The organism is Marinococcus halophilus (genome assembly GCF_900166605.1).
GTDB classification, from domain to species: Bacteria; Bacillota; Bacilli; order Bacillales; family Marinococcaceae; genus Marinococcus; species Marinococcus halophilus.
On record NZ_FVZD01000006.1, the window covers coordinates 1,948,406 to 2,006,076 of the forward strand.

General features: G+C 47.6%; 58 protein-coding genes, 1 other RNA gene and 1 other annotated feature (2 of these 60 running past the window's edge). Of the genes, 15 read left to right on the plus strand and 44 right to left on the minus strand.

Annotated elements, in window-relative coordinates:
- The 5 genes from B5066_RS15955 to B5066_RS15975 all read left to right on the plus strand — a co-directional run.
- Positions 1-41: the 3' portion of a Na(+)/H(+) antiporter subunit F1 gene (locus B5066_RS15955; RefSeq protein WP_179124138.1), read on the plus strand. Its footprint begins 247 nt before the window's first position; only the last 41 of its 288 coding nucleotides appear in the window; its start codon lies off the left edge, out of view; it ends in the stop codon at positions 39-41.
- Positions 25-408, plus strand: coding sequence for a monovalent cation/H(+) antiporter subunit G (gene mnhG, locus B5066_RS15960; RefSeq protein WP_179124156.1), 384 nt, complete (start codon positions 25-27; stop codon positions 406-408). Before B5066_RS15955 ends, mnhG begins: the two co-directional genes overlap by 17 nt.
- A gap of 269 nt (positions 409-677) precedes the next feature.
- Positions 678-950: an HU family DNA-binding protein gene (locus B5066_RS15965; RefSeq protein ID WP_022793829.1), complete on the plus strand. Its 273-nt coding sequence runs from the start codon at positions 678-680 to the stop codon at positions 948-950.
- Positions 951-1,070: 120 nt separating this feature from the next.
- Positions 1,071-1,376, plus strand: coding sequence for a HesB/YadR/YfhF family protein (locus B5066_RS15970; RefSeq protein WP_079476881.1), 306 nt, complete (start codon positions 1,071-1,073; stop codon positions 1,374-1,376).
- A gap of 445 nt (positions 1,377-1,821) precedes the next feature.
- Positions 1,822-3,804, plus strand: coding sequence for a S9 family peptidase (locus B5066_RS15975; RefSeq protein ID WP_079477058.1), 1,983 nt, complete (start codon positions 1,822-1,824; stop codon positions 3,802-3,804).
- Between the two features lie 82 nt (positions 3,805-3,886).
- Here the strand turns inward: B5066_RS15975 and B5066_RS15980 are convergent, their stop codons facing one another.
- Complete coding sequence (locus B5066_RS15980) at positions 3,887-4,084, minus strand: hypothetical protein (RefSeq protein WP_079476882.1); 198 nt, start codon at positions 4,082-4,084, stop codon at positions 3,887-3,889.
- Between the two features lie 64 nt (positions 4,085-4,148).
- On the opposite strand from B5066_RS15980, the gene B5066_RS15985 reads away from it, so the two are divergent.
- Complete coding sequence (locus B5066_RS15985; protein ID WP_079476883.1) at positions 4,149-4,790, plus strand: NUDIX hydrolase; 642 nt, start codon at positions 4,149-4,151, stop codon at positions 4,788-4,790.
- Positions 4,791-4,818: 28 nt separating this feature from the next.
- Here B5066_RS15985 and mtnN read toward each other — a convergent pair whose 3' ends face one another.
- Positions 4,819-5,508 (minus strand): 5'-methylthioadenosine/S-adenosylhomocysteine nucleosidase, encoded by a 690-nt coding sequence (mtnN, locus tag B5066_RS15990; RefSeq protein ID WP_079476884.1) that lies wholly within the window; start codon positions 5,506-5,508, stop codon positions 4,819-4,821.
- 80 nt (positions 5,509-5,588) lie between these two features.
- On the opposite strand from mtnN, the gene B5066_RS15995 reads away from it, so the two are divergent.
- Positions 5,589-5,804 (plus strand): DUF2536 family protein, encoded by a 216-nt coding sequence (locus B5066_RS15995; protein WP_079476885.1) that lies wholly within the window; start codon positions 5,589-5,591, stop codon positions 5,802-5,804.
- Positions 5,805-5,860: 56 nt separating this feature from the next.
- Here B5066_RS15995 and B5066_RS16000 read toward each other — a convergent pair whose 3' ends face one another.
- The 12 genes from B5066_RS16000 to B5066_RS16055 form a co-directional block, all read right to left on the minus strand.
- Positions 5,861-6,667, minus strand: coding sequence for a YrrS family protein (locus B5066_RS16000; RefSeq protein WP_079476886.1), 807 nt, complete (start codon positions 6,665-6,667; stop codon positions 5,861-5,863).
- Between the two features lie 182 nt (positions 6,668-6,849).
- Entirely contained in the window at positions 6,850-7,326 is a 477-nt protein-coding gene (greA, locus tag B5066_RS16005; RefSeq protein WP_079476887.1) for a transcription elongation factor GreA, read from the minus strand.
- 74 nt (positions 7,327-7,400) lie between these two features.
- Positions 7,401-8,057, minus strand: coding sequence for an O-methyltransferase (locus tag B5066_RS16010; RefSeq protein WP_079476888.1), 657 nt, complete (start codon positions 8,055-8,057; stop codon positions 7,401-7,403).
- 20 nt (positions 8,058-8,077) lie between these two features.
- Positions 8,078-9,178 (minus strand): endolytic transglycosylase MltG, encoded by a 1,101-nt coding sequence (gene mltG / locus B5066_RS16015; protein ID WP_079476889.1) that lies wholly within the window; start codon positions 9,176-9,178, stop codon positions 8,078-8,080.
- Positions 9,179-9,288: 110 nt separating this feature from the next.
- Entirely contained in the window at positions 9,289-9,579 is a 291-nt protein-coding gene (locus B5066_RS16020; protein ID WP_079476890.1) for a DUF1292 domain-containing protein, read from the minus strand.
- Between the two features lie 17 nt (positions 9,580-9,596).
- Positions 9,597-10,022 carry a Holliday junction resolvase RuvX gene (gene ruvX, locus B5066_RS16025; RefSeq protein ID WP_079476891.1) on the minus strand — a complete coding sequence of 142 codons (426 nt, stop codon included), beginning with the start codon at positions 10,020-10,022 and terminating at the stop codon, positions 9,597-9,599.
- A complete protein-coding gene (locus B5066_RS16030) occupies positions 10,019-10,288 on the minus strand; it encodes an IreB family regulatory phosphoprotein (protein ID WP_079476892.1) in 270 nt (89 codons plus the stop codon). Before B5066_RS16030 ends, ruvX begins: the two co-directional genes overlap by 4 nt.
- 138 nt (positions 10,289-10,426) lie before the next feature.
- Positions 10,427-13,069 (minus strand): alanine--tRNA ligase, encoded by a 2,643-nt coding sequence (gene alaS / locus B5066_RS16035; protein ID WP_079476893.1) that lies wholly within the window; start codon positions 13,067-13,069, stop codon positions 10,427-10,429.
- A 304-nt stretch (positions 13,070-13,373) separates the two neighbouring features.
- Complete coding sequence (recD2, locus tag B5066_RS16040) at positions 13,374-15,668, minus strand: SF1B family DNA helicase RecD2 (RefSeq protein WP_079476894.1); 2,295 nt, start codon at positions 15,666-15,668, stop codon at positions 13,374-13,376.
- A 9-nt stretch (positions 15,669-15,677) separates the two neighbouring features.
- Positions 15,678-16,340 (minus strand): tetratricopeptide repeat protein, encoded by a 663-nt coding sequence (locus tag B5066_RS16045; RefSeq protein WP_079476895.1) that lies wholly within the window; start codon positions 16,338-16,340, stop codon positions 15,678-15,680.
- A gap of 100 nt (positions 16,341-16,440) precedes the next feature.
- A complete protein-coding gene (gene mnmA, locus B5066_RS16050) occupies positions 16,441-17,538 on the minus strand; it encodes a tRNA 2-thiouridine(34) synthase MnmA (protein ID WP_079476896.1) in 1,098 nt (365 codons plus the stop codon).
- Positions 17,535-18,689, minus strand: a complete 1,155-nt coding sequence (locus B5066_RS16055; RefSeq protein ID WP_079476897.1) for a cysteine desulfurase family protein — start codon at positions 18,687-18,689, stop codon at positions 17,535-17,537. The genes mnmA and B5066_RS16055 overlap by 4 nt, the downstream gene beginning before the upstream one ends.
- Positions 18,690-18,850: 161 nt before the next feature.
- Between B5066_RS16055 and B5066_RS16060 the strand changes: the two genes are divergently transcribed.
- Positions 18,851-19,450 carry a hypothetical protein gene (locus tag B5066_RS16060; RefSeq protein ID WP_079476898.1) on the plus strand — a complete coding sequence of 200 codons (600 nt, stop codon included), beginning with the start codon at positions 18,851-18,853 and terminating at the stop codon, positions 19,448-19,450.
- Positions 19,451-19,487: 37 nt separating this feature from the next.
- On the opposite strand, the gene B5066_RS16065 is transcribed toward B5066_RS16060, so the two are convergent.
- Positions 19,488-20,210: a hypothetical protein gene (locus B5066_RS16065; RefSeq protein WP_079476899.1), complete on the minus strand. Its 723-nt coding sequence runs from the start codon at positions 20,208-20,210 to the stop codon at positions 19,488-19,490.
- Between the two features lie 93 nt (positions 20,211-20,303).
- Entirely contained in the window at positions 20,304-20,723 is a 420-nt protein-coding gene (gene cymR / locus B5066_RS16070) for a cysteine metabolism transcriptional regulator CymR (RefSeq protein WP_027847299.1), read from the minus strand.
- 221 nt (positions 20,724-20,944) lie between these two features.
- Here cymR and B5066_RS16075 point away from each other — a divergent pair, with 221 nt between their 5' ends.
- On the plus strand, positions 20,945-22,228 hold the full coding sequence (locus B5066_RS16075; RefSeq protein ID WP_079476900.1) for a replication-associated recombination protein A: 1,284 nt from the start codon (positions 20,945-20,947) through the stop codon (positions 22,226-22,228).
- 72 nt (positions 22,229-22,300) lie between these two features.
- Here the strand turns inward: B5066_RS16075 and B5066_RS16080 are convergent, their stop codons facing one another.
- Together B5066_RS16080 and ssrS are read right to left on the minus strand one after the other, a co-directional pair.
- Positions 22,301-24,484, minus strand: coding sequence for an ATP-binding protein (locus tag B5066_RS16080; protein ID WP_079476901.1), 2,184 nt, complete (start codon positions 24,482-24,484; stop codon positions 22,301-22,303).
- A gap of 123 nt (positions 24,485-24,607) precedes the next feature.
- Positions 24,608-24,790, minus strand: a non-coding RNA gene (gene ssrS / locus B5066_RS16085) — 6S RNA.
- 100 nt (positions 24,791-24,890) lie between these two features.
- Between ssrS and B5066_RS16090 the strand changes: the two genes are divergently transcribed.
- On the plus strand, positions 24,891-25,181 hold the full coding sequence (locus B5066_RS16090; protein ID WP_079476902.1) for a hypothetical protein: 291 nt from the start codon (positions 24,891-24,893) through the stop codon (positions 25,179-25,181).
- Positions 25,182-25,184: 3 nt separating this feature from the next.
- Here B5066_RS16090 and aspS read toward each other — a convergent pair whose 3' ends face one another.
- From aspS to B5066_RS16165, 16 genes are all read right to left on the minus strand, one after another.
- Entirely contained in the window at positions 25,185-26,972 is a 1,788-nt protein-coding gene (aspS, locus tag B5066_RS16095; protein WP_079476903.1) for an aspartate--tRNA ligase, read from the minus strand.
- Entirely contained in the window at positions 26,969-28,252 is a 1,284-nt protein-coding gene (hisS, locus tag B5066_RS16100; RefSeq protein ID WP_079476904.1) for a histidine--tRNA ligase, read from the minus strand. The genes aspS and hisS overlap by 4 nt, the downstream gene beginning before the upstream one ends.
- A 60-nt stretch (positions 28,253-28,312) precedes the next feature.
- Positions 28,313-28,538: a binding site (T-box leader), on the minus strand.
- A gap of 43 nt (positions 28,539-28,581) precedes the next feature.
- Complete coding sequence (gene dtd / locus B5066_RS16105) at positions 28,582-29,040, minus strand: D-aminoacyl-tRNA deacylase (RefSeq protein WP_079476905.1); 459 nt, start codon at positions 29,038-29,040, stop codon at positions 28,582-28,584.
- Positions 29,041-29,069: 29 nt separating this feature from the next.
- Positions 29,070-31,250 (minus strand): RelA/SpoT family protein, encoded by a 2,181-nt coding sequence (locus tag B5066_RS16110; RefSeq protein WP_079476906.1) that lies wholly within the window; start codon positions 31,248-31,250, stop codon positions 29,070-29,072.
- A gap of 198 nt (positions 31,251-31,448) precedes the next feature.
- Positions 31,449-31,970 carry an adenine phosphoribosyltransferase gene (locus B5066_RS16115; RefSeq protein WP_079476907.1) on the minus strand — a complete coding sequence of 174 codons (522 nt, stop codon included), beginning with the start codon at positions 31,968-31,970 and terminating at the stop codon, positions 31,449-31,451.
- Positions 31,960-34,323 (minus strand): single-stranded-DNA-specific exonuclease RecJ, encoded by a 2,364-nt coding sequence (gene recJ / locus B5066_RS16120; protein WP_079476908.1) that lies wholly within the window; start codon positions 34,321-34,323, stop codon positions 31,960-31,962. The genes B5066_RS16115 and recJ overlap by 11 nt, the downstream gene beginning before the upstream one ends.
- Positions 34,324-34,487: 164 nt before the next feature.
- Positions 34,488-34,808 (minus strand): LapA family protein, encoded by a 321-nt coding sequence (locus tag B5066_RS16125; RefSeq protein ID WP_079476909.1) that lies wholly within the window; start codon positions 34,806-34,808, stop codon positions 34,488-34,490.
- Positions 34,809-34,907: 99 nt separating this feature from the next.
- Entirely contained in the window at positions 34,908-35,855 is a 948-nt protein-coding gene (gene secF / locus B5066_RS16870) for a protein translocase subunit SecF (RefSeq protein WP_179124139.1), read from the minus strand.
- Positions 35,845-37,146, minus strand: a complete 1,302-nt coding sequence (gene secD / locus B5066_RS16875) for a protein translocase subunit SecD (RefSeq protein WP_179124140.1) — start codon at positions 37,144-37,146, stop codon at positions 35,845-35,847. The genes secF and secD overlap by 11 nt, the downstream gene beginning before the upstream one ends.
- 159 nt (positions 37,147-37,305) lie before the next feature.
- Positions 37,306-37,626, minus strand: coding sequence for a post-transcriptional regulator (locus B5066_RS16135; protein WP_179124141.1), 321 nt, complete (start codon positions 37,624-37,626; stop codon positions 37,306-37,308).
- 114 nt (positions 37,627-37,740) lie between these two features.
- Entirely contained in the window at positions 37,741-37,992 is a 252-nt protein-coding gene (gene yajC, locus B5066_RS16140; RefSeq protein ID WP_261763944.1) for a preprotein translocase subunit YajC, read from the minus strand.
- 33 nt (positions 37,993-38,025) lie between these two features.
- Complete coding sequence (tgt, locus tag B5066_RS16145; RefSeq protein WP_079476911.1) at positions 38,026-39,165, minus strand: tRNA guanosine(34) transglycosylase Tgt; 1,140 nt, start codon at positions 39,163-39,165, stop codon at positions 38,026-38,028.
- Positions 39,162-40,205: a tRNA preQ1(34) S-adenosylmethionine ribosyltransferase-isomerase QueA gene (queA, locus tag B5066_RS16150; protein WP_079476912.1), complete on the minus strand. Its 1,044-nt coding sequence runs from the start codon at positions 40,203-40,205 to the stop codon at positions 39,162-39,164. Before queA ends, tgt begins: the two co-directional genes overlap by 4 nt.
- A 116-nt stretch (positions 40,206-40,321) precedes the next feature.
- Positions 40,322-41,329: a Holliday junction branch migration DNA helicase RuvB gene (gene ruvB / locus B5066_RS16155; RefSeq protein ID WP_079476913.1), complete on the minus strand. Its 1,008-nt coding sequence runs from the start codon at positions 41,327-41,329 to the stop codon at positions 40,322-40,324.
- 24 nt (positions 41,330-41,353) lie between these two features.
- A complete protein-coding gene (ruvA, locus tag B5066_RS16160; protein WP_079476914.1) occupies positions 41,354-41,962 on the minus strand; it encodes a Holliday junction branch migration protein RuvA in 609 nt (202 codons plus the stop codon).
- A 140-nt stretch (positions 41,963-42,102) separates the two neighbouring features.
- A complete protein-coding gene (locus B5066_RS16165) occupies positions 42,103-42,861 on the minus strand; it encodes a YebC/PmpR family DNA-binding transcriptional regulator (protein ID WP_079476915.1) in 759 nt (252 codons plus the stop codon).
- A 124-nt stretch (positions 42,862-42,985) separates the two neighbouring features.
- Between B5066_RS16165 and B5066_RS16170 the strand changes: the two genes are divergently transcribed.
- Entirely contained in the window at positions 42,986-43,543 is a 558-nt protein-coding gene (locus tag B5066_RS16170) for a transcription repressor NadR (RefSeq protein WP_079476916.1), read from the plus strand.
- Here the strand turns inward: B5066_RS16170 and pheA are convergent.
- Genes pheA through B5066_RS16190 form a run of 4 tightly spaced genes read right to left on the minus strand, consistent with a single transcriptional unit; the run spans position 43,540 to position 46,809 of the window.
- On the minus strand, positions 43,540-44,430 hold the full coding sequence (gene pheA, locus B5066_RS16175) for a prephenate dehydratase (protein WP_079476917.1): 891 nt from the start codon (positions 44,428-44,430) through the stop codon (positions 43,540-43,542). The genes B5066_RS16170 and pheA overlap by 4 nt on opposite strands.
- Before the next feature lie 28 nt (positions 44,431-44,458).
- On the minus strand, positions 44,459-44,899 hold the full coding sequence (locus B5066_RS16180) for an ACT domain-containing protein (protein ID WP_269845155.1): 441 nt from the start codon (positions 44,897-44,899) through the stop codon (positions 44,459-44,461).
- A gap of 55 nt (positions 44,900-44,954) precedes the next feature.
- A complete protein-coding gene (gene obgE / locus B5066_RS16185; RefSeq protein WP_079476919.1) occupies positions 44,955-46,244 on the minus strand; it encodes a GTPase ObgE in 1,290 nt (429 codons plus the stop codon).
- A 13-nt stretch (positions 46,245-46,257) separates the two neighbouring features.
- Positions 46,258-46,809: a Spo0B C-terminal domain-containing protein gene (locus tag B5066_RS16190; RefSeq protein ID WP_079476920.1), complete on the minus strand. Its 552-nt coding sequence runs from the start codon at positions 46,807-46,809 to the stop codon at positions 46,258-46,260.
- 179 nt (positions 46,810-46,988) lie between these two features.
- On the opposite strand from B5066_RS16190, the gene B5066_RS16195 reads away from it, so the two are divergent.
- The gene (locus B5066_RS16195; RefSeq protein ID WP_079476921.1) at positions 46,989-47,942 is read left to right on the plus strand and encodes an agmatinase family protein; all 954 of its coding nucleotides are present in this window, start codon (positions 46,989-46,991) and stop codon (positions 47,940-47,942) included.
- A 47-nt stretch (positions 47,943-47,989) separates the two neighbouring features.
- Here B5066_RS16195 and hemH read toward each other — a convergent pair whose 3' ends face one another.
- The 4 genes from hemH to liaF all read right to left on the minus strand — a co-directional run bounded on the left by hemH (position 47,990) and on the right by liaF (position 53,153).
- Positions 47,990-48,922 (minus strand): ferrochelatase, encoded by a 933-nt coding sequence (gene hemH / locus B5066_RS16200; RefSeq protein ID WP_079476922.1) that lies wholly within the window; start codon positions 48,920-48,922, stop codon positions 47,990-47,992.
- Positions 48,919-49,971 (minus strand): uroporphyrinogen decarboxylase, encoded by a 1,053-nt coding sequence (gene hemE / locus B5066_RS16205; protein WP_079476923.1) that lies wholly within the window; start codon positions 49,969-49,971, stop codon positions 48,919-48,921. Before hemE ends, hemH begins: the two co-directional genes overlap by 4 nt.
- Before the next feature lie 165 nt (positions 49,972-50,136).
- Positions 50,137-52,293 (minus strand): transglycosylase domain-containing protein, encoded by a 2,157-nt coding sequence (locus B5066_RS16210; protein ID WP_079476924.1) that lies wholly within the window; start codon positions 52,291-52,293, stop codon positions 50,137-50,139.
- Positions 52,294-52,361: 68 nt separating this feature from the next.
- Complete coding sequence (liaF, locus tag B5066_RS16215; RefSeq protein ID WP_143745454.1) at positions 52,362-53,153, minus strand: cell wall-active antibiotics response protein LiaF; 792 nt, start codon at positions 53,151-53,153, stop codon at positions 52,362-52,364.
- A gap of 252 nt (positions 53,154-53,405) precedes the next feature.
- Here liaF and B5066_RS16220 point away from each other — a divergent pair, with 252 nt between their 5' ends.
- Positions 53,406-54,542, plus strand: coding sequence for a M20 family metallopeptidase (locus B5066_RS16220; RefSeq protein ID WP_079477060.1), 1,137 nt, complete (start codon positions 53,406-53,408; stop codon positions 54,540-54,542).
- 44 nt (positions 54,543-54,586) lie between these two features.
- Here the strand turns inward: B5066_RS16220 and B5066_RS16225 are convergent, their stop codons facing one another.
- Entirely contained in the window at positions 54,587-55,798 is a 1,212-nt protein-coding gene (locus B5066_RS16225) for an ABC transporter permease (RefSeq protein ID WP_079476926.1), read from the minus strand.
- Positions 55,795-56,541 carry an ABC transporter ATP-binding protein gene (locus tag B5066_RS16230; RefSeq protein ID WP_079476927.1) on the minus strand — a complete coding sequence of 249 codons (747 nt, stop codon included), beginning with the start codon at positions 56,539-56,541 and terminating at the stop codon, positions 55,795-55,797. Before B5066_RS16230 ends, B5066_RS16225 begins: the two co-directional genes overlap by 4 nt.
- Positions 56,542-56,717: 176 nt before the next feature.
- Here B5066_RS16230 and B5066_RS16235 point away from each other — a divergent pair, with 176 nt between their 5' ends.
- Positions 56,718-57,146 carry an HIT family protein gene (locus B5066_RS16235; protein WP_079476928.1) on the plus strand — a complete coding sequence of 143 codons (429 nt, stop codon included), beginning with the start codon at positions 56,718-56,720 and terminating at the stop codon, positions 57,144-57,146.
- Between the two features lie 35 nt (positions 57,147-57,181).
- A protein-coding gene (gene serC, locus B5066_RS16240) for a 3-phosphoserine/phosphohydroxythreonine transaminase (RefSeq protein ID WP_079476929.1) crosses the window boundary here: on the plus strand, positions 57,182-57,671 show its 5' end (the start). Its footprint extends 596 nt past the window's final position; only the first 490 of its 1,086 coding nucleotides appear in the window; the start codon lies at positions 57,182-57,184; its stop codon lies off the right edge, out of view.

Sequence of the window (57,671 nt, forward strand, 5' to 3'; positions counted from 1 at the left end):
TCGAAAAGGGTGTTGTCATTGAGCATGATCGCGATCGTTGACTGGGTTGTAGCGCTGCTTGTTCTTGTTGGAGCGGCCTTCAGCGTGATAAGCGCTATTGGCCTGGCACGCCTGCCGGATATATTCACGCGCTCACACGCCGCTACCAAGGCAGCTACGCTGGGGGTCCTTTGTGTTGTACTTGGTGCTTTTATGTTTTTCATGGTACACACCCAGGAGTTCAGTCTCCGCTTTACTCTGACGTTGGTGTTTGTGTTTGTGACAGCTCCTGTAGGGGGTCACCTGATTGCAAGAGCTGCATACAATTCTGGTGTGCCACTCGCAGAAGGGAGTTCGCAGGACGCTCTTAAAAAATCCAGGTCAGAGAGCCGTTCCTACAGCGAAAAAAATACCAATAGTGACAAATAGTAAAAAAGCTGGGCCGTTCATCTGGTCCAGTTTTTTTGCTATTCAATCTTTTTATCATAAATACTGGAATTCTAATCAAACCCTTGTTATGATGGGGTTTAAGAAAAAAACCAGAATAATGTAAGTATTTTTAAAATATATTTGCTTTATTACTGGTTTTTCTTCTTAGAAACCTACAAAAATAAATGGAAGGGTTGACATACCAGGGTTTTCATGAGTTAATTTGGTATGAAAGACTCTAAATTTATGGAATGAAAGGGAGTATTTTCATGAACAAGACGGATTTAATCAACGCAGTTTCAGATCAGGCTGAGCTTTCGAAAAAAGACGCTTCCAAAGCTGTAGACGCTGTATTCGACAGCATCACAGAAACTTTGAAAAAAGGCGACAAAATCCAGTTAGTTGGATTTGGAAGCTTTGAAGTACGCGAGCGTGCCGCTCGTAAAGGGCGTAACCCGCAAACCGGCGCAGAAATTAAGATTCCTTCCACAAAGAATCCTGCGTTTCGCCCGGGCAAACAGCTGAAAGATGCTGTAAACTAACATAAATACTTAAAAACAGCCTTTCTGGTCAGAAGGGCTGTTTTTTCTTGACGTTCTTTGGTGTTTCTTCCAATGCGAATAAGGGAACAATTCTATATCATTCTTTGAAGGAGTTTATGTATGGATATAACAATTACCCGTCCCGCAGTTAAATGGATGAAGGAAGAACTAAATGTGGAAAGCGGCGATTCTGTAAGATTCTATGTTCGCTATGGTGGTTCTCCCCAGCTCTATCCTGGCTTTTCTATGGGCATTGCTCTTGATAAACCAGAGAAGCCGGCAGTGACGACTGAAGAAGAAGGCCTCACTTTTTACGTAGAGAATACAGACAGCTGGTATTTACGCGCACACAACCTGCACGTCAGCTTCAGCCGGAAACATGATACCATTGTGTTTGAATATAACGAAAGCAGCGACGCAGAGTAGTGCACCTACTCTGCATTTTTATTTCAGGGCTGTCACTTTCCCCTGTCAGCAAAAAAAGGCTGCAGGCCTAAGTGCCTGCAGCTTCAAGGGAGAGAGAGTGATGCCTAAAGGAGAGCCTGTTATTCACGGCTTACAGGACGTGCCCTGCTCCAATACGAAAAGCCATGCCGGCTGATCCATTTCGATTGTTTCTGCAAAAAACAACAATGAAATGCTGGAACGAAGCATCTGCCTCCTGTTATTTATCAGTGTACATAGTCGCCCCCTGATTTTCATTATATGTGTCAGATGTTCTTCCACTGTTTTTTCACAGGACTTTCAGCCTTGCAGTTTGTTTGTTTTTTACGATACGTTTTACTATACTAAAAAAGCACCCTACATACATGGAACCTTTCCCAAAAGAACAGCATCACAGGTACAATATGAGGAGGATACTACGTTGTCTATGAAAAGACCTTTAACTGCAGCTGATTTAGAGCGTATTCATGTCGTGGACGATGCTCGCCTTTCTTCAGACGGCGAGCGTTATGCGTTCGTGCAAAAATCTATTCAAACAGATACGAACAGCTATTATTCAAATATATACACGCAATATTTAACGGATGATGTGCCAGTTCAATGGACATTCGGCTCTTACACAAATTTTTCGCCGCGGTGGTCCCCGGATGGGTCAAGCCTCGCTTTTGTATCTAACCGCTCGGGACTTAACCAAATCTGGGTAATGAGCACTTCAGGGGGAGAGCCAAAGCAGATTACCTCTGTTCAACACGGAGCCTCAAACCCAGTGTGGTCTCCGGACAGCCAAAAACTGCTGTTTGAAACAGAGCATGCCACTGAAGAAGACCTCCTTTCAGCATCAGAGGATTCTTCCAGCAGTGCTCCTTCGGCTGTAAAAATTGACCGCCTTCGTTATAAATCAGACAGCCGCGGCTTTCATTACGGCAGGCGCTCACATATCGGCTTGTTTCGATTTGACCAGGAAGAAACCTCCCTGCTTACGAACGGAAGCTATGATCACCATGATCCCGAATGGTCCCCGGACAGCCAGTTCATTGTATTTACAGCAAACAGAAACAGCGACGAAGATATTTCTCCAGTCCAGGACCTGTATACACTTAATGTTGAAACAAAAGAAATTTCTAAACTGACCGACTCCTCGGGAATGTTTACTAATGCCAGCTGGTCCCCGGATGGCTCTTGGATTGCATGTACTGGCCACGAATTAGAGTATAAAAGCGCCACTATTAATCAAATCTGGCTGATCAATCCATTAACAAAAGAACGAAAAGGAATGACACTAAAGTGGGACGTCCAGATAGGAGATTACATGACCGGCGATATCAGAACCGGGCATACCTCTGATAAACCAGTATGGTCAAGCGATCAGGAGCATATTTACTTTTTGGCAAGCGAGAATGGTAAAGTCGGTTTGTATCAAATGGATATGCATAATGAAATTACCGCCATTCATGATGAAGACAATCACGTCTTTTCGTTCTCCTTTCATCCAAAAAACGAGCAATTTGTTTTAGGCATCAGCGATCCTTCAAACCCCGGGGATTTTTACAGCCGCCGGCTCGAGGACAAGGGCCGGGTACGGCTGACAGACGTCAATGCCGGCTTTTTGAAAGAGGTTGATCTCTCTTTGCCCGAGACTCTTTCCGTTCGTACAAGCGACCACTGGGACGTTCACGGTTGGATTATGTATCCGGTCAATTATGAAGAAGGTCAGGCGTTTCCGCTAATCCTGGAAATTCATGGAGGCCCGCACGCGATGTACGGCCATACATTCTTCCATGAGTTTCAGCTGCTTGCAGCAGAGGGCTACGGAGTCCTGTTCAGCAATCCCCGGGGGAGCCATGGTTACGGCCAGGCTTTTGCCGATGCGTGCCGCCGGGATTATGGCGGGAAAGATTTTGAGGATTTGCTTGCCATTTTAGATCACGCAGTCGACAGCTACGAGTTTATAGACCGCAACCGGCTGGGAGTGACCGGAGGGAGCTATGGCGGCTTCATGACTAACTGGATGATCAGCCATACCAATCGATTCAAGGCAGCTGTTACCCAACGCTCCATTTCGAACTGGCTCAGCTTTTATGGAGTGAGTGATATCGGCTTCTTTTTCACGGACTGGGAGATTGGGGTGCCGCTTCATCAGGATCCAGAAAAGCTCTGGCATCATTCGCCACTCCGTTACGTGAAAGATATTCATACGCCTCTGTTGATCATGCACAGCGAAAACGATTATCGTTGTCCAATGGAACAGGCAGAGCAGTTGTTTATTAACATGAAATATTTAAACAAAACGGTTTCTTTTCTCCGTTTTCCAGGAGCTAATCATGAACTAAGCCGCTCCGGTCCGCCCGCCCTGCGGATCGAACGACTAAATCATATGATCGACTGGTTTCACCACTATATAGAAAAATAATATTCCTCGAAGCTTTCGGTAGTGTGCAGCATAAAAATGATCCCGCTTCTCCATTGAAGCGGGATTTCATTTACATGTGCCGTCAGTCATCTTTATCTTCACTGCCGGAGCGTTTCTTGGTATTATGCTTTTTCCTGTTTTCTTCTTCCTCGTATTTCATGTCTGCCAGTGGGATTGGATCTTCACTGCTTGTAGGCGGCTCTTCATTGCCTGGCTTTTTATCCGGCTGCTGTTTTTGTTCTTTTTTCACTTTATTTTTAAGACGTTCTGATTCTGACATCTTTATCCCTCCTGTAATATGATCCTATAAACTGTATATACCACATTCAAGAGGATGAAAAACAATGATACCTCAAAAGGAGGATACTATGGACAATGCCCGCTATTGGAGAAACAGAATCCGCACCCGTTCTGCGGCTATAATGGGAGAAGAGCATATGCGAAAAGCAGCGGTAGTAGTACCCCTGCTTCAACAACAAAATAAATATCATATCATGTTTGAGCGTAGAGCCTGGTCGCTGCAGTCCCAGCCAGGGGAAATATGTTTTCCTGGCGGGAAAATTGATGACTCTGACTCTTCTCCTCTTGCTGCAGGCCTTCGAGAATTCGAAGAAGAAACCGGGATCCCCTCTTCTGCGTTAGATGTATGGGGGGCTTTAGACGTTGTTGTTCAGCCATTCCAACGAATAGTGTATCCTTATATTGGAGAGGTAGACTACTCGGGGAATTTTTCCCCCAATACGTCAGAAGTAGACGAGCTATTCACCGTGCCGCTTGACTTCTTTCTAAATCACGAGCCCGAAAAACATAATGTTTACATGGGCATGCGTTTTTCAGACAGCTTCCCTACTTCATTAATTCCAAATGAAGAAACGTATCGTACAAATACTACAACACTGCCCCAATTTGTCTATCACTACCAGGATGTCGTTATTTGGGGACTGACAGCACAAATCATTCGCCATACCGTTTCTCTTCTTCGGTAACAGCCTGGAGCCTGAATCAAAAATGGTATCAGGCTTGTGCCAACAGCGCGATCACCATATCCGCTGACTGCTTTGAAGCATGCTTTAAAAATTCATCATAGGATTGTTTTGCTTCTTTGCCTGCAATGTCACTAAGCGAACGAATTATGACAAATGGACATGAAAACCGGTAGCACACCTGGGCAATTGCTCCTGCTTCCATTTCTGCACACTGGGGCTCATCAAAGTGGGCTTTTAAGCTTTCCACCTGCTCAGCCTTACTCATAAACGAATCCCCGGATAAAATCAGTCCCGTCCGTGTGTTTAAGTCTACCTGCGAAGCGGCTGATTCTGCTTTTTCTATCCATTCTCGGCTTGCAGAATAAGCGGCGGGCATATTGGGCACTTGTCCAAATTCATACCCAAATACAGTCGCATCCACGTCGTTGTAGCGCACCTCTGTGGAGACCACGACATCTCCTACAGAAAGCTCCGGGTTAAACCCTCCGGCTGAGCCTGTGTTAATTACGGCTTCGGGCTTATACAGCTCAATTAATAGTGAAGTGGCAATAGCTGCGTTCACTTTCCCGATGCCTGACTGCAGCAGAATGACCTCATGGCCGTTTAAGCGCCCAAAAGAAAAAAAGCAGCCTCCGCTTTCTTTTTCTTCAATGTTTTCCATTAAACTTTTTAAATACTCCACTTCTTCTTCCATTGCTCCAATAATGCCTAAACGCATTGGCGGACCCACCTTTATCATCTACAATTATAATTACTTGTGAAACTACCCTGTATATTATAACGCAAAGGAGAATACATATGTCTTTAAACCTTCAAACAATCCGGGATAAAGTAGAATTTTTTGAATCGTTGTCTCTTGAACAACTCGAGGCGGACATTCAACAAAAAATCGAACAGAATGAGGCTCTTATGCTTGAGGTCCATCACGTTCAGCACCACGTGCATACCCGTTCGGAGAACGGTCGTTCAATCTATACTGCTGTTGTTCATTTCCGTGCTATTCCAACTTCTTAACTTAACATGCTCCATACACGAAAAAACCGGCCTCCTCCAGGGAAGCCGGTTTTTCATTAATTATACTGGTTACTGCTGAGACGCTCGACGCTTGTTGGCTTCCAGCCTTCGCCATCCACCCATTCCATGTGTACCTCGTATGGATTTTCACTGCTGGCGTCCTCACTGATCACCGCTCTTGCGGTATCCTGGGAACCACCGTTTTCAAGCCTCCAAAGCACAGTACTGTTGCCTTCCGTTGATCTCAACCCTGTGGCGGCTTCTACAGCATCCTCCATCTCTTCCCAGTTCTGGCCGCCTTCAGTGAAGTCTGCCTGGAAGTTTTCCTGTTCCGTGCCTACCGGCTCATATTCTCCATCCTCCTGGGATGGTACAGTATCGTCACTTTCACTGTTTTCCGATTCGGAGGCGCTGCTGCCTTCCTCTTCAGAAGAATCTTCGCTGGATGTTTCTTCCTCAGAAGAATCGCTTTCCGCTTCTTCATTAGAAGAATCAGACTCGGAAGAAGAATCAGATTCAGAGTTTCCTGCCGGTTCTTCTGCATTTTCTTCGTTCGCATTTTCCTCGGCTGTATTCTCTTCGTCTGCGTTATTCTCCGGCGTTTCTTCCGTCGAAGAAGTGTCCGGATTCTCCTCCGGTCCGCTTTCGTTTTGTTGTTCTTCGGTATTAGTTGAGTCTGCCACTTCTTCTCCGTTATCTTCAGCCTGTTCATTATTATTATTGAAAAATAACAACAGAATCCCAAAGAACAGAATAAGCACTGCTACTACACCGATCGCAGCATTTAAAACATTATTCATTCTCTTTTTCCTTTTCTTTTGAAAGCGTGATCCGGATTCGTCGTTATAATTGTTGTTCGACATCTTATGATTCACCTGCCCCTATCGTATGTATTGCTTTTATAGTACAAAAACACGCCCTGCAGAGAGCACGTAACATGTTTTATCATAAAGGAAATACTTTCGGAAAACGAGGGAATATAGACCTATGATTTACATCCTCAAAACAGGGCGCCGTTTTTAGTTTTCATTGCTGCGTTGAACTTCTAGGCGATTTCAATGATTTCCACTTCTATGTCCCCGCCTGGTGTTGAAACCGTAACCTGCTCGCCGATCTGGCGTCCAAGCAGACTCTGGGCCATAGGAGAATCGTTAGAAATTTTCCCTTCAAGCGGATCAGATTCCGCGCTTCCAACAATCGTATAACTTTCTTCATCCCCATTTGGCAGTTCTTTAAACCGGACCGACTTTCCGAGTGACACGACGGAGTTGTTGCTTGTATCTTCTTCAATAATAGCAGCGTTTTTCAGCATCTGCTCAATCTGGCCAACTCGTCCTTCTACAAAAGCCTGTTCATCTTTAGCAGCGTCGTACTCCGAGTTTTCGGACAAATCGCCGAAGCTTCTTGCAATTTTTATGCGCTCCACGACTTCCTGGCGCCGCTCCGTTTTTAAATATTCGAGTTCCTCTTCTAGTTTTTTTCTGCCTTCTTCTGTCATAAAATGCTGTTTTTCTTCTGGCATATTTTCACTCCTCTATTCAGTATAAAAATGTATCATATTTTAACTTGCTTTTATAGTATTTTACGTTTTACTGCTCACTTTCCCGGAAGGTGAATGCTTATTGCCACCCCGTCCCCTACAGGAAAAATATCGGTATGAAAATCTTTTCTTTCCACCAGCCAGCGGTTATATTTCCTTATTTTCTTCACCATCGGCTGTAATCGTTTAGGAATATCCGCTTCAGGGTCCGCAACCAAACCGCGGAACAGTACGTTGTCGCTAATAACAAGCCCACCAGGGGCCAGCAGCTGTTCGCATAATTGAAAATACTGCTGATATTGTCCTTTAGAGGCATCTATAAATACAGCGTCAAACGCGCCTCTCTCTGAAAATTCCTCTTTCAGGTCCAAAGCATCGCCGAGAATAAATGCAGCCTGTTCCCGCCACGGACTGTTTTGGCGGTAATATTCTGCGCGCCTGTAGCGTTCCTCGTCTTTTTCCACCGAGATTATGGACGTTTCAGGCAGGGCAGCGGCCATACGCAAAGCAGAATAGCCAATTGCAGTTCCAATTTCCAACACTGAGTCCGGCTGTTTTAGCTGCAGCAGCCCAATCATGAATTGCAGCGCTTCTTCATCCATGATGGGGACCCGGTCCTGTGCCGCTTCTTCCATCATTTCCTCAAACCACGGCCGGGGCCCGAGCCCCAATTCTTTTCGGTATTCAATAAAATGGTTGTTTATCTCCGGCATATTTTCGCCCGCTTTCCCAGCTATTGATTCTCCCACTCGCTTTCATACTTATTCTGTGTACGTGTATGCTGCTCGTACGTTTCGTTATATATAACATTCCCGTTCGGGCGGGCATAAAAGTATAGTGCCTTTGTGCGTTCAGGGCTCAAAGCTGCCTGTATCGACTGCGTTCCCGGACTTGCAATCGGTCCCGGAGGCAGCCCCCGGTTCCGGTATGTGTTATACGGGGAAGAAACCTGCAAATCCTTAAAGGATGTACGGAGCCTGTGTTCACCGAGCGCATATGCTACTGTAGGGTCCATCTCGAGGCGCATATTTTTCCCCAGCCGATTCTCGATTACTCCGGCAATCGGAGCCCGGTCTTCTGCCCGCATGGCCTCTCGTTCTACGATGGAGGCGATGGTCCATATCTCACGAACTGTCCAGGAGCTGTCCGCGATTTGATTCGAAAATTCTACCATAGTTTTGTTGGTGCGTTCAATCATATCCTTTATAATTACTTCAGCTTCCGGCGATTCACCGTAATACTCATACGTCTGTGGCGATAAATAACCTTCAAGCGCGTACCGAATTTCATTTTGATTGTTCGGCTGCTGTATAAATGAATATGATTCACTTAAAGAACGAATAAACGAATCCTCTGTTGCTGTTTCCATAAATTTTTCTTCTGAAAAATCAGCATTCTTTGCGCTGATTCGTGCTATTTGTTCCAGGGATCGACCTTCGGGAACAGTAATAGAAACTACCGGCTCCTGAGCCTGCTCCCCCGCTTCAAGCGCCCCGGCTATTTCCCCGGCACTCATCGAAGCAGATAATCGGTATGTACCGGCTTTCAGGCTATCTGGACGTAAGTAGCTGTAGTATTGAAACACTCCAGCATGCCTGATCAGCTGCTGATTTTTAAGTTGCTCAGCCGCTGCTTCCGTCGAAGTGCCCTGTTCAATTACTACTGTCTGTTTTTCCCTGCTGTTTTCCGCCACCGGAAAAAGCATGTACAGCACATACAGGAGACCCGCAGCGAAACTCATTAGGAATATAAGTCCCAGACCATAGAGCCCCGCCTTCCCTTTTTTCTTTTTAGATCTGCGGCGCCCGGTATATGAATATATGAGCGTTTTCATGAATGGATGTTCTCCTCTTAACCCCCCGGCTCAGCTGCAGGGCAGGCATAATGATAAAGAAAAACACCGGAAGAAGATCCGGTGTGCTTCCTTTACGGTTAGAACAGGTTCTACTCCATTTCGTTAGCACTGTACGTGTTTACCATTTCTTCGACCATTTCCCATTCTTCATCAGACTCGATCGGGAAGAGGTTTATATCCGACTCGTCGCCCTCACCTTCCTCTTCATAACGGAAAGCAAAGACCTCCACTTCTTCATTGTCGGCATCGCTCGATGGGACTACTACAATGTAAGACTGCTCGCTTTCATCTGCATCGAACGTAAACAAAATATCAAATAAATGTTCATTGCCGTCCTCATCCGGAATGACAATTCGCTCTTTTTCTTCTTCCTCAGCCATTATATTTCACCTCTTTACTATAAGTTTGATTGATGATCCAAATAACTTTGCAAAATCATGACAGCTGCCATTTTATCTACGACTTTTTTGCGCTTTTTCCTGCTGACATCTGCTTGTAACAGTGTGCGTTCTGCCGCCTTTGTTGTCAAACGCTCATCATACATGGCTACCGGCAGGGAGGAAAATTCTTTAAGATTTTCTGCAAAAGCCTGGCACTCTTTTCCCCTGCCGCCAATTGTACCGTCCATGTTTTTAGGAAGGCCGACCACAAGCTGCTCTATTTCATTTTCTTTGACCAGTTCAAGAATACGCGGGAAGGCTTCGTCCGGCTCTGTCGTTTTCAAATGAATCGTTTCTATCCCCTGGGCTGTCCAGCCAAGCGCATCGGAAACGGCAATCCCGATTCTTTTCTTTCCGACATCGATGCCAAGCGCTTTTTTCACGAGGATATTTGGTGATCCTTTAAATAATGTCGAATTAATTCTTCAATTAATTCATCCCGCTCGAGCTGGCGGATGGTCGTTCTTGCTTCTTTATGGCGGGGGATATAAGCTGGATCGCCTGAAAGCAAATATCCCACAATTTGATTAATTGGATTATACCCTTTTTCCTCGAGCGCTTCATACACGCTGAGCAGAACTTCTTCGGCCTTCGGGTCGGAAGAATCTTCTTCTCGGTTAAAACGTACGGTCCGGTCGTTCGTATCCAATTCCTCCACCTCCTCAGATGACTTTTCACGAAATTTCATTTCATAAAAAGCAGAAGGGAGGAGAAGCTCCCTTCCTATACTGTGGTAATTAATATGGTTACTATATAGACGATTATATTGTACATGAGATAGGGGCAATTAGGAAAGGGATAAGATAAACTTCTTCGCTTCTTCTAATGCCTCGGCAAGCTTTTCGGGCTGTTTTCCCCCTGCCTGAGCCATATCCGGGCGGCCGCCTCCCCCGCCTCCGCACACTTCTGCTGCTTTTTTCACAATATCTCCTGCTTTATACCGTTCAGTCAGATCTTTGGTTACGCCGGCAATGAGCTGTACTTTTTCTCCTTCCGATGTTCCAAGCACAACAATACCGCTTCCAAGCTTCTGCTTGAGTTCGTCTACTGTCTGTCTTAGTGTATCTTTATCTGCTCCCGGAAGTTCTTTGGCAATCACCGGCATACCATTTATTTCTTCTGCCGCGTCTGCAAGATCACCGGCTTCGAGATTACTCAGCTTTTGCGACAATGATTCATTTTCTTTTTGAAGGCTTCTGATCTGCTCCTGCAGAGCTTCTGCCCGCTGTGGAATGTCGTCAACAGCACGGGCCCGGACGATGCTTCCTGTTTCCTCCAGCAGCTGTATTCTGCTTTCAACGTACTCATACGCATACCGGCCGGTAACAGCTTCTATGCGGCGGGTCCCGGCCCCAATACCGGATTCTCCTGTAATCTTGAACACTCCAACTTCGGAGGTGCTTCCGACATGGCAGCCGCCGCACAGCTCGATACTGTAGTCACCGATCTGCACCACGCGCACTCTTTCTCCGTATTTTTCACCAAATAACGCAGTGGCCCCCATCTGTTTCGCTTCGTTGATGCCTTTTTCTTCAATAAGAACCGACATGTTGTACCATATTTTTTCATTCACCTGGTATTCAATCTGCTTTATTTCTTCTTCAGTGACCTGCCCGAAATGGGAAAAGTCAAAGCGTAGACGGTTGTCCGTCACAATTGACCCTGCCTGGTTTACGTGCTCGCCAAGAACGTCCTTAAGTGCCTGGTGCAGCAAATGGGTCGCTGTGTGGTTTTTGATAATGCTGCTTCTCGTATTTTCTTCGATGGATGCTCTGACGTGCATTCCTTTGCGAAGAGATCCTTTCTCGATCCGTACCGTATGAAGATGCTGGCCATTTGGAGCTTTTTGAACGTCTTCCACTACCGCTTGCACTCCTGATACCTCATTTACGATCGTGCCGCGGTCTGCCACCTGTCCGCCGCTTTCCGCATAGAACGGGGTTTTTTCCAGGATAAGCTGCACCTGTTCCCCGGCGCCGACTGTGTCCACGATTTCTTTGTTGTGGATCAGCGCCTGAACATTTGTTTCTACATCAAAATGCTCGTAGCCGACGAACGTGCTGGTCGTTTCTATATCTGTCAGAAGTGCTTCCTGGGTCTGCATCGAACCGCTGTCTTTTCTCGCAGCCCGCGCCCGGCTCCGCTGCGCTTCCATTTCCACTTCGAATTCCTCGTTATCTACCGCAAAACCTTCGTCCACTACGTATTCTGCCGTTAAGTCAGGCGGGAATCCGTACGTATCATACAGACGGAATACGTCCTTGCCGGAGATAACGGTCTCACCTTTGCTGCGGGCTCTTTCTGTCACCTGCTTCAGCATTTTCAACCCATCGTTCAGCGTTTCATGGAAACGTTCTTCCTCCGTTTTTACCACACGTTCAATAAAGGATTGTTTTTCACGAACCTCCGGATAGTAATCTTCCATAATCTCACCCACGACGCCTACAAGCCTGTGCATAAACGGCTCCTCCTGCCCGAGCCAGCCGGCATAACGTACCGCACGGCGGAGCAGGCGGCGCAAAATGTAACCGCGTCCTTCATTGGACGGCAGGGCCCCGTCCCCGATGGAGAAGCTGACTGTCCGTACGTGATCAGCAATCAAACGAAAAGCAATGTCCTGCTCTTCATTTTCTCCATACGTTCTTCCGGACACTTCTTCTACCTTTCGGATGATCGGCCGGAAAAGATCAGTATCAAAGTTTGTCGGCACGTCCTGAACGAGAGTTACAAGCCGTTCCAGCCCCATGCCCGTATCAATGTTTTTCTTTGGAAGAGGTGTATACGTATCATCGGCATTATGATTGAACTGCGAAAATACGAGATTCCATACTTCTAAATAACGCTCATTTTCGCCTCCTGGGTACAGTTCAGGATCGCGTGGATCGTCCCCCCAGGCGTCTCCGCGGTCATAGAAAATTTCCGTATTTGGCCCGCTCGGTCCCTGGCCGATATCCCAGAAGTTTTCTTCGAGCCGGATTACCCGTTCTTCAGGAAGTCCGATAATTTCCCGCCAGTATTGATAAGCCTCATCGTCTTCAGGATGCACGGTAACTGACAGCCGGTCTGCATCAAAGCCTATCCAGCGCTCTGACGTTAAAAATTCCCAGGCCCATTCGATGGCTTCCTTTTTAAAATAGTCACCGATCGAGAAATTACCGAGCATTTCAAAAAATGTATGGTGTCTCGTTGTTCTTCCGACATTTTCAATATCATTTGTCCGGATTGATTTTTGAGCGTTCGCAAGGCGCGGGTTTTCAGGGATTACCCGGCCATCAAAATATTTTTTCATCGTAGCGACACCGCTGTTGATCCACAAAAGCGTCGGGTCTTCGTGTGGAACAAGCGAAGCACTCGGTTCAATCGTGTGTCCTTTTTCCTCAAAAAAGTCCAAAAAGCGCCGCCGGACTTCAGTAGATGTTAATGCTGGCATTATTGATCAGCCTCCCGTGAATTTTTCACTTTCGTTTATATCACATTAAAAAACCCGCCCCTGAAAACAGGGACGAGTGTGCTCGCGTTACCACCCTGGTTGCCACATATCAAGCGGCCAACTCAGCATCCTTAACGTGGATGATCCGGCAGGGTTTGCCTGCACTCCGGAGCAGCGTTCGGGCGGGTTATTCTCCGGCAGTTTCAGCCGCTGCTGCCGGTCTCTGTGTGAATATACCCGCCGTACTCGTTCCATCACTGTTTTTGTTATTCTGTTTCAGTTATATCGGAAACCGTATTTTCTGTCAAGCCTGGTCTTCCGGATCTTCTTCCCGGTGTTTCAGTCGTTCCTTCAGGTACGAATAGCGTTCATTTTTTGATTCCTGCTTTACGGCATACATGAACGCTTCTTTTTCGCCGCAGAGAATTAAATAATCCTTCGCCCGTGTGATCGCTGTGTACAACAAATTACGGCGCAGCATCCGCCGGTAGGACATCAGCATCGGCACAACTACAATGGGAAACTCGCTTCCCTGCGCCTTATGAATAGAAGTACAGTAGGCAAGAGTGATTTGTTTGAGGTCCTGGCGCGTGTAACTGACTTCCTTTTCGTCAAAGGAAAAAACAACCTGCATTTCTTTATCGACAGTTTCTTTTGCTTCAAAGACAGTTTCGAGCACGCCTTTGTCCCCGTTATATATGCCTTCTTCGCCGTTATTTACAAGCTGAAGAACGATATCATCCTTCTGATAAACAGCGTCACCGAAGGTTACACTCCGTTTCTGCGGCGTCCGGGGGTTAAACATCTCCTGCAGACGTTCGTTCAGGGCGTGGATGCCCGCTTCCCCCCGGTACATCGGGGCAAGCACCTGAATATCCATCGGATCGTAGCCCTTCCGGATGGCGCCGGCACACGTTTTCTCCACCACATCGGCCACCTGTGATTTTGAGCACGGGAAAAACCGGCGGTCTTCAAACGGCTGCTCGAAGTCGTCCGGCAGCCCTCCTTCTTTCATCGCATGGGCTAATTCTACAATTGATGACTGGTTCGTCTGCCTGTATACCACTGATAAGCTCACAGTTGGTATGGTACCTGCTTCAAGAAGATCTCCGAGCACCTGGCCCGGGCCTACCGAAGGCAGCTGGTCTTCGTCCCCAACAAAAATTACTTTCATTCCTTTCGGCACCGCCCGAATCAGCTGATTGGCAAGCCACATGTCCACCATCGAAACTTCGTCAACAATCAGCAGCTCCCCTTCAAGTGGCTCGTACTCATCCTTTTCAAACAGCTCATTTTCCCCTTCTCCGCTGAATCCGAGCAGCTTATGAATTGTCACCGCCCGCAGGCCGGTGGATTCTTTCATTCGCTTTGCCGCCCGTCCGGTCGGGGCTGCAAGCAATACTGGAAAAGGCTTCTTCCCCGAATATTCCGAAGGATCAAGAGAAATATCGTAGAGGGAGGCGTACACTTCTACAATGGCCCGGATGATCGTGGTCTTGCCAGTCCCCGGCCCTCCTGTAAGAAGCATCAATGGTTTTTCCATAGCCGTTTGTATCGCTTCTTTCTGCTGATCAGCATACTCAATATCGAACTTCTCCTCCACTTCCCCGAGTGCCTGCAGCAGATCCGCCTGGGAATATTCTTTTTCCTCCGCTTCCTCCTGAAGCTTATGTACCCTGCTTGAAAAACCTTTTTCCGCAAAATACAAAGAGGCGATATAAACACGGCTATCGTCGATCTGCACCCGCTCTTCGTTTACGAGCTCCTGCAGTACAAGCTTCAGCTCCTGCTGATCAATGGTAACGGCAGGGTCTGCAAGCAGCTGCTCTGCGCTATCGAGCAGCTGCTGCTTTGGGATATACACATGCCCGTCCTGCATCGTCCGCTCGTACAGCTCAAACAACACCCCTGCCTTTAAACGGCTTGGGTCGTTTTTTTGTATGCCGGTGTTTTCCCCTAGACGGTCTGCTTTCGTAAAGCCAACACCATCTACGTCCCAGACAAGCTGGTACGGATCATGCTGAATGATGTCAAGGGTCTGCTCGCGGTACTGGTTGTATATTTTCACGCCAAGGTCCGTACCGAATCCGTAGCGCACTAAAAGCGTCATGGCATGCTCCATACCTTGATTTTCGAGCATGGCGGTACGAATTTGTTTACGTTTTTCTTCGTTCAGGCCAGGAATCTTTTCGAGGGCTTCCGGACGTTCGAGCACTTCATCAATCACTCTGGCCCCAAAGCGATCGACCAGTTTTTCTGCTGTTTTTGGCCCGATGTACGGGAACCGGTCACTCGATAAATAATCAATTAATGCGGAACGTTCGGTCGGTATCTCTTTTTGGTATGAGACGACCTGATACTGGGTGCCAAAGCGCGGATGCTGTTTAATTTCACCGCTAAAACGATATCGTTCGTTTGCCTCCACTGTCGGAAGGATGCCAACGATAGTCGTTGTGGTTTCTTCAAAGGCGGGTATCGATTCTTTAATTTTTACTTTCGCTACCGTATAGCCGTTTTCTTCATTGCGGAATATAACGTGCTGCACTGTTCCGAGGACATAGGGTTCAAGCAGCTCCTGTTCATCATATCCGTTCTCCATAGCACCACCTCACTTTTCGCCGAGCAGCTGCTGAACCTGCTGTCTGCCGTTCTCTGCCAATGCATGTTCAGGCTCTGATTCAAGTGCTTTCTCGAAGCAGCTGAGCGCTTCTTCCACCCGTTCATTAAACAGGGCAGCCACTCCCAGATTATAGTGGGCGTCGGCATGATCCGGATCCTGCTCCACCACTTTTCTAAATTCTGCTTCAGCCTGGTCGACTTCCTCCTGCTGGGCGAGCGACAGTGCATAATAATATCTTGCTTCAGCGTCCGATTCATCGAGCTCCACGGAACGCTTGAAATTGGCAATCGCATATGGAAGACGATCGGACTGCAGATAACTCAGTCCGAGCATGAAAAACAGGCTCGAGTCTTCAAGCCCCTGCTGCTGGGCCCCTTTATACATTGTAATAGCCTCGGCGTATTCCTCCCGGTTATACAATACATTCCCGGCCCCGTAATAGGCTGTTGCGGCTGTTTCGTCTATCTGCAGTGCCTTCGTAAAAAAACGGATTGCTTTGTCGTCTTCACCGGCTTCGGCAAGCAGGTTACCAAAGTTTATGTACGCGACAGGGTCATTCGGCTCTGCTTCCATCTGCTCATTCAAAAGCCTGGCCGCTTCTTCAAAATCCCCATTTTGCAAAAGCTCCATCGCCTGCTGATTCTTATCCATACTATCATCCTTTTCAAATCTTCTTTCTATATTATTTCACGATCCCGGGTGATTGAAAAGCCTTCCCACCATACAGGAGGAATCAAGAAAAAGGAAAACGTTATGTTGCAACGCTTTCCTTCATCATGGCTTTTTCTATTGTTGCGCCTCCAAGACACACATCGCCGTCGTAAAAGACAACGGCCTGCCCCGGCGTGACTGCCCGCTGTGGTTCATCAAACTCTACAAGAAGTTCCCCATCTGCCTTCTGGTGAACGGTTACTCCCTGGTCCTTCTGACGGTACCGGAATTTTGCCGTGCATGAAAACGGAAAGGCTTCCGGTTTATGAATCCAGTTGGGTTCAGAGGCGGTCAACTGTTCTGAATACAGCCGCTCGTGATTGCCGCCCTGGCCGACAATCAAGACGTTGCGCTCCATGTCTTTATCGACGACGAACCACGGCTCCCCGGAGCCGCCGATGCCAAGTCCCTGCCGCTGGCCGAGTGTATAGTACATCAGACCGTCGTGACGGCCTTTCACCTCACCCTCCGGACTTTCCATGTTACCTGGCTGGGCTGGAAGATACTCCTGCAGGAAATCCTTGAAATTCCGCTCTCCGATAAAGCAGATCCCCGTGCTGTCTTTTTTTCCAGCCGTTTCAAGACTCCGTTCTTCTGCCATTTTCCGGACTTCGGATTTATCATACTCTCCGAGTGGGAACAGCACGCGGCTCAGCTGTTCTTCACTTAACTGGTTCAAAAAATACGTCTGGTCTTTGTTATTATCTAAGCCGCGCAGCAGATACGTGCCGTTTTCCGTATGTTCCACTCGTGCATAGTGGCCGGTAGCAACGTAGTCGGCGCCGAGGTCAAATGCGTGATCGAGAAACGCCCGGAATTTTATTTCTTTGTTGCACATTACGTCAGGGTTCGGCGTACGACCGGCTTTATATTCCTCCAGAAAGTACGTAAAAACCCGATCCCAGTATTCTTTTTCAAAATTCACGGCATAGTATGGTATATCCAGTTGATTGCATACTGCAATGACATCTTCGTAGTCCTCCGTCGCCGTACACATCCCAGACTCATCTGTATCATCCCAATTTTTCATGAAAATACCGAGCACTTCATAGCCCTGTTCTTTTAACAGGGCTGCTGTGACAGAAGAATCCACTCCCCCGGACATTCCTACGACAATTCTTGTATCTGCATTAGTCATTTCAGAGCCTCCTTTTCTTTCATTTTCCGGCTGATTTTCGCTGCCGCCCGCGCTACAGTTTTCATATCTTCCACGGTGTTTTTATAACCAAAACTAAACCGGACAGATTCATAAATACGGGCATCTTTTCCGTACATTGCTTCGAGGACATGAGACGGTTCTACAGTCCCAGCGGTGCAGGCCGACCCGCTTGAAACAGCTACGCCCTCCATATCCATTTGCACAAGAAATGCTTCAAGCTGAATCCCGGGAAAATATATATTTAAAATATGCGGGCTTTTTTCTGCATATTCTCCGTTGATCCGGTATGCTGCCCCGCTGCGTCCGAGCTCGGATAAGAAAGCCTTGCCGAGCACTTCAAGCTCCTGCCTCCGTTCGGGCATACTATTCATCTGCAGCTCCACGGCTTTGGCAAAACCATCGATAGCGGCTACGTTTTCTGTACCTGCCCGGCGCCTTCTTTCCTGTTCTCCGCCTGTTAGTTCCGGGCGGAGCTTTGCGCCCTTGCGTACGAATAAACAGCCTGCTCCCGCAGGGCCATTGATTTTATGAGCTGTCATCGTCGCCATCGTCACCGGTGTCTCTGCCACGCTAAATGGCAGCTGCCCATATGCCTGAACCATGTCGGTATGAAAAGCAATACCTTTTTCTGCCAGCGTTTCAGCAGCTTCAAGCACGGGCTGGACAACCCCAGTCTCATTATTTACATACATTAATGAAACAAGTATCGTTTCGTCGGTCACAGCTGCCATCAACTTTTCCACCGAAACGATTCCCTGCTCATCAGGCTCAACATAGGTAACCTGAAAGCCTTCTTTTTCCAGCGCCTGAGCCGTGTGCAGAACAGCGTGATGCTCGATGGCACTTGTCACCAGATGGCTGCCTTTCTCACGGTTGGCGTGCATAAACCCGCGGAGTGCCAGGTTGTTGCTTTCAGTTCCTCCACTCGTCCATATGATTTCTTTAGGGCTTGCACTTATAGATGAGGCCAGCATACGGCGGGCCGCATCGAGTCTCTTTCTCGCCCGGCGCCCATATTGATGGACGCTCGATGGATTTCCTGCCGGCTCTTGCATAGACTCGATCATGACCTCAGCCACTTCCGGGCGAAGCGGTGTTGTAGCCGCATGGTCTGCGTATATAGCGGACATATTTTTCTCCTCCTACTGGAGTTATTACATGTAATCGGAATAACATTATTTTTTACATTAACAAATAGGAGATTTTTTGTCTATTTCCTTGCCTATGCTTTCTTATCACGTGTAATATATATTTTGTTTCCTATTATTTTATGAAAGTGCGGGATGTGTGAGTGAAAAATGTTTGGCTGCTCCGGCCTTTACCTAACGGCACCAACCAGCTGCATAATTTTTTAGAATATGACTTTATCGCCATTGGATACCCTGTCGGCAAATCCTTAAATAGCCTCAGTTACGAAAAAGTTAAAAAAGAATTAGCCCGTTTTGATATGGATGAAGGCGCCACTAATGTATATAATTTTATTTCCCAGATGAAAATAGACGACCTTGTCATCGTGCCGGACGACAATAGCCGTGACGTGTATTTCTGTACGGTCACTTCACAATACATTTACGTACCAAACGTTGATAATCAAAAAAAAGGGCTCGGTTATCCCCACCAGAAAACCGTCAATTGGTTTTTTAACAAAGAGCCGCTCAACCGCAATGATTTCAGTAAGGAACTGCAGGCCTCCTTGCGTTCACCAAAAACCATTACAGATTTAACTCATCATCTTGACGTGCTGAATGAAATTATTTTCGATGTGGCATTTATCAGCGGCGGGGTCCTGAAGGGCAAAGCAATTGAAACCGTCAGGGAAATGCTCGAAGAAGACCAAACGGTCGACACCCGGCTCCGGGCGGCCGAGCTTGCGCTTAAATACGACCTTTAATGTAATAGCCAGTATATCTGCAGAGATGCAGCATTTCTTACCAATTAAAGAGGAGCTTCAATATTTCTGTTACTACAGTGTAGATGAATGCTGCCCATAGAAAGGTCGGCAGATGAGCCGACTCTTCTGTCGGCATTTCTTTTTTCAGCACATTAAATATCATGGCCCCTGCAATGACCGCAAACGTGATGGCCAGAACGATTTCCGGCAGTGTAAATATGATGGCAAATACCCATCCGAATAAAATACCTCCTGCCAAATAATATCTTCCCCGTCTATACCGGCCTGCATCTTCCCGGTGCAGATCATGCGAAATAGCCATGAAGTGCAAGCCAATTGCCACCCCATAAAAGACTGTCTGAAGGCCTTCTACATCAGAACCAAATACTGTATAGGCCACCATACTGTTGTAAAGGGCAAAAAAAGCCACCTGGATCCAGAAAAACTGGCCTTCTCCCCTTTCAGTTGAATGATAAGCTCGGACAGCAAAGTTATGAATTATAAAGTAAACAACGAGTCCAATCAGGCTGAGCAAATAAAACTCTGATTCAAACGTTAGACCACGAAAAGCACTCTCTCCATATTTGCTTTGCTCGTCATGCAGATATGGAAGTATATATACAAAAATAAATGCTACGGCCACTCCCCCGGAAAATGACAACCAACTAAAACGGCCGATCTTGTCAGAGGATATCAATTTATCTGCAAATAACTGGATGAGTAAAAAAATTACAACGACGATAATATTTTCTACGGCCACGGTTACTTCCCCCTTAAAGCTCTTATCATAAGAAATCTCCATGCCAGATGCGGCATGGAGATTTCGCACGTATATTTGTCATACCTTCAAGGATTAGATATAAAACATATAGTTTTCCTGTTCTTCATCTCCCTGATACTCCGCCAGATAATCAAGCGTGGTACTATCGAGCACATCCTTTACAGCGTCCCGGATTTTCAGCCACAAATCTCGTTTAGCCGGCTCTTCATCATCGAGAACTTCGACTGGGCTGATTGGTCCTTCAAGCACGCGGATAATGTCACCGGCTGTAATATCTGCCGGTTCTTTCGAGAGCATGTAGCCGCCATAGGCTCCTCTTACGCTTTTAACGAGACTGGCGTTTCGAAGCGGAGCAATCAGCTGCTCTAAATAGTGTTCGGAAAGGTTATGGTCACGGGCGATTGATTTTAAGGACGTAGGACCACTCCCATGCTTTCTGGCAAGCGCCATCATAATCGTCAATCCGTATCTGCCTTTAGTTGAAATTTTCAATACCTTCATTCCTTCCTGTCAGGCCTGTCAGTACCTGTTACGTCTTCAGTAATCCTGCTGATTGATACTTAGTTTTATCCGTCTGCTGTACGGTTTCTAATGCTGATAAAAACAGTTGGAATTAATGCCAGTATATCATACCTGCAGCCCGCTGTTCATACTCATAACTGAGAAATCATGATACAATTTCTATGTGAAGTGTTTACGAAAGGAGAAACTCCATGTCATCCAAACAACCTCTCGCCTTCCGGATGCGGCCTGCTTCCATCGAAGAGGTAGCTGGCCAGGATCATATTCTCGGGGAAGGAAAAATGATTGCCCGAATGGTGGAAACAAGAAAGCTTTCCTCTATGATTTTATATGGCCCGCCGGGTACAGGGAAAACGTCCATTGCCTCCGCTATCGCCGGAAGCACAGACATTGCCTTCAAAAAAATGAATGCCGTCATGAATAACAAAAAAGACATGGAGCTTGCTGTTCAGGAAGCTAAAATGTCCGACCAGCTGATTGTCATTATGGATGAAGTACACCGGCTCGATAAAACAAAACAGGATTTTTTGCTTCCCTACCTCGAAAGCGGCTTAATTATTATGATCGGCGCCACTACTGCTAACCCCTATCATGCGATTAATCCAGCTATACGAAGCCGGACGCATATATTTGAAGTGCTGCCTCTGTCCGTTCCCGAAATGAAGCAGTTGATCGAGCGCAGCCTCATTGACTCGCAGAATGGTATGGGAACGTACAAGACAGAAATCACTGAGGAAGCAAAAATGCACCTGGCAGAAGCAGGCGGAGGAGACGTACGCGCCGCTCTCAATGCGCTCGAGCTCGCCGTACTCAGCACCCAGCCCGATAGCAACGGAATCATCCATATTACTCAGGCAGTCGCCGAGGAATGCATTCAGCAGAAGCGGTTTACCCATGATAAAGACGGGGATCACCACTATGACGTCCTCTCCGCCTTCCAAAAATCCATTCGGGGCAGCGACCCTGATGGCGCCCTCCATTATTTGGCAAGGCTGATCGAAGCAGGGGATTTAACCAGTATCGGCCGCCGACTGATTGTAACCGCCTATGAAGACATCGGCCTTGCCAATCCACAGGCCGGCCCGAGGGCCCTGGCTGCTGTCGAAGCCGCCGAACGGCTAGGTTTCCCAGAAGGGCGGATACCGCTTGCGGATGCCGTAGTGGAATTATGTCTTTCACCAAAATCAAACAGCGCTTATAAAGCCCTCGATGCTGCCCGCGAGGCGATGCTAAAAGCAGGCACGCCAGCCATTCCCCCTCATCTTCGGGATTCACATTACAAGGGCGCTGACGCTCTGGGACGTGGCAAAGGCTACGAATACCCTCACAATGATGAACGCGGCTGGGTGCCGCAGCAGTATCTCCCGGATAAATTAAAAAACGACCAGTATTATGAGCCGAAAGACAACAGCAAATTTGAGAAAGCCCTGGCTGACGTTTACCGCCAGATTAAGCCAGCAAGGAGGAAGCCATAAGCTGTTTTAATGCCGCCAGCGCTTTTACAACCCATTACTGCACCTAAAAAAGACGCCCCATCCGAGGCGTCTTTAATTTACATTCTGGCTGTCATTGTCCATTGCTTCTCCGGCCAGCTGGGCCGGAAGCCTTAAATTAAAAGCTGTTCCGGCACCGGGAGCAGAATCCACCTCCAGCGTTCCTTTAAAATCTTCCACAAGTTGAAAGACTGTCATCATCCCAAGACCGGTCCCGTTTGATTTGGTTGTATAAAAAGGACTGCCGATTTTCTCCAGCTGTTCTTCACTCATGCCGCTGCCGGTATCTTTAATTTTTACCTCGAAATAAGGTTCTTTACCCCATTCCATAAAAGTCTCCACCCGCAGCACACCTCCATCCGGCATTGCTTCCAGGCCATTTTTAATCAGGTTGACAAACACTTGCGATAATTTCTTCCGGTCTCCAATTATTTCAGGAATATCATCAAAATTAGTATAAATAAACGTTTTGTTTTTTACCGCCTGCTGGCTGTACAGCTCCAGCAGCTCTTCAAGCAGGCTGTTTACCTGAATACTGTGTTCGTCGCCAGCGCGCGTTGGCCTGGCAAGGCCAAGCAAATCTTCGACGATGCTGTTCATGCGGTCAATTTCGCTTAGTACTAAATCATAATGCTGGATATCCTTTTCTTTATTTGCAGACTGGCGGAACAGCTGCACAAATCCTTTAATCGTCGTAAGCGGGTTTCTAATTTCATGAGCAAAGCCTGCTGACAGCTGGCCGACCATTTTTAGTTTTTCACTGCGGACAAGTTCATTTTCCATATCCTTCTTTTCTGTAATATCGTTAAATATAAGCACAATCCCCTCAGAGGATTCCCGGGCATCTACAGCTGGAAGAGGGGTCATATTTACTAAAAACGTCCGGTTTTTTCCACTGATCGGAACTACAATCTCTTTCATTTCAATCTGCATATCTTTCAGGTGATTCTCTTCTATTTTCTCCGCAAATTCCCGAAAATCTTCAGACTTCTGCATCACCTCGCGGACAGAAGAACCAAGGGCTTCTCTCCTGTCCAGCCCAAACAGCTTTTCGCACATCGCGTTAAATGTAGTAATATTCATGAAATCCCTGGAGACAGCTATTACTCCATTATCAGTCGTTTCCAGAATCATGGTAGACTGGCGGTGCCCCCGCTCCCTCTCTTCAAGCTGCTCTGACATGTGGTTAAATGTATTAGTCAGCACATCCACCTCTTCGTAAGCATTGGCCTGCAGCGGGAATACCTTTTTACCAATCGCAAAACGGCTTGTCGCTTCCGCGAGGCGTTCAACAGGATGTACGATGTATTTGGAGAGCTTAAAAACGGCAAATACCGTAATAATTAAAACAATGCTGAATACAAACAGATAACTGTAGATAAGCTGCCGGAGGTTTGCATAAAATCCGCTTTTGGGCACCGTATAGCCGACATACCATTCGTTTGCCAGACTGCCTACATTCTCTACAGGAGTGATCACAGAGACATCGTTTCCATGCTCAATCAGCTGATCTTCCTGCCCGGTGCTCAGCTCTTTAATAGAATTCTCTTCCATGCCCTGCTCATCGAGGAAGCTTTCTTCAAGCACATAGCCCGAATTAGGATAGGCAATGTATTCCCCTTCGTTATTAACTACAAAGGCCTGACCGGAGAAACGCTCGTGTTCTCCCATTTTATTTAAACGCTGCCAGAGCACTTCCCATAGCGCATTTTCATTGATGGAAGGAGAGATTACAGCGGTCACGCTGCCTGCATCGTTTTCTACCGGAGCTGCCAAGGGAATAATCGGCTGCTTTAAGATTGGGTCTATAAACGCTTCTTCAAGCGTGGGGTTCCCTGCTCTCGCTTTTTGGTACCATATGCGGTCAGAAACATTTTTCCCTATTACTTCGTCCCGGGTGGAGGTAACAATATCTCCATTTGTGTCTATGTAAACAATACCCATATATAAATTTTCTGCTTCCACCATTTGTTCGAGCTCATTACGTATACCGGACGGCGAGGCACTTTCATCCTGCAAAACAGGATTCATCGTCATCATATCCAGATCATTCATTCGTTCCGACAAAACGCTCTCCATTGTTAACGATAAATTATTGGCCAGTGAAAATAAAGAACCCTCAAGCTGGGATTCCATCTCTGAACGCTGGGATTCGAACAACACCACTCCAAAAATTAACAGCGGAAGCGCTGTTATGATTAAAGTGATTACTAAAAGTTTAGAGCGGAGCTTCCTCAATGTATGTTCACCTGCGTTTCTCTTACTGCCGTGAAAGCCTGCCCGTCCTGGCGGGTTTATGTAAAAAACCTCCGGTGCACTATTCACGCGCCGGAGGATGCATAACAATTTAAGTAAAACAGGAAGAGTCCCAATGTGCCGTCAAACGAACTTGTTTTTGAACCTGCTCATGGCAGGTGGGTGCCTTGCTTGTTCGTTCATACTTCCTCAAATATTGAGGCTTGTACTCCAGAACAAGACGTCAGGCTCCCAATGTGAAAGTGTTGGCTCAAAACGATCAGTGCTTCACGAACACCTCAGGACTCTTCACATTGTTTGATTATATATTAGCACTTTCGTATAATTCGGTCAAGAACGTTACTATATCATTCCAAGGTGCCCCGCCGCATCTTAAAAGGAGCAGACAATGTCAGAAACACTTGCCCGGCTTAATGCAACGTATACGGAACAAGTAATTGAAAATTTCCAGAAAAAGCGGATTCCTGTGGAAGTCCCTCTTTGTTTAAAAGAAGACCATATCGCTTACGGCCAGGAGATTTCTTATCCTCTTAAAGAAGTGCTCGACGTTTCCTACCGATATGAACCCGGGAAAATAGGCTTTCTTTATGTTCATACGATTCAGGGCATCCGCACTTTTCAGATTAATTCAGACCCCGGAGCTTTTGTCGAGCAGTTCCACCGCCTTGACCACCTATAGCTTTTAGTCGTCTTCGTCCTCTTCTTCAACTACATCAAGTTTGAGATGCAGTTCCTCGAGCTGCCGGCTGCTCACTTTTCCTGGCGCCTGGGTTAATGGATCAGTGGCGCTGGCCGTTTTCGGGAAGGCAATCGTATCTCTCAGGTTATTTCTGCCTGCAAGAATCATGACGATCCGGTCAAGGCCAAACGCTATGCCGCCGTGTGGTGGTGCACCGTAATCAAAGGCTTCCATAAGAAAATCGAACTGTTCTTTCGCTTCTTCCTTATTAAATCCAAGAGCCGTAAACATTCTTTCCTGCAGCTCTTTTTCATAAATGCGCTGCGATCCCCCGCCAATTTCGTATCCGTTCAAGACAAGGTCGTATGCCTCTGCCCGAATGTCTTCTGGTTTTGTCTCAAGCAGGTGGGCGTCGCCTTCCACCGGTCGTGTAAACGGATGGTGCATAGCTACATAGCGGTCTTCGTCCTTGTTGTATTCCATCAATGGAAACTCTGTGACCCACAGGAAATTAAACTTGCTGCGGTCGATCATATCCAGCTCTTTTCCAAATTTCAGGCGCAGAGCACCAAGGGAATCCCAGACCACCTGGTGGGTGTCTGCTCCAAAGAATAGAAGATCTTCTGCTTCCGCCCCCAGCGCTTCCCGAAGCGACGCTGTTTCCTCTTCGCTTAAAAACTTCGCGACTGGTCCTTTGAGCTCGTTTTCCTCTACCTTCAGCCAGGCAAGCCCTTTAGCCCCGTAAGCGGCCACAAACTCTGCCAGGTCATCAATTTCCTTCCGGGACATTTTATTGGCCACGCCTTTAACATTCAGCCCTTTAATAATGCCTCCCGAAGCCGCGGCATTTTTAAATACTTTAAAATCACTATCCTTTAAGATTTCAGTCAGCTCCACAAGCTCCATGCCAAACCTGGTTTCCGGCTTGTCAGAGCCGTAGCGGTTCATCGCTTCATAGTATGTCATACGCGGGAAGGGCGTTTCAATGTCTACTCCACGAGTTTCCTTTACCAATCCGGCCATCATTGTTTCCATCATCGAAAAGAGATCCTCTGTATCCAGAAAAGCTGTCTCAATATCCACCTGGGTAAACTCCGGCTGCCGGTCGGCCCGCAAATCCTCATCACGGAAACAGCGCACAATCTGGTAATAACGTTCAAAACCTGACACCATTAACAGCTGTTTAAACAATTGAGGAGACTGTGGCAGAGCATAAAACTCCCCGGGGTGAACCCGGCTTGGCACCAGGTAGTCTCTTGCCCCTTCAGGCGTGCTTTTGGTAAGCATCGGTGTCTCCATGTCGAAAAAGTCATGATCATCCAGAAAACGGCGGATAAACTTTGTCGTCTGGTGACGGAGCTTGAACGTTTCCTGCATGTCCGGGCGGCGGAGATCAAGGTAGCGGTAGCGGAGCCGGACGTCTTCAGAAACGTTAGTGTCTGCTTCGACCTGAAACGGCAGCGGCTTCGAGGCATTCATAATCGAAAGCTCATCAACACGCACTTCTACCTTCCCGGTCGGAATTTTTTCATTGTATGTTTCCTCGTCACGTTGAACGACAATTCCTTCTACGTCGAGCACATATTCGTTGCGGACCCTTTCCGCTGCGTTCAGTGCTTCCTTGGACTGTTCAGGGGTCGCTACTATCTGCACAATTCCTGAGCGGTCCCTGAGATCAATAAAAACGACCTGTCCTAAATCCCGACGGGTCTGGGCCCATCCCTTCAATCGTACTTTTTCGCCTATCAGCGCTTCTTGAATGTCTCCGCAATAATGCGTCCGTCCTATCATTGTGCCTTCCTCCTTGTGCGTTTCTGCATAGTAGTAATAAACGCAGACAGCGGCACTTCTTCCTGCGCGCCGGTCTCCATATTTTTAATGTTGACTGCTTCTGCTTCTAGTTCATCGTCGCCGATTACTACAGTGAATGTACTGTTTGTACGGTCTGCCGCTTTAAACTGGGCTTTTGTTTTCCGGTCCATATAATCCTTATCAGCTTTGATTCCTGCTCTCCGAAGCTCATGTACCAGGGATACAGAACGTTTTTTAGCTTCCTCTCCCAGGGCAACAATGTAGCAGTCCAGATTTTTTTCTGCAGGGAGCTCTACATTCTGTGTGTCGAGTGCCATCAACAGCCGTTCAATGCTAAGGGCAAAACCGATGCCCGGCGTATCCGGCCCGCCAATATCCCCGATCAGCCCGTTGTAGCGGCCGCCGCCCATTAGCGTTGTAATTGCTCCAAAACCTTCTCCCTCAATCATAATTTCGAAGGCTGTATGGGTGTAATAATCCAGTCCTCGTACAAGGTTCGCGTCCACCTCATAAGGAATGCCCATTTCATCAAGCATTGTTTTAACCTGGTCAAAATAGCTGCTTGATTCTTCATTCAAATGCTCAAGAATGGAAGGGGCGTCCACCATCAGTGGATGGTCTTTATCCTTTTTACAGTCCAGGATCCGGAGTGGGTTAGTGTGCAGGCGCTCCTGGCAATCACTGCAGAATTCCCCGATCCGTGGTTCAAAATGAGATACCAGTGCTTCCCGGTGAGCCTTCCGGCTTTCTTTATCCCCAAGGCTGTTCACCACCAACTTTAGGCCCTTAAGGTTCATTTCTTCATAAAACTGCATCGCAAGACCGATAACTTCTGCATCAATCGCAGGATCCGCGCTTCCGATTGCTTCTACACCGAACTGTACAAACTGCCGCATCCTTCCGGACTGCGGGCGCTCGTAGCGGAACATCGGCCCGGTGTAATATAACTTCACCGGCTGTCCGGCCCAGCCATACATTTTGTTCTCCACGTAAGAACGAACGATTGAAGCTGTGTTTTCAGGACGGAGTGTCAGCTGTCTTCCGCCTTTATCTTCGAACGTATACATTTCTTTTTGTACTATGTCCGTAGAATCCCCGACACCCCTCGCAAACAGCTCAGTTTGTTCAAAAATTGGAGTTCTTATTTCACTGTAGTTGAACCGGCTGCAGATATCGTCGATTCTTTGTTCAATAAACTGCCATTTTTCCGACTCACCCGGCAGTATATCCTGGGTTCCTCTTGGAATTCGATAAGCCATGCTCTTTCCTCCCATTATCTTTTCAGTCTTTCCACATAAAAAAACCGCCCCTCATGAATCATGAGGGACGGTTGATCCGCGTTGCCACCCTAATTGAAACGACACTCGTTTCCGCTTTATGCCTGTAACGAAGGCGCACGTTTATTCCTACCGGCTGCTCGGCAGCATTCGAAATAAAACCTACAAAGTGTCTTTCAACAGGGGAGAAAGAGAGGGGCTTCCAGCCTCAGGCCCTTCTTCTCTGGCAGTCTGCCGCGCTGTTTACTTTCTTTATCATCGGCTTTTGCTGTTCTTCTGTAAAACAATCTTACGAATCTTCCCGGGGATTGTCAACCATTTCCCTGGCTTTTCGGAGAATCCAGTATGAGCGTCACCGGGCCATCATTCGTAAGAGATATATCCATGTCCGCACCAAATACGCCTGTTTCCACGTGCACATTCTGTTCTGCGAGAAGTTCGTTAAACCGACAGTAATACACTTTAGCCTGCTCCGGCGCGGCCGCTTCCATAAAATTGGGCCGGCGCCCTTTCTGCGTATTGCCGTACAGCGTAAACTGGGGAATGGATAGTACAAGGCCTCCCTCATCGAGTACAGAACGGTTCATTTTCCCCGCTTCGTCCTCAAACACGCGGAGATTACTCACCTTCTCTGCCATCCACTCAAGCTCCTTCTCTGTATCCTCGCCGTGGATGCCTACAAAAAGCACCAGGCCTGCAGATATTTCTCCAGTCACTTTTCCGTCGACGCGGCACGCCGCCTCTTTGCTTCGCTGCAGTACTACCCTCACGTTGAACGACCCTTTCTCTCCCGCAAACGTTAATGCATCACCCGGCGTACAGAATAAATATCGGGGAGCCCCTTAATTTTATCCACGACCCGGCGCAAGTGATCGGTGTTGCTGATATTTACTGTTACGTGAATAATAGCCATTTTGTTTTTATCTGCTTTGCCGCTGACGGCGCTCATGTTAGTTTTCGTTTCCGTGACCGCCTGCAGAACAGCATTTAACAGCCCCCGCCGGTCATAGCCGGTCACTTCGATATCTACATTGTAGTTTTTCGATTTCTCTGCCGCGCCTTCCCATTCCACAGATAATAGACGCGGTTCCGAATCTTCATTTTTAATATTGGGGCAGTCGCTCCGGTGTACAGAGACGCCCCGGCCTTTCGTAATAAAGCCTACGATTTCATCGCCCGGCACCGGGTTACAGCATCGCGACAGGCGCACGAGAAGATTATCGACGCCTTTTACTCTTACTCCGGCGCCGGTTTTTCTCGTCGGCGTTGCCGGCTGTACGTCTTTGACGGCTTCAGCTACCGATTTTTGCTCGGCGGCCTGCTCCCTCTCTTGACGGGCCCGGTCGGTCAGCCTGGTGACAATTTGCTTTGGGCTGACACCATTATACCCTACTGCCGCAAACATATCTTCGTCATTGGAAAAGCTGAATTTGTCGGCCGTTTCCTGCCGGTTTTCTTCGTTCAATATATCTTTGGGTTCATAGTTTTGAGCCCGCAGTTCGCGCTCCACCATTTCCCGGCCTTTTTGAATGTTTTCTTCGCGCCGTTCTTTTTTGAAAAACTGCTTAATTTTATTTTTGGCATGAGAGCTTTTGGTCAGCTTCAGCCAGTCCTGGCTTGGACCATAGGAATGCTTGGATGTAAGCATCTCTACAATATCGCCGGTCGTTAATTCGTGATCAAGCGGCACCATTTTTCCATTTACCTTTGCCCCGATTGACCGATTGCCGATTTCCGTATGAATCCGGTAGGCAAAGTCAATAGGGACCGAGCCCCTTGGCAGTTCAATGACGTCTCCCTTCGGCGTAAATACAAATACCATGTCGGAAAACAAATCAATCTTAAGCGACTCCATGAACTCCTGGGCGTCCGGTGTATCATCCTGCCATTCCAGAATTTCACGAAACCAGGTGAGCTTGTCTTCAAGCGACTTTTTGTTCTGGGCGTCTTTACCTTCTTTATACGCCCAGTGTGCTGCTACACCAAATTCAGCGATACGATGCATTTCCCTGGAGCGGATCTGCACCTCAAGAGGTTCGCCGTTCGGCCCGATGACGGTCGTGTGAAGAGACTGATACATATTTGCCTTCGGCATGGCAATATAGTCTTTGAACCGGCCCGGCATCGGCTTCCAACAGGTATGGATAATCCCAAGCACAGCATAGCAGTCTTTAATACTGTCAACGATAATACGTACAGCCAGCAGATCATAAATTTCATTAAACTGCTTTTTATCTTTCACCATTTTTCGGTAAATGCTGTAGATGTGCTTTGGCCGCCCATACATTTCGGCATTTATTCTTAAATCGTTTACGTTTTCCTGAATGTTATCAATTACCTGATCAATGTATTCTTCCCGTTCGGCGCGCTTTTGTTTCATTAAATTCACGATTCGGTAATACTGCTGGGGCTCGAGGTAGCGTAGAGCCGTATCCTCCAGCTCCCATTTTATGGTGGAAATACCTAGCCGATGAGCAAGTGGAGCAAAAATTTCCAGCGTTTCATTCGAAATGCGGCGCTGTTTTTCCGGTGGAAGGTGCTTCAGTGTCCGCATGTTATGCAGGCGGTCTGCAAGCTTAATAAGAATCACCCGGATATCTTTGGCCATTGCTACTACCATTTTACGGTGGTTTTCTGCCTGCTGCTGTTCCTTCGATTTGTATTTAATTTTTTTCAGCTTCGTGACGCCATCTACGAGCATGGCAACTTCACTGTTAAATTCCCGTTCGAGGTCTTCGACGGTCACTTCTGTATCTTCAACCACATCATGCATAAAAGCAGCCGCGATCGTATCAGGATCCAACTGCAGTTCTATTAAAATACCAGCTACCTGAATAGGGTGCAGGATATAAGGCTCGCCTGACTTCCGGTACTGTTCCTGATGGGCTTTTTCTGCATAATGATAAGCTTTATCCAAAAAAGCGACATTCGCTTCGGATAAATAAACGCCCGCTTTTTCCATTACTTCATCAATCGTCATGGAATCACCCTTACTCACCTTTCCACCTTATAATAAATACACGTTTCATGTACCGGACATAAATATCTGAATATGAAGAAATATAACGCTAATTGGCTCTAATTTCAAGCCTCAAGCTTTTTTCTGTGCCAAATCCTCTATGTATAATAATAACCCCCGAACCACTGATTGGCCGGGGGGCTTAAAACAGGATTATTATTAGTCAAAAGTTACTAACGAATAAATACTATAATCATTTAAATCTTTGTTATTTCTTGCATCCAAATAGGAGAGCTCAATGAAAAACGCGAGGCCTGCTACGACTCCTCCCAGCTTTTCCACCAATTGCACAGTAGCTCTCACAGTGCCGCCAGTAGCAAGCAGATCATCAGTAATGAGCACCCGCTGGCCAGGCTTAATAGCGTCTGTATGAATCGACAGACTCGCTTCTCCGTATTCGAGACCGTAATCTTCCGTAATGGTTTCCCGCGGCAGTTTTCCTTCTTTACGTATTGGCACAAATGCTTTCTCCATTGCATATGCCACTGGGCAGCCGACAACGAACCCCCGGGCTTCCGGTCCGACAATTACATCGACATCATGTTTTCCGGCAAACTCCACCATGTTGTCAATCGCCTCCCGGTATACAGGCCCGTTCTGCATCATGGTTGTAATATCTTTAAATCGAATGCCTTCTTCCGGAAAATCTTCGATCACTGTTATGTAATCTTTAAAGTCCATGGTTTACCTTCTTCCTTACATCTAATATAGTTTCGTCCTTCTCCGGCAGCCAGGAAAGAATCCGTTTTTTTAATTGCGGGAACGGAGTGAACATTAATTCCTGTTCAACATTTCTTGCCTCCATCTTTTCCTGGTAGGAAAGGGAATCGGTTAAATCCTTTTTCGCAGGCTTCTCTTCTGCCGAGACAACTGCATCTTTCATTCTAACAAAACCTAATTCAAAAAACACTTGGCTCATAAAAAACAGATCTTCTGTTTTCCACTGCTTGTGCTCTGCCAGCTGCCTTCCCTGATTGTTCAGATCAAATGAACCACGCTTTTTCAGAAAAGCATAATACCATTTGAACTGTTCTCTTGAAGGCATCGAATGAAAGTAGGCCTTTTCTCTGCCCAGTAAATAAACATAAATATTTGCTGCCTTAGGAAAGAAAGCAAGCGCCTGCTTAAGCTCATTGAGAGAAGCTGGCATGTCCGCTATCACTACAGTGACCGCGCTATGCGCTTCCCCTTCCGTATCAGCGCCGTTAAGAATAGCAGCTTCTCCTGCGGATTTTGCCAGAGTCTGCCTCTGCTCCTCTGTAAAAGCAATAACCGCCGTATCTTTATTATCCGGAAACGAAATCTTTTTTTCCTTTCTGCGGTCAAATACCTGAATCTGCTCCACCTTCGCATCTCTCAAAAATAATTGAGGTTTCCGAAAGCCGTTCCATTCATTGATACTCAGTTCCCCCACGACAGAAACCTCTTCGTTTTCTGCCAGATTTTCTGATAAATAGCCGAGATGAAACCCAACACAATCAAGTTTTTTCCCACCGGCTGCAAGCGCCATTTTTAAATGATTCTTCGAGGCTCCTATCGTTTTCACTGACTCGAGAAGCGTTTTTTCAATCCGGAAAACTGGCTTTGGATTACCAACGCCAAATGGCGCAAGACTCCGCAAATCTTCAACCGCATCAATTGTAATATCACTTACCGAAACGTGCACGTCAATATTCGTCGCCGGGATCAGCAGCTCACGACTCAGTGTTTCTTCTACCTGGGAGGCCATACGGGCTCTCAATGCGTTGATATTAGCCGGGTCCAGAGACATCCCTGCAGCCATAGGGTGACCGCCGAATTTTTGGAGCAGGTCACGGTTTTTAGAAAGCTCCTGAAACATATCGAAGCCTTCGATGCTTCTTGCCGACCCCTTGGCTTCCCCGGTTGCCGTGTCAATACTTATGACAATTACCGGGCGGTAATACCGTTCCACCAGGCGGCTCGCCACAATGCCAATCACTCCGGCATTCCATCCTTCTCCGGCTGCTATAATGAATGGATTTTCTTCTACCGGATAGTTTGATTCTACTTCCTCTACCGCTTCCTTAGTTATGCTTTCAACAAGCGATTTGCGTTCATTGTTCAAGTCATCGATCATTTCTGCCCACGACTCTGCCTCATCGAGCGTACCTGCGGTCAGCAGATGAACAGCAGGGTCCGCTTCTTCCATGCGCCCTGCCGCGTTTAAACGCGGCCCCATCGCAAAGCCGACGTGGTCTTCTTCAAGCTGCTCTCCTTCAATACTGCATATTCGCTTTAACGCCTGAATACCGGGAAGTTTACTGTTTGTTAAAAGCTTCAGCCCATGCTGCACGAAAAGACGGTTTTCTTCCACGAGCGGCACAAGATCGCTGATGGTGCCAAGTGTGACAATATCGAGCCAGTGCACAGGCTCCTCGGGAAGAAGGGCATGGGCCAGTTTATAAGCGACGCCAACTCCGGCCAGTTCTTTAAACGGGTAGCCGCAGCCTGGCTTTTTCGGATTGATAATCGCGTATGCGGGCGGAAGCTCCGGCGGAGGTTCATGGTGGTCAGTAATAATAACATCCATGCCTAAATCGTTGGCAGTCTGGATTTCTTTAACAGCTGCAATACCTGTATCTACGGTGATGATGAGAGACGCCCCTTCATCGTGGGCAGATTGAAAAGCGGGAACGTTCGGCCCGTACCCTTCCGTAAACCGGTTCGGGATATACCAGCCAAACGAAGCTCCCAATTCGGATAACAGCCGGATCATGATTGTAGTACTGGATACTCCGTCTGCGTCATAGTCGCCAAAGACAAGAATTCGTTCTTTATTTTCCACCGCCTGCTGAATACGGCGGACAGCATTTTCCATTCCATCAAGCAAATACGGGTTATGTACAATAGACCAGTCATTCTGGATCATCTGCCGCACTTTCTCTGCTGATTCAAATCCTCTTGCAGCAAGCAGCCTGGCAGATAGAACACTTACATTCAGTTCCTTTTTGAGCTGTTCTGCAAGATGTTCGTCTACTTCGGGCTGGTGCCACCTTGTTCGTGACTGCAGCATAATTCTCTTCCTCTTTTCCTGCTTTAACGTTTCAAACGATCATTCTCTGCACTCACTATTGTACCGAAAATACTTACGGGATAAAAGCCATTTTATCTGCTCCATGACTTATTAAAAAAGCTTCTTCTCCCGTGCACGGGAAAAGAAGCAAAAAATCATTTCACTTACGATGAACGGCTGGATTTTCCTTTATTGTCATCTTCATGTGCCGTCCCGGCTGTTCTTGAACCGACAGAAGCACTATTGTCGTTCGTAGCTTTCCGCAGGCGCCGTACTTCTGCTTTCAGCTTATAAATACGGAACATACTGAGAAATCCTGCCACCATTGCCCCAAGTAATACAGAAACCAAAATCACAATGATCAGCGGCCATTCACCTGTTCCAAACAACAAATTCACTTCTACACTATTTACATTAATCACGGCAAAAACAGCGATAATAAGTGCTAGAATAAGTCCCATGATTAAACCTGTTTGTGCTTTCATTTTTTCACTCCTTTCACAATCTGTTTTCTCCTTTATTATACCCGTATAATTGCAACAATAACCATAAAAAGCCTCCCTTTCATAAGGGAAGCTTTCCTGTTAAGATTCTGGTTCTTCTGTCGGAGCCTTTTCCCGCTCACGTTTGATTTTTTTCCAGTTCCAGACCACCCACAGTTGGGCAGCCAGGAATATGGAGGAATACGTTCCGGCAACCAGGCCGATCAGGAGGGCCAGAGAAAACGAACGTATACCTTCGCCGCCAAAGATAAACAGCGCTGCGGCTGCGAACACCACTGTTAAGACAGTATTGATGGAACGCACCAGCGTCTGGTTCAGGCTTACATCCACCACTTCTGCAAGATCTTCAAACGATTCGATTTCTTCTGTCGGCGGCATGTTCTCCCGGATCCGGTCAAACGTTACAATCGTATCGTTAATGGAATACCCTACGATCGTGAGTACTGCTGCAATAAACGGCACATTCACTTCCACCTGGAGCAGGCTGAAAAAGCCAATGATGAAGAACGCATCGTGAAGCAAAGCAGCGATCGAAGCGATGCCGTATAATAACTGAAACCGGATAGTAATATAGATCACCAGACCGAGCGAAGCAATCAGCACAGATATGAACGCATTCTGCGCAAGCTCCTGGCCTACTTGGGGGGAGACGGTGCTTGTATTTGGAATGCTTCCGTATTCATCTTCAAAATACGTCTGCAGTGCTGCAATCTCTTCCTGGGAAAGCTCCCCGATAAAACGGGCGGAAGCAATTGTATTATTTTCTCCGCCAAGGGTGATATCGTCCGGTTCCAAATTTGCTTCCACCGCTTCAAAATCCGAGCGCACCTGTTCTTCGGTTAACGGCTCCTGTGCTGAAATTTCTACTCTGGACCCGCTTTGAAAGTCGATACCCAGATTCAATCCGATTGTAGATAACAAAATACCCCCGGCAAGAATATATGCAAGTGTAATCAGAAAAAAGACGTTCCGGAATTTGACAAAAGGAATCACCCGTTTTAAGACCTTTTTGCTGTTATTAAGGTTCATGGATGTCACGCTCCTTTACGCCAAACACTTTCGGTTTTTTATTAAAAATCCGGCTGTTCACCCACAGGCCGAGCAGCAGCCTCGTACCGAGCACCGCCGTAATAAAGCTTACCAGAATGCTCACAATCAGCATTAGGGCAAAGCCCTGCACCGAGCTTGTGCCGAAGTAGAAAAGCACACCGGCGGCAATCAGAGTGGTGACGTTTGCGTCGATAATCGTACCAAGAGACCGCCTGGCTCCTGAACGATATGCAGATAAGATAGACCTGCCGTACTTGATTTCTTCTTTAATCCGTTCATATGTGATAATGTTCGCGTCTACAGCCATACCGACCCCGAGAACAAGAGCCGCTATACCCGGAAGCGTCAGCACGCCCTGGATAAAGTTAAATGCGGCCAGAACGAAATAAATGTAGGTGGTGAGTGTTAACACAGCGATAAAGCCGGTGAAACGATAATACACGAGCATGAATAAGAAAATAAGCCCAACGCCGATGAACGTCGCAAAAATGGTTTTATCCATCGCCTGTTCACCCAAGGAAGCACCCACCGAGTTCGAATATACTTCTTCGAGGTTTACAGGAAGCGAGCCTGAATTCAAAATGTCCGCAAGATTTTCTGCCTCTTCTACGCTAAAGTCCCCTTCAATCTGAATATCCTGGGTATACAGCGGTTCATTTACTGCGGGGGCAGAAATAAATTTTGGATCTTCCTTCGTTGCTTCTTCTTCGTAGGAATCTCCCTCTTCATAATCAAGCCAGATCACCAGCCTATTATTTGGAGGGGAATACTCGTTAATGATATTTTCTGTTACTTCGCCAAACTGATCCCCATCTTTTAAAGAAACGGTGACAATAGGGTTATTTGCGTCGCCGAAGTTTACCGAAGCACTGTTTTCCCGAATATCATTTCCGGACAGCCGCTCGTTATCGTCCACGTCCCTAATGCTCAGGTCGGCTTCTGTGGAAAGCAGCTCCCGTGCAGCCTGCTGGTCTTCGACCCCTGCGAGCTGAACGCGTATACGGTTATCCCCTTCAATAGTTATATTCGGCTCAGATACACCTAAAATGTTCACCCGCTGCGTCAACGCAGCAACCGTATTCTGAAGAGTTTCATCTGTGATTTCCTGTCCTTCTTCCTGCGGCTCCACTTCATAGAGCACTTCAAATCCACCTTGAAGATCAAGTCCGAGTTCAATACCGTTCACAATTTTTTCCGTGGTCGGTATCATTAACGCCGCCAGCGCAAAAATAATTAAAAAGAAATAAACTATCCGCGATTTCTTTACCATTACAGGTTCATCCTTCCGTGCTTCAATCCGCCGTTGTCGTGACGCCGCTGCTCCCATAAATAAACCAGCACGGAGTTTTCCGTCTGGTTCCAGGTCCCTGTATACGCCGCTCTAAGCTTTTCAAACAAGAGCAATTATACGTATGCGCAGAATTAAATGTCAATCGACCTTTTCTGCTACATTTCCACTGACCTGCGCCAGTATATCCTCCAAAGCGTCATCATAATTTTTCTTTTCCTCTATTCGTTTATATGACTCAATGGTTTTCTGTTGCATGTAGTCGTGCGCTTTCATGTGGAGGATTGTTTGCACAATTGTATGCAACGCCGGCGCCTCCTGATGCTTCTTCATTTGGCGTATGCTCATTTCCCAGATTTCATTGATATGTATGTTCTTATAGCCGAGGCTTTCAAATTCCTTCACTTTGCTTTCAAGGGCAGGATAAACAACTGGTTTCCATTCTTCCCATTCTTTTTCCATAGAGCACCTCCTGCTTTTCATTATACTGAACCATGAAGATGTGGCAAACAAACTTTTCTCACAGGATGAAAAAATTCCCGTTTACTCACAAACGGGAATTGCATTCTATACCAACTATTCATTTACTGTTTCGCGGACCGCGTTCCGGTCAAACGTTAATTTCATGCTGCCGTCTACGTCCACGATGATTTTGTTTTCATCAATAGCATCAATGGTGCCGTGTATACCGCCAATAGTAACGATATGGTCACCCTTCTGCAGATTTGCATGCATTTCCTTGATCCGTTTCTGCTGCTTTTGCTGCGGACGAATTAAAAGGAAATAGAATATGAGAAACATCAAAACCAATACAATAATTGTACTCACTGTTTCACCCCTTGTCCCATTAGCTTCCCCGATCTAGAAATTTTTAGCATCCGGACGGTTAAAGCCGTATTGTTCAAAAAAAGTTTCTCTGAAGTCGAGCAGACGATCTTGCTGGATAGCCTCGCGTACTTGCTGCATTAAGGACAGTAAGAAATACAGGTTATGGTACGAAGTAAGCCGGACGCCAAACGTTTCTTCACTTTTGATCAGATGACGGATGTAGGCCCTCGAGTAGTTGCGGCACGTATAGCAGCTGCATGCCTCATCTATTGGGCGGAAATCCCTGGCATTTGAAGCGTTCCTTACAACCAATCTGCCTTTGCTTGTCATACACGTTCCGTTTCGACCGATTCTGGTTGGAAGAACGCAATCAAACATATCTATCCCGCGGATAGATCCGTCAATTAACGCATCTGCCGACCCGACTCCCATCAAATAGCGTGGTTTGTTTTGAGGGAGAAGCGGGGCCGTATATTCCAACACTCGGTTCATCGTTTCTTTCGGCTCTCCAACAGATAATCCGCCTATAGCGTAACCCGGAAAGTCCATTGAAATCAACTCTTTTGCGGATTTTTCACGCAAATGCTGGTAATCTCCGCCCTGTACGATGCCAAACAGCGCCTGATCTTTTGGACGCGTGTGCGCTTCAAGGCACCGTTCGGCCCATCTGGTTGTACGTTCAACAGATGCTTTCATGTATTCTTCCTCGGCCGGGTAAGGCGGACATTCGTCAAAAGCCATCATCACGTCGGCTCCAAGAGAGTTTTGAATCTGCATCGCTTTTTCGGGGGAAAGAAATAATTTCGCGCCGGAGATATGGTTTCGGAAATGGACCCCTTCTTCTTTAATATCCCGCAGCTTGCTCAGGCTGAAGACCTGAAACCCTCCGGAATCGGTGAGAATTGGTTTGTTCCAGTTCATGAATTTATGCAGGCCCCCGGCTTCCTCCACAATATCTTCGCCGGGCCGTATCCATAAATGATACGTGTTACTCAAAATCATTCCTGCACCCATCGATTCCAGTTCTTCCGGGCTCAATGTTTTTACAGTGGCCAGCGTCCCAACCGGCATAAAAGCAGGAGTGTCAAATGACCCGTGCGGTGTGTGTACTTTACCGAGCCGCGCTCCTGACTGCCGGCATGTCTTAATGTGTTCATATGTTACTGCGGTCATTCGTTATTTCCTCCCGAGTGTATAAGCATTGCATCCCCAAAACTAAAAAAACGGTACCTCTCGCGTATGGCTTCTTCGTAGGCCCGGAAAAGAAATTCCTTTCCGGCCAGAGCGCTCACAAGCATTACTAGTGTAGACTTTGGCAGATGGAAATTTGTCAAAAGAGCGTCGATTCCCCGGAACGTGTAGCCTGGATAAATGAAAATATCCGTCCAGCCCCTTGCTTCCATAAATTCATTTTCCTGTTTGCCTGCCACGGTTTCGAGCGTACGCGCTGACGTCGTCCCCACTGCAATTATACGTTTGCCCGCCGATTTCGTTTCATTTAAAATTTCGGCAGTTTCCTGCGGAAGATGATAAAATTCCGCGTGCATATCATGCTCCTCTACCGTTTCAGCAGATACCGGGCGAAACGTTCCGAGGCCGACATGCAGCGTCAAATGCGCCGTTTGCACCCCTTTTGCTTTTAAGCGTTCAAGCAGCTCGGTCGTAAAGTGAAGCCCTGCCGTAGGAGCCGCAGCGGAGCCGTAATGCTCGGCATATACAGTCTGGTACCGGTCCTGGTCTTCGATTTTTTCTTTAATATAAGGAGGCAGCGGCATTTCACCGAGCTCTTGAAGAATTTCAAGAAAAATACCGTCATACGTGAACACCATCTCGCGGCCCCCATGCTCGAGCACCTTCGTGCATTCTGCGGTCAAACGGCCATCCCCGAAAGTGACTACGGTTCCCGGCTTAACTCTTTTCGCCGGTTTTACAAGCGTCTCCCAAGTGTCACCTTCCTGCTGCAGAAGCAGCACTTCAATTCCGGCACCGGTTTCCTTTTTTTCTCCTATCAGCCTTGCCGGCCACACTTTCGTGTTGTTGAGCACTAAACAGTCGCCGGCTTCAAGATGATCTTCAATTTGATGAAAACGTTCATGGGCAATCGTCCGCGCACCCGTATTCATTACAAGCAGCCGGGACTGATCCCGTTCCTTCAGCGGCTGCTGCGCAATCAGTTCCTCCGGCAGTTCAAAATCAAATTCATTTATATTCATGGCTAACCCTTCCTATTCGTTCAATCACGTAAAACCAAAAGCTATTATATAAGAATTTACTGATTTATGCACGAAAGAAATCCAGCACCTCAAAGTGCTGGCTTCTTAAACGTGGCTCATTCATTTTCGCCCTGATAGGGATAACCGAAATGCTCGTAAGCAAGCGGAGCTGCTTTTCTTCCACGCGGCGTCCGCTGCAAAAATCCGATCTGCATCAAGTACGGCTCATACACATCTTCAAGCGTATGGGCCTCCTCTCCGATTTTTGCTGCTATTGCTTCCACTCCGGCCGGCCCCCCTCTGAAGGTTTCAATTAAACCGAGCAGGTATTTATGATCAATATGGTCAAGGCCGAGTTTATCCACCTGCAGGCGTTCAAGCGCATGATTTGCCAGCTCCATCGTAATGCTTCCATCCCCCTGCACCTGGGCAAAATCCCGCACCCGGCGCAGCAGCCGGTTCACCACCCGGGGAGTCCCCCGCGATCTTCTGGCAAGCTCATACGCTGCGCCTTTATCAATATCAAGCTGGAATAAATCTCCCGAGCGCCGGACAATTTCAGCCAGATCCTCTTCCACGTAGTATTCCAGGCGCGCATGCACCCCGAACCGGTCCCTGAGCGGCGCGGACAGCAGGCCAGCTCTTGTAGTGGCGCCGATCAGCGTGAAGGGAGGAAGGTCAAGCCGCACGGAACGTGCCGTGCTGTCCTTGCCGATTACAATATCAATACAAAAATCCTCCATCGCCGGATAGAGCACTTCCTCCACCGCCCGGGGGAGCCGGTGGATCTCATCAATAAAAAGAACATCGCCAGGCTCAAGAGCCGTCATGACCGCTGCCAGGTCCCCTGGGCGTTCAATGGCGGGGCCGCTGGTTGTCCGTATATTCACATCCATTTCGTTTGCAATAATCATAGCAAGCGTTGTTTTCCCCAGTCCTGGCGGGCCGTAAAGCAGCGTATGATCAAGCGGTTCTTCCCGGAGCTTTGCGGCTTCAATAAACACCTCCAAGTTTTCTTTTACCTTCCGCTGGCCGATATACTCACGCAACCTATCCGGCCGGATGCTTTGTTCCACTAAATCTTCTCCCGATTCTGCTTCCTGAGAAACAATTCTATCTTCCAAGAATTTTTCCTCCTCCGTTTTCTGCTAAGTAAGCATCCATTGCAGTGCTTTTCTCACATATTCATCTGCACTCAGCTCTTCTTTTTCCAAGTGAGGGCGTACTTTTTTGATTTCTTTTTCTCCATAGCCAAGAGCCGCCAGGGCTTCAAGTGCTTCTTCAAGGTCTCCGCCAGGCTGCTGCTCATCAAGCAGAGAGACCGGCGCCCCCGCTATGGTTACTGCATCATACACGCCGGTAAGTTTTCCTTTCAGGTCAATAATCATCTGTTTTGCTGTTTTTTTCCCGACACCGGGAAACTTGGTCAAAAACGTTTCATCTTCGTTTTCGATGGCTCCTACAACCTGCCCCGGGTCTCCGGATGCAAGGATCGCCTGAGCGCCCTTTGGCCCTATCCCTGATACCTGCAGTAGCTGTTCAAACAACTCGCGCTCTTTTCGCGACCGAAAGCCGTACAGGCGGTTCACGTCTTCTTTTACATACTGATATGTATATACTACTGTCTCTTCCTCCGGCTGCTGGCCGTTAAATACGAAAGGATTGGAGCAATAGATTAAATAGCCGATCCCATTATTTTCAATCGTAATGGTGTCTCCTTTTATATGATCTACACGTCCCTTTACGAATTCGATCACTACGGTCCTCTCCTTGCCTTATTGAAATGCGAACATGTTTTCCTATATCATAGCAAAAATATTGCTGATTGAAAAATAACTATTGGAGCAGTTCCTCGTATGCTTGGACAACAAAAACCTTTCACCACCAGGGTGAAAGGTCACGGGGAAACTTCCAGGCGTTCCATCTGCTCTTCTTCTGCTTCAAAATTGTGATATACACTCTGCACATCATCATTATCTTCAAGCGTATCAATCAGCCTAAGCATCTTTCTGGCATGCTCGTCTTCTAAATGGGCTTTGGTCTCCGGGATCATAGTAACTTCAGCCGTGGAAAAATGATACGTGCGCTCCATTGCGCCTTTCACGGCTTCAAAATCGCCAGGCGCGGTGTAAATGTAAAAGCCGTGATTATCGTAATCCACATCATTCGCTCCAGCATCCACCGCTTCAAGCATGAACGTGTCTTCATCAGTTTCTATATCCTCACGATCTACCACAAGAAAGCCCTCTTTATTGAAAAGAAAAGACACGCAGCCGTTTTCACCAAGATTGCCTCCGTTTTTATTAAAGGCAGCACGAATATCGGCCACAGTCCGGTTTTTATTATCTGTTAATGCTTTTACCATTACAGCTGCCCCGCCGGGTCCATATCCTTCGTATGTCATTTCTTCGTATTGAACACTTTGATCCTGGCCATTTGCTTTTTTAATCGTCCGCGTTATATTTTCATTCGGAATGTTTGCTGCCCGGGCTTTTGTAATCGCCATACGCAAACGAAGATTCTGGTCCGGGTCATCCCCTGCTTCCCGGACAGCGGCGAAAATTTCCTTCGACATTTTCGTGAAAATTTTTGCTCGTTTGGAATCCTGGGCTTCTTTACGCCGTTTAATGTTGTTCCATTTTGAATGTCCTGCCACTGGCGGTTCTCCTTTCCTGTCTTTACCGACCGGCACAAAACGAACCGGCGGCAACTTTTAATTTACAATAAAAACATATTACCGCTATGATATATATTAGCAACCAACAAAGCGAGGTATTACCATGCCTAATCATTCATCGAAAAAAATGCTTGGAGCGGACCGGCGCAAACAGCTGCTCGAATGGCTTGAAACGTCTACCCGGCCGTTGACCGGGAACTCTCTTGCCTCAAAGGCCAGCGTCAGCAGACAGGTGATCGTTCAGGACATGTCATTACTAAAAGCACAGGGCCAGCCGATTCTCGCTACTTCTCAGGGCTACATTATCATGAAAAACAATGAAGCAGGCCAAACGGTACGGGAGCGTATCGCCGTCTCCCACCCTTCCGATCCGGATAGTACACTGCAGGAGCTGTACTTAATCGTTGATCACGGGGGGAAGGTTCTCGACGTATCCGTTGAGCACCCCGTTTACGGGGACATTACTGCATCCTTAATGATTGAAAGCCGGATCGGCGCGGACCGTTTTATTGAAAATATGAGAAGGACAAATGCTTCCATGCTCTCAGAACTGACCGCCGGGGTACACCTTCATACAATTGAAATTTCTTCACACGCCCAGTTCAACGTTCTGCTTGATGCTTTGCAAAAACACGGCTACCTGATCGATGAAGACGATTAGCCTGTTGTCCTGCTATTTACTTTCGCTTCTGTCGAAGAGAGTTCAAAGCACGGATAGTGCCCGAGAACCCGTACGCCGAATCCGAGGGCTTCAAGTTCAGCAATGACTCCGGGGATCAGTACATCATCTTCGGGCTGTTCCACATCCATCACAAAAAAGTAATTTCCAATCCCGGTCTTCATTGGCCGGGATTCAATTTTTGTCAGATTTAATTTCCGCCATGAAAAAGCTGCCAGCACCTGATGCAATGCGCCAGGGTAGTCAGATGGCAGCGTGATCACCATCGTCGTCCGCTCTGTTATTTTCTTTTCATCCGAAAGATTTTCTGTTCGCTCATCGCTGCCTGCAAGCACCACAAAGCGTGTATGATTATTCGTATAGTCATGAATGTTTTCCTTTACAACCTCCAGGCCATACTGCTCGGCAGCAAGCCTGGTCGCAATTACCACGCCTCCGGCCGTACCTTCACTCAGCTTCTTTGCAGCAGCACTTGTGGAATTCGTAAACTGGGCTTTTGTTTGCGGCATCCACCGGGTTAAAAATTCATGGCATTGGGCGATAGCATGCGGGTGTGAATGTACAAATTCCGCCTGCTCCCAGTGTTCTTTATTTTCTGGAAGAGCCAGCAGGTGCTGTTCAATCGGCACAGTTACTTCTCCAATAATCGGCAGCTCATGTTTATGAATTAAATAGTCAAGAGTCACATTCACCGATCCTTCGATTGCGTTTTCAAGCGGTACGACAGCAAGATCTATCTCCTGCTGCTCTGCCCGCTTCATCCCTTCTGCAATTGTATCAAAGGGCTCAAGCAGCTGCTCATCAAAAAGCACCCGGGCCGCCATTTCTGTAAAAGTTCCTCTCGGACCAAGATATCCCACTCGCTTCACTCTCTCCACTCCTTTACCTTTCTACTCCTTACAGCGATCCGGATCCCACTATTTCAGCTTTTTCCACAAATTCCATCCCTTGAATTTTACGTACAAAGTCACGGATTTCCAGACTGAGCGCTGAAGTGTCGACAGTCAATGTAATGTTTGCCCTTCCCTGCAGCGGGATCGTCTGATTAATGGTCAGTACGTTCGAATTCGCTTCTGCCACAATACGAAGCAGTTCCGAAAGGGAACCGGAACGATCGGCAAGCTGAATCGATAATGTAATAATCTGCTCCTGTATCATCGTATGGAACGGGAAAATAGCATCCCGGTATTTGTAAAACGCGCTGCGGCTCAGATCCACATGCTGTACCGCTTCCGCTACCTTGTGCACTTTCCCGCTTTCGAGCAGTGCTTTTGCTTCCAACGTTTTTTGCATTGCATCTGTCAACAGATCTTCCCGTACAAGGTAGAAATGATCAATTCTGTCTGCCACTGCTTTCACCACACTCTTTTATACTCTGATTTATACTGGCTGGTTATCCATCAACAAATTCAAACTCAAAATCTAATAATCTTACTGTATCTCCGTGCTTAGCACCGCGTTCGCGCAGCGCTTCGTCGACGCCCATGTTGCGCATTTTTCTCGAAAAGCGCTGCATCGAATCTTCGTGGGAGAGGTCCGCCATCCTATAGTGCTTTTCGATGTCCGGCCCGTACAATACATAAGCACCGTCGTCGGCACGGCCGATATAAAACGGAGCTTCTTTTTCATCGAGCGTGTACACCACTTTTTCTTCCTGATCCTCTTCGTCGTATAAATGAAACGCAGGAGTCGTTTCCACCAGGTCCGCGACTCTTTGCAGAAGCGGTTGAATACCCTGCTTTCTAAGCGTGGATACTGGAAAAACTTCAATGCCTTCCGGGAGCTTCTTTTTAAACTCTTCAAGCTGTTGGTCTGTACCTGGCATATCCATTTTATTAGCCATTACTACCATTGGGCGTTCAAGCAGCCGAAGGTTGTGCTCCCGCAGCTCCGCATTAATTTGCTGAAAATCCTCAAACGGGTCCCGGCCTTCAAGCTCGCCAGCCATATCCACAATATGCACAAGCACCCGCGTCCGTTCAATATGCCGCAAAAACTGGGCTCCAAGTCCAACGCCTTCATGAGCTCCGGCAATAAGTCCCGGAAGATCTGCCATTACGAAGCTTTTTCCTTCCCCGGCGTCCACCACTCCAAGGTTCGGCTTTAGCGTGGTAAAGGGGTAGTCAGCAATCTTTGGCCGAGCCGCTGAGACAATGGACAAAAGCGTGGATTTTCCAACACTTGGGAAACCGACAAGACCAACATCTGCCAGTACCTTCAGCTCCAGCTGAATGTCTTTTTCTTCCGCGGGCTCGCCCTTTTCACTGATCTCCGGAGCAGGGTTGGAAGGCGAAGCAAATCGGGTGTTTCCACGACCGCCACGGCCGCCTTTTGCCACTACTACCCGCTGTTTATGCTCTGTTAAATCCGCGATCATGACCTCGGAGTTGCGGTCGCGGATGATGGTGCCCGGCGGCACGCGGACGATTAAGTCTTCTCCGCCTCTACCGTGCTGGTTCTTGGATCGGCCGTTATCTCCGCGCTTTGCTTTAAAGTGGCGCTGATACCGAAAGTCCATCAATGTTCTGAGTCCTTCGTCCACCTCAAAAACTACATCCGCGCCTCTGCCTCCGTCGCCTCCGGCGGGCCCGCCGTCCGGAACATACTTTTCCCGACGAAAGGCGACCATGCCATCTCCGCCATCGCCGCCTTTTACATATAAATTTACGTGATCTACAAACAACTCATTCACCTCATTAGTATTCTTTCTGACCGCCTGCTTGATCGACAATGACGCAATATAGGTGTTCTTTACTTACTTCTATATACTCAATCATATCTATCATTACGGACTCTTTTCGTATCCATTGCTCAAGCCTCTTCGGGCTCTTTAATTCTCCTTCAAAATCCAGTTCCAGACACGGAACCCCCCCGTCATTCTGGTTGATGGAAATTTCGAGGTGGTTATCTCGCGTGCGCTCGGCCTGCTCATCAATGCATGATGCCAAACCTTGAAAAAAACGAGTCCAAATTTGATCATCCGGCCGGGCACTGAATGCATCCTCCACTTCAAAATCGATGGAAAACCAGTGCTCTTCCCAGTGAAACGTGATCAGCTCCAAAGCAAACGCCGGAGCCTGTACATTTGACAGCTTGGCTTCATGGGAGGCTTTAAACGTCGTCTTTTCGATCACTCTTTGAAGCTCCTCTATTTTGCCAAGCGCAGCATGTGTTTTCAGCAGCTGAAGGACATTCATCCAGTCGTGACGGGAATGCTTCAATATCTCCAATTTTTCTTCAGCGTTCATCTGAGCTCCCCGCCTTTCCACGTTGCCCCTGTATCGTTTTGTCCCTCTGCTTCGAACGCAAAACTACTCACATATGGTACACTTTATTGTATCACATGTCACGGGGTAAACGTATCCGGGCATGTACACTTCTTCACTCCCTATATATTAGAAACCATACACAGAGAGGGTGCTGACATATGAATCGACCGCTCATTTACGGAAATACACCGACCTTCCTTCATGCTTCTTCGGTAGCAAAGGATTTGGCGCAGGCAGCAAACTATCACGCTACTATTTACGGAGTGCCGTGGGAGGGAGCAGTTACCTGGGGAGCGTATACAGGATGCGAGCTTGGCCCGAAGGTAATCCGCCAGTGCTCCGAACGTTACAGCGGCTACCTGCCGGAGCTTGACGATATTGACGTACTAAGTTACTACAGTCTCGCAGATGCCGGTGACGTTTCTACTATTCCAGCTGACGTACCTGCCACTATGGAAACGATTCAATCATTCGCTTCGTCTTTATGGGCTTCCGGCACTTTTCCGGTTGGCCTTGGAGGTGATCACGGCATCACTTACCCGGTGGTACGGGCTCTTGGTGAAACTACTGGTAAGAAAATTGGTATCATCCATATCGACGCCCATTTTGATAATAACGATGAATCGATGGGAGACGAATTTGGGCGCGGCTCTCCGTTCGCCCGTATGTATGAATATGAGCAGGTGAGAAATGAAAGTCTTGTGCATCTCGGCATTCACGGCCCACGTAATAAAGCCGTTAACGGCAGATCCGCCAAAGAGGCAGGAGCCGTTACGATTACCATTGATAAAATCCGGAGCGCTCCTGATTTAAAAGCATTTGCTAAGGAAGTTTATGATATCGCCGCTGATGGGACTGATGAAGTGTATTTAAGTATCTGCAGCGATATTTTAGATTATGCCTATAACCCGGGAGGCCCGGCAGATGCTAACGGGCTCCATCCCGAACAGCTGCTCACTCTCATTCACGAATTCGGTAGTTACGGTGTTTGTGGCATGGATTTCGTTGAAGTCTATCCGCAGCAGGATCAAAATGATTTCTCCTCCCATTTTGTCACGTTGGCTATACTTTATGTGCTTGCCGGCAGATTAAAACAGGAAGGAAAAGCTTAGAGGATATAAAAGGCACCCTTTCGCTGACGAAAGGGTGCCTTTTTAAATTATGAAGAAACTTTTTGTTCTACTAACGAATCAATCGCATCGCCGAGCGCCTCTAAAAATTCACGCTGGCTGTTTGGCATTTCCGGCCGGTAGTACGCCGCTCCCACACTATCACAAGCGTCTTTACACTCAACATCGTTATCAAACAGCACTTCGAGATGATCGGCCACAAACCCAACCGGGCAGTAGACAAACGACTCGTAGCCGTATTGATGATGCAGATCCTTCGTCAAGTCCTGCACATCCGGTCCGAGCCACGGGTCCGGGGTGTTCCCCTCACTTTGCCAGCCAATATCATAGTGCTTGACATTCGCCCGCTCCGCGATCCATTGAGCTGTTTCTTTCAGCTGCTCCGGATACGGGTCGCCTTTCGCAATAATTTTTTCTGGAAGACTGTGGGCAGAAAAAATTACACATGTTTTTTCTTCATCGAGTCCGTCAAGCAGTGTACGTACCCGCTCCGCCCAGTAATGCAGAAACTTCGGCTGGTCATACCAGCTTTCTACGCTGTGAATCGCCGGACCATTGATACGGGAAGATTCTTCCTGGGCTCGCCCGTTATAGGACTTCACGCTGAAGGTTGAAAAATGCGGCGCCAATACAATGCTGTATACCTCTTCGATACCATCCTTTTTCATCTCAGCGACAGCATCTTCGATAAATGGATCGATATGCTTTAACCCGATATATACATGAAATTCACGATCAGGATGGCGTTCATTCATCACTTCGCCCAAACCGTAAGCCTGGTCCTCCGTGATTTTTGCAAGCGGCGAAACACCTCCGATTGCTTTATATCGGGAAACAAGGTCCTCCAATGCTTCTTCGGAAGGCTTATTTCCGCGACGGATATGGGTATAATAGCTTTCCACTTCGTCAAGGCTTCTCGGAGTTCCGTAAGCCATAACCAAAAGGCCGGTTTTCTTTTTCATCGTCTTCCCTCCAATTGTTCTTTCGAATATTCATGAACGAAAGCTGTTAAACGTTTCAACGTTTCCGGCTTCACATCCGGAAATACACCGTGACCCAAATTAAAAATAAATCCGGGATGCTGAATGCCCTCATCAATAATGGCAGCCGCTCTTTTCTCTATTTCCGGCCACGGGGCAAGCAGCAGGCTCGGATCCAGATTGCCCTGAAGTGTCTTTGTAACCCCCCGGTTCCTCGCTTCAAGAATGGAGGTCCGCCAGTCCAGTCCAATAATGGAAAGGGGCAGGTCGTTCCAATCTTCGAGCAGATGACCGGCTCCGACGCCAAACATAGAAACCGGCACATTCTTTTCTTCCAGAGCCGCAAATATCCTGCTCATGACAGGCTTCACATACTGACGGTAATCCGGAGCATTCAGCGCCCCGACCCAGGAGTCGAAAATTTGAATCGCCTGGGCACCGGCCTGTATTTGGGCACCAGCGTACCGGATAACCATATCGCCGAGCGTATCCATTAAAGCAAACCAGGCATCCGGCTGGGAGTACATAAAGCTTTTCGTCCGGTGGTAATTTTTCGACGGGCCGCCTTCAATCATGTAACTCGCTAGGGTAAAAGGAGCCCCGCTGAAGCTGATCAACGGCACATTCAGCTGCTCGCGCAACAAACGGATAGTCTCAAGTACATAGTCAATATCCTTTTCAGGCTCAAGCGCACCAAGCTTCTGTACATCGGCCAGTGTTTCGATCGGACGGTCAATCACCGGACCGACTCCCGGCTTTATTTCCACATCTACGCCGATAGACGGCAGCGGGGTCATAATGTCTTTATATAAAATTGCCGCATCGTTTTGGTACTGTTCCACCGGCAGCCGGGTTACGTACGCACACAGCTCGGGGTCATGGGTAATCTCCACCAGCGAATACTGCTCTTTCAATTTACGGTATTCCGGCTGGGACCTGCCCGCCTGCCGCATGTACCATACCGGCACGTGGCCAGTATAGTTTCCTCCTGCTGCTTCTAAAAAAGTATTATTGTATATAGTCTCTTTCATTTTTTGGCACTTCCTCTCTGCCTGCTCACCACTCAAGTTCGCACAATCACCTTTTCTGTTTTTACCATAACTTGATTGTTCCTGTCATGTATAGTGTATTTCACCAACATTCATAAAAAATTCATGAACAGACGAAGGCAGCCCTTCAAGGCTGCCCTGTGGCTGTCATCCTCCTATCCCAAAAATAGAACGGGCCTGGACTTCAGCCGTATTTGACTCGTTTCCTTCCTGGTTTGTAGGCTCATAGGAAGGTACGACCACATACTCCCGTAAATTAAACGGGTTTGCATTTTGAATCGTATAGCTTCCCTGTCCCCGAACCTGGTCAATTTCTTCACGTTCCCCGCCTGTTACTTCGTAAATCGTGTAATTGACGCGGTCGTCTTCAGACGCTTCCCATGTAAGCTCGACATTTAAGAAGCCGTCTCCGGCGAATGTTAAATCACCTTCGAGCGAATCGATCTCCGGAAGCTCCACAGGCTCTTCAAGATCCCTTACGCCCTCCGGCTTTTCAAACTCTACAGCACTGTCCCCAGCAGGTGTTTCATTTAAAATAGATTTGAACAGCTCCACCGCATGGGCACTCCCCCCGGTTAAATAATTGTCCTCAGTCGTCTGATCGTAACCCATCCAGAGCGTGCCGGTCCACTGCGGTGTATAGCCGGCGAACCAAGCATCCCTCGCCCCGTCTTCGACTGCTTCAAACGAGGTCGTTCCTGTTTTGCCCGCTAAATCATAAGATGTATTTCCGGCTGAAGCTGTGCCGTTTTCTACTACATTTTCAAGCATACGGGTCATGTACCACGCATTTTGCGGGTCCATCACTTCCTTCTCTTTGGTTTCGTTTTCTGCAATAATGTTTCCGTTTCGGTCTTTGATGTTTGTAATAAAGTACGGCTCAGTTTTTGTCCCGTTATTTGAAAAGGTGGTGTACGCTTCGGTTAACTGCGCAGGGGTGACGCCGTTTTCCAGACCGCCAAGCGCTGTCGCCAGTCCTTCCCCCTGAGGCTCAATGCCTGTATCCTGTAAAAAATTATTCGTGGCGCTGCGGTCAAGCTTGTCGTACAGCCACACCGCTGACGTGTTGATGGACTGCTCCAGTGCTTCATTCATTGTTACTTCGCCCTGGTATTCGCCGCTGTTATTTTTAGGTGAATAACCGTCATAGTCTAATTGTTCATCCTTGAGCACTGAATATGGCTCATAATCGCCCGATTCGAGCGCCGGCCCGTACACGGCAAGTGGTTTAAACGCGGAACCCGGCTGCCGCTGTACCTCAGCCCGGTTCATACCCTGGCGTTCGTAATCACGCCCGCCCTGCACTGCCACCACTCCGCCGGTACTGTGATCCATCATAAAAAAGGCACTCTCTGCATCCTCTGAGCCGTCCGGATAATACGCTTCCTGCTGCATAAGAGAATAGGAGGCTTTTTGCATATCCTCATTCATCGGCACCTGTATCGTGTAACCGCCTTTGTAAATTTCTTCCGGCTCAATGTTGTATTTTTCCTGGGCTTCTTTCATGAGCATATCCACATACGTATAGTATTCCGGATGCGTCTGCTGCTCCTGGAGCCCGGAAGGAAGGGACGCAGAAGTTGCTGCTGCTTTTTCTTCTTCTGATATGTACCCTTCGCGTTCCATTATAGCAATAACGGTATCTCTGCGTTCTTTGGCCTCCTCGGGCTCATCCACCGGTGAATAGTTGCTCGGCCCCTTTACCATAGCCGCAAGCATGGCGCCTTCTTCGACATTTAATTCGGAAGCGTCCTTACCAAAATACTGCTGCGATGCAGACTGGATTCCATACGCCCCGTGCCCGAAGTAAATTTGGTTTAAATAGTAGCCCATTACTTCATCTTTGGAAAACTTCTTCTCAAGACCCATAGCAATCAGCACTTCCTTCGTTTTACGTAAAAACGTCTGGTCGCTCGAAAGAAAGGCGTTTTTCGCCAGCTGCTGGGTAATTGTACTTCCGCCCTCTACGATGCCGCCAGCTAAAATATCCCGGTACAGCGCGCGCGCGATTGCCCTCGGGTCAATACCCTGATGATCATAAAATCTAATGTCTTCAATGGATATAAATGCTTCTTTTACATGGTCCGGTATTTGTTCTTCTTCTATAACTTCCCTGTCCTCTGAATAAAGCTCAGCCAGCTTTTCGCCATTGTCATCGACAATGGTTGTTGTTTCATTCATGGTCAGCTGCTTTTCACTGATCGCAGCAGCGCCGATTACGACAGAGGATAAGTATATACCAAACACCAGAAGAAAAACGGCCGCTGCTATTAACAGCCGTTTTCCCCATTTTCGTTTATTCATGAACTCTGCCACCCTCGCTTTTTACACAAATGTTCCACCCTGCTTTAGTCGGCAGGCATTGCGTTAAGTTACATTGAAACAGCAGGCTGTTTTGCGTACTTAACCTGGATGCTTCCGATGACAAGCTCTGCATGGATATTGAGCGTTATCCCGGCCTGTTTTTTCGCCCTGTGCTCAACTTTCATAGCTGACTTGATGCCTTCTTCTTTATAACCAAGCACTTTTGTTTCGCCCACAAGCGTTTTGGCGTCAATGTTCACATCCCAGTTTTCAGGAACAAAAAGCTTAATACTTCCGATCATCCCGCTGATCTTTACAGGAACCGTTTCTTCTTCTGTTTTGGCTTTCGAAAAATCAACGATTACTTCGCCCGCTCCGTATTGGACAGAAGCTTCACTCATCCTGAAAGGTTTTTTTATATACACGCACTGTCCTGCCAGAAAACGCCGGTGCTCCGGAAACGCCCGCTCCTGTCCGGTCCGGCGCACCTCCTCTTTAGTGGAAGACCTTTTTCTGCTTTTATTTCTTTCCGCGGAAGTGTCCAGGTCTTTATCGATATCTATTTCCCTGCGGGAGTTATTCCACCAGAAATAAAATAAGATAAGGCCCGCCAGAAAAAGGATAGTGATCACTGCAGTGAATATAAAAGGTACGTCCGCCCGATTGGACACATGCAAAAGGGCGAGGCCGACAAACATAGCACCAAGCCAGTAATTCCGTTGGGAAACAAAAAAGCAAGCAAGGCTTAATGCAATGATTGGCCAGATGAATAGACTCGCGTCAAAACCGAGCTGGGAAGACACGATACTTACACCGGCAATGATAATACCCAGTCCTACAAAACCGATTCTTTGGCTCATGCTTTCTTTCCGCCCTTCTTTGATTGATTTTATAAATATACGCAGCAGACTGCCTGGCCGTTCCAAATTTGCTTATTTTATTTTCCTTATGGGATCATGTATGATTAGAAAATACTATACAGCTTACTTGTCTATTATACGCTACTCCTGTACCGAGACATAATTATTTTCCCTATGCTTATTACGTTTCATTAAAGGATGTGAACTTCTGTGAGCAATTTATTTACCAGATTAGAAGAGCTTTACCCCGAAATGGTGGAGATTCGCAGGTATCTGCACCAGTACCCCGAGCTTTCTTTTGAGGAAGAGCATACGCCTGCCTACATAGCCGATTATCACCGGCAGCTGGGACATGACGTCCGTACTAATGTAGGCGGGCGCGGTGTCACCGCCGTTCTCCGCGGTGAAAATCCTGGTCCCGTCATTGCTCTCCGGGCTGATTTTGACGCTCTGCCCATTCAGGAAAACACGGCCCTTCCTTTCGCTTCGAAAGTTGACGGGATTATGCATGCCTGCGGCCATGACGGCCACACTGCCTATCTGCTTGTGCTGGCCAAAGCCCTTCAAGAAGAAAAACACAACCTGAGCGGTACCATCGTTTTCATTCACCAGCACGCGGAAGAATACGCTCCCGGCGGTGCGATTGAAATGATCCGGGACGGCTGCCTGGAAGGAGTGGACGTCATTTTTGGCACTCATCTATGGGCGACGGTTCCCTATGGCACTGTGCAGTACTGCGAAGGGCCGATGATGGCCGCTTCAGACCGCTTTCATATTACGATTCGCGGCAAGGGCGGACACGGGGCCCAGCCGCACCTCACCAAAGATGCTATCGTGCTCGGCTCCCAGGTGGTCACCAGTCTGCAGCAGATTGTCAGTCGCCGTCTCGATCCACTTCATTCAGGAGTCCTTTCCGTCGGCTCCTTCGAAGCTGTCAACGCCTTTAACGTGATTGCCGACAGCGCGAAGCTTACCGGCACCACCCGCTGCTTTGATGAAAACGTGCGGGATGTGTTCGAAGAAGAAATCGGAAAAATCGTCCATGGCATTTGCGAAGCTGCCGGAGCTGAAGCTGACTATGAATACCTTCGCGGCTATCCGCCGGTCGACAACCACCATCAGGAAGCCCGGTTTATTGCTGAATGTGCTAAAAAAACGGAATCGGTACAGAATACAGAGTATATGAGCCCATCAATGGCCGGAGAGGATTACGCGCATTACCTCCAGCATGTGAAAGGCACTTATTTCTTCACAGGAGCCGGTCATCCAGACTGGGAAACAACGTATCCGCACCATCATTCAAAATTCGATATTGATGAACGCGCTATGCTCACCGCAGCCCAGGTCATCGGAAGAGCTGTTTTGGAATACCCCGGCGCTTCTTCATAATCGCAGGCCCCCTTTCTGTTACTAGAAAGGGGGCCTGTCGTCATTTATACCATTTCTTTTTGCTTTCTCCGGGTAACCCACCGGGGATAATATAGAAGAAGCAGCGCTACACATAAAATAAGTGCTGCTGTCCCGAGGAGCGATTGTCCAATCCATACATGAAGCAGGACAATCCCTGTCCCCTGGACCGCCAAAAGCGCTCTCGTAAACGTGATGAATGCCCCCTCTTTCCAAGCGGCCGGGACAGGATAAAGGTCCGGCCAGTCAATAGTAGCATAATGGCTTTTCAAAGCCTGCAGCTGCACAGCGGTCATATAAAGAAACAATCCGCCAATCCCAAGGCGCATCCATTCCGGAGCAAAAGCGTACATGACCAGTCCGCAGACCACAAGCAGACGGATAAACATGCCTGCGTATTCTCCCGAACGAACAAAAGCCTTGCCGTACAGATACAAATACGTATTTTCCTGCTTATGGGTTAATTTGTCCACAAGCGAGGCCAGCCAACGCCGGCGTTTAATTTTCACTTCGACATGTGGGACTTCTGCAAACGACTGAACAAAACGGTAAAATTTAGCCAGTTGGTGATTCTCCGCTTCAAGAAGCACTTCCCAGCGCAGCAGCATAGAAGCAGAGCGTCTCTTTACCAGCTGCCAGTGCCCTGCCATCCCCACGAGGCCAACGCCAGCCAGATAAATGTTCCCCCACCAGGCGGCAAGCATTAAGAGAGCCGGCCACCCCCACCGGGCTGCAGTGGATATGTAACGATGAGTATGATCGTGCCATTTCCATTCTTCCCACTTTATAAATGTCGTTACAAAGGTTATTACGAGTAAAAGCAGAAGCATGAAGAAATAGCCAGCTCCCCCGGCAGCAGTACGCTCCTGAATAACCGGCCCTAAAACAACATATACAGCCAGCACCTCCACTCCCTGCAGCGCTGCTGAGTAGCGAAGAGATTTTTTAAAGAATGGGGCCATCCGCTTTTCGAGCGGAAGCAAAAACACAAGGTCCCCTGACTGTACGAATGGCCGGACCGGGCTGCGGAGCGTTAATACAGAAAATATCAGCCAAAGACCAATGACTATCCAGGAAGACTGCGGGAGCCAGTCCAAAAAAGCTGGATAAAATACCGCCCCGGCAAAAAGCAGAATATACAGGGCAAACATAAATCCGCTGTTTCCGATTAAACGCAGGTAGCGGCCGGCTTTCCCCCAAAACGATCCTGCCCGCTCATTCCACCACTGCCCAGTCATGACGTAATTTCTCCTTTAGTCACTTCGATATATAAATCGTCAAGGTTCGCCCCGGGCATTCCTGCCTGCTCTTGGATTTCCTTCATGGTTCCTTTCAGGGCGACACGACCTTCGTGCAGCAGCACAAAGCGGTCACAGTAGCGCTCTGCAGTAGCCAGAATATGCGTAGACATTAGAATTCCTGCTCCATTGTCTTTCATTTCCACCATCATATCGAGCAGGGATTTTATGGCTACCGGATCGAGCCCGACAAACGGCTCATCGACGACATACAGCTTCGGCTCTACCAAGAAGGCGCACATAATCATCACCTTTTGCCGCATCCCCTTGGAAAAATGGTTGGGAAACCAATTTTTCCGCCGGGTCATCTGATAGGTCTCCATGAGCTTCTCACTGCGCTCTTCCCATGTTCCCTCCGGCACTCCGTAAGCCATAGCCGTAAGGCGCAGGTGCTCCCAAAGCGTCATTTCCTCATATAATATAGGCGATTCAGGGATGTATGCCAGCTGTTTCCGGTACGCTTCTGCATCTTCATGGATAGTTTTACTATTAATGTAAATTCTGCCTTCTGCGGGTTCCATCAGCCCGAGAACATGCTTGATTGTTGTACTTTTCCCGGCTCCGTTTAACCCGATCAAGCCGACAATTTCCCCGGCGCCGACATCAAATTCCAGGTCATGGAGCACCGGCTTATGAATGTTGTATCCGCCGGTAATATGATCGATATTAAGTAATGCTGTCATACAAACGCTCCTTCAGCTAAGTAAAATACAGTCTTTTTATATTCTACACAGTTTCCCCGGGTTTTGTATATTTTTGCATGAAATTCATTTCTTCTTACGTTTCCATTTAACTCTAAACTGTTACTACGTATAATAGGATAGTAGATATATTCATGCTTAGGAAGGAGAATAACACTATGGCACATAATGACGACTGCATTTTCTGCAAGATAGCAGCCGGAGACATCCCCGCTTCTGTCGTTTACGAAGATGAAGAACTTCTGGCTTTCATGGATTTGGGACAGACGACGAAAGGACATACCCTCTTAATACCAAAGGATCACCAGGAGAATATTTATGAACTCCACCCTGAAACTGCGGCGGCTCTTTTCAAAAAAGCCCCTGAGATTGCAAATGCTATAAAGGATGCCTTTCAACCGGCAGGCATGAACCTTTTAAACAACAATAACAGCGTGGCATCGCAGTCCGTTTTCCACTATCATCTTCATTTTATTCCGCGTTATACGGAGAACGATGGGTTTTCTTTTACGTTCACGGATAATAACGACCAATATACAAGCGCTGATTTAGCCGATATGGCCAAAGGGATTGCCGATCGTTTATAGAAAAATAAATATGGATGGCTAAAAGGAGAGATCATATGTCACGTGCATATAATTTTAATGCGGGACCGGCTGCCCTGCCGGACGAAGTTTTAGAAAAAGCACAAAAAGAAATGCTTGATTTCAATAATACAGGTATGAGCGTTATGGAGCTCAGCCACCGGAGTGCTGATTATGAAGCAGTGCATAATCAGGCGCAGGAGAGGCTCCGGAGCCTGCTCGATATCCCTGAGGATTACGAGGTACTGTTTCTGCAGGGCGGAGCAAGCCTGCAGTTTTCAATGCTTCCGATGAATGTGCTCCGTGAGGGAGAAACAGCAAATTACATTTTAACCGGCTCCTGGTCGGAAAAAGCGTTAAAGGAAGCAGAGATGATCGGCCAGACCAGGATCGGTGCTTCTGCCAAAGATCAGAACTACACCCACATTCCTGATATCGATACCCTGCAGCTCGACAGCCGGGACAAATACGTGCACATCACCACAAACAACACCATCTTTGGCACGCAGTGGCAGGAGCTTGATTATA

What these genes read in the sequence shown, in the direction of transcription:
- B5066_RS16125 (WP_079476909.1), bottom strand. Translation starts at nt 34,808, where the DNA reads ATGAAAGCACAAACAGGTTTAATCATGGGACTTATTCTAGCACTTATT.
- recJ (WP_079476908.1), bottom strand. Translation starts at nt 34,323, where the DNA reads ATGCTGCAGTCACGAACAAGGTGGCACCAGCCCGAAGTAGACGAACAT.
- B5066_RS16090 (WP_079476902.1), top strand. Translation starts at nt 24,891, where the DNA reads ATGTCAGAAACACTTGCCCGGCTTAATGCAACGTATACGGAACAAGTA.
- B5066_RS16195 (WP_079476921.1), top strand. Translation starts at nt 46,989, where the DNA reads ATGAATCGACCGCTCATTTACGGAAATACACCGACCTTCCTTCATGCT.
- B5066_RS16225 (WP_079476926.1), bottom strand. Translation starts at nt 55,798, where the DNA reads ATGACTGGGCAGTGGTGGAATGAGCGGGCAGGATCGTTTTGGGGGAAA.
- B5066_RS16220 (WP_079477060.1), top strand. Translation starts at nt 53,406, where the DNA reads ATGGTGGAGATTCGCAGGTATCTGCACCAGTACCCCGAGCTTTCTTTT.
- B5066_RS15980 (WP_079476882.1), bottom strand. Translation starts at nt 4,084, where the DNA reads ATGTCAGAATCAGAACGTCTTAAAAATAAAGTGAAAAAAGAACAAAAA.
- B5066_RS16045 (WP_079476895.1), bottom strand. Translation starts at nt 16,340, where the DNA reads ATGGATAAGAATCAGCAGGCGATGGAGCTTTTGCAAAATGGGGATTTT.
- hemH (WP_079476922.1), bottom strand. Translation starts at nt 48,922, where the DNA reads ATGAAAAAGAAAACCGGCCTTTTGGTTATGGCTTACGGAACTCCGAGA.
- queA (WP_079476912.1), bottom strand. Translation starts at nt 40,205, where the DNA reads ATGAATATAAATGAATTTGATTTTGAACTGCCGGAGGAACTGATTGCG.
- B5066_RS15965 (WP_022793829.1), top strand. Translation starts at nt 678, where the DNA reads ATGAACAAGACGGATTTAATCAACGCAGTTTCAGATCAGGCTGAGCTT.
- mnmA (WP_079476896.1), bottom strand. Translation starts at nt 17,538, where the DNA reads ATGACTAATGCAGATACAAGAATTGTCGTAGGAATGTCCGGGGGAGTG.
- liaF (WP_143745454.1), bottom strand. Translation starts at nt 53,153, where the DNA reads ATGAGCCAAAGAATCGGTTTTGTAGGACTGGGTATTATCATTGCCGGT.
- mtnN (WP_079476884.1), bottom strand. Translation starts at nt 5,508, where the DNA reads ATGCGTTTAGGCATTATTGGAGCAATGGAAGAAGAAGTGGAGTATTTA.
- B5066_RS16020 (WP_079476890.1), bottom strand. Translation starts at nt 9,579, where the DNA reads ATGGCTGAGGAAGAAGAAAAAGAGCGAATTGTCATTCCGGATGAGGAC.
- greA (WP_079476887.1), bottom strand. Translation starts at nt 7,326, where the DNA reads ATGCCAGAAGAAAAACAGCATTTTATGACAGAAGAAGGCAGAAAAAAA.
- B5066_RS15995 (WP_079476885.1), top strand. Translation starts at nt 5,589, where the DNA reads ATGTCTTTAAACCTTCAAACAATCCGGGATAAAGTAGAATTTTTTGAA.
- alaS (WP_079476893.1), bottom strand. Translation starts at nt 13,069, where the DNA reads ATGCCAGCATTAACATCTACTGAAGTCCGGCGGCGCTTTTTGGACTTT.
- mnhG (WP_179124156.1), top strand. Translation starts at nt 25, where the DNA reads ATGATCGCGATCGTTGACTGGGTTGTAGCGCTGCTTGTTCTTGTTGGA.
- B5066_RS16075 (WP_079476900.1), top strand. Translation starts at nt 20,945, where the DNA reads ATGTCATCCAAACAACCTCTCGCCTTCCGGATGCGGCCTGCTTCCATC.
- secF (WP_179124139.1), bottom strand. Translation starts at nt 35,855, where the DNA reads ATGAACCTTAATAACAGCAAAAAGGTCTTAAAACGGGTGATTCCTTTT.
- B5066_RS16055 (WP_079476897.1), bottom strand. Translation starts at nt 18,689, where the DNA reads ATGTCCGCTATATACGCAGACCATGCGGCTACAACACCGCTTCGCCCG.
- B5066_RS16135 (WP_179124141.1), bottom strand. Translation starts at nt 37,626, where the DNA reads ATGGAAAAAGAATGGGAAGAATGGAAACCAGTTGTTTATCCTGCCCTT.
- B5066_RS15970 (WP_079476881.1), top strand. Translation starts at nt 1,071, where the DNA reads ATGGATATAACAATTACCCGTCCCGCAGTTAAATGGATGAAGGAAGAA.
- B5066_RS16010 (WP_079476888.1), bottom strand. Translation starts at nt 8,057, where the DNA reads ATGCCGGAGATAAACAACCATTTTATTGAATACCGAAAAGAATTGGGG.
- hisS (WP_079476904.1), bottom strand. Translation starts at nt 28,252, where the DNA reads ATGGCTTATCGAATTCCAAGAGGAACCCAGGATATACTGCCGGGTGAG.
- hemE (WP_079476923.1), bottom strand. Translation starts at nt 49,971, where the DNA reads ATGAAAGAGACTATATACAATAATACTTTTTTAGAAGCAGCAGGAGGA.
- B5066_RS16230 (WP_079476927.1), bottom strand. Translation starts at nt 56,541, where the DNA reads ATGACAGCATTACTTAATATCGATCATATTACCGGCGGATACAACATT.
- B5066_RS16210 (WP_079476924.1), bottom strand. Translation starts at nt 52,293, where the DNA reads ATGAATAAACGAAAATGGGGAAAACGGCTGTTAATAGCAGCGGCCGTT.
- B5066_RS16000 (WP_079476886.1), bottom strand. Translation starts at nt 6,667, where the DNA reads ATGTCGAACAACAATTATAACGACGAATCCGGATCACGCTTTCAAAAG.
- tgt (WP_079476911.1), bottom strand. Translation starts at nt 39,165, where the DNA reads ATGACCGCAGTAACATATGAACACATTAAGACATGCCGGCAGTCAGGA.
- B5066_RS15985 (WP_079476883.1), top strand. Translation starts at nt 4,149, where the DNA reads ATGATACCTCAAAAGGAGGATACTATGGACAATGCCCGCTATTGGAGA.
- B5066_RS16190 (WP_079476920.1), bottom strand. Translation starts at nt 46,809, where the DNA reads ATGAACGCTGAAGAAAAATTGGAGATATTGAAGCATTCCCGTCACGAC.
- B5066_RS16170 (WP_079476916.1), top strand. Translation starts at nt 42,986, where the DNA reads ATGCCTAATCATTCATCGAAAAAAATGCTTGGAGCGGACCGGCGCAAA.
- mltG (WP_079476889.1), bottom strand. Translation starts at nt 9,178, where the DNA reads ATGAAAACGCTCATATATTCATATACCGGGCGCCGCAGATCTAAAAAG.
- aspS (WP_079476903.1), bottom strand. Translation starts at nt 26,972, where the DNA reads ATGATAGGACGGACGCATTATTGCGGAGACATTCAAGAAGCGCTGATA.
- recD2 (WP_079476894.1), bottom strand. Translation starts at nt 15,668, where the DNA reads ATGGAGAACGGATATGATGAACAGGAGCTGCTTGAACCCTATGTCCTC.
- B5066_RS15975 (WP_079477058.1), top strand. Translation starts at nt 1,822, where the DNA reads ATGAAAAGACCTTTAACTGCAGCTGATTTAGAGCGTATTCATGTCGTG.
- secD (WP_179124140.1), bottom strand. Translation starts at nt 37,146, where the DNA reads ATGGTAAAGAAATCGCGGATAGTTTATTTCTTTTTAATTATTTTTGCG.
- B5066_RS16235 (WP_079476928.1), top strand. Translation starts at nt 56,718, where the DNA reads ATGGCACATAATGACGACTGCATTTTCTGCAAGATAGCAGCCGGAGAC.
- B5066_RS16115 (WP_079476907.1), bottom strand. Translation starts at nt 31,970, where the DNA reads ATGGACTTTAAAGATTACATAACAGTGATCGAAGATTTTCCGGAAGAA.
- B5066_RS16110 (WP_079476906.1), bottom strand. Translation starts at nt 31,250, where the DNA reads ATGACGATTGATGAAGTAATGGAAAAAGCGGGCGTTTATTTATCCGAA.